The organism is Paractinoplanes rishiriensis, from assembly GCF_016862375.1.
Taxonomy (GTDB): domain Bacteria; phylum Actinomycetota; class Actinomycetes; order Mycobacteriales; family Micromonosporaceae; genus Actinoplanes; species Actinoplanes rishiriensis.
In genome coordinates, this window is record NZ_BOMV01000056.1 from 112,388 (window position 1) to 152,844 (window position 40,457).

At 69.5% G+C, this 40,457-nt stretch carries 36 protein-coding genes and 2 pseudogenes (1 of these 38 cut by a window edge); 17 read left to right on the plus strand and 21 right to left on the minus strand.

What is annotated here, in order from left to right; translation table 11 throughout:
* On the minus strand, nt 1-1,568 hold the 5' portion of the coding sequence (locus tag Ari01nite_RS24305) for a glycoside hydrolase family 48 protein (RefSeq protein WP_438872222.1). It extends 1,360 nt beyond the left edge of the window; only the first 1,568 of its 2,928 coding nucleotides appear in the window; it begins with the start codon at nt 1,566-1,568; its stop codon lies off the left edge, out of view.
* Between the two features lie 59 nt (nt 1,569-1,627).
* A complete protein-coding gene (locus Ari01nite_RS24310) occupies nt 1,628-4,345 on the minus strand; it encodes a cellulose binding domain-containing protein (RefSeq protein ID WP_203784305.1) in 2,718 nt (905 codons plus the stop codon).
* A 162-nt stretch (nt 4,346-4,507) separates the two neighbouring features.
* On the opposite strand from Ari01nite_RS24310, the gene Ari01nite_RS24315 reads away from it, so the two are divergent.
* The 6 genes from Ari01nite_RS24315 to Ari01nite_RS24340 all read left to right on the plus strand — a co-directional run bounded on the left by Ari01nite_RS24315 (nt 4,508) and on the right by Ari01nite_RS24340 (nt 10,751).
* Nucleotides 4,508-4,723, plus strand: coding sequence for a hypothetical protein (locus tag Ari01nite_RS24315; protein ID WP_203784306.1), 216 nt, complete (start codon nt 4,508-4,510; stop codon nt 4,721-4,723).
* Nucleotides 4,724-5,270: 547 nt separating this feature from the next.
* Entirely contained in the window at nt 5,271-6,635 is a 1,365-nt protein-coding gene (locus tag Ari01nite_RS24320; RefSeq protein WP_203784307.1) for a UDP-glucose dehydrogenase family protein, read from the plus strand.
* Nucleotides 6,636-6,928: 293 nt separating this feature from the next.
* On the plus strand, nt 6,929-8,299 hold the full coding sequence (locus Ari01nite_RS24325; RefSeq protein ID WP_203784308.1) for an ABC transporter substrate-binding protein: 1,371 nt from the start codon (nt 6,929-6,931) through the stop codon (nt 8,297-8,299).
* A gap of 141 nt (nt 8,300-8,440) precedes the next feature.
* Nucleotides 8,441-9,382: a carbohydrate ABC transporter permease gene (locus Ari01nite_RS24330; RefSeq protein WP_239162988.1), complete on the plus strand. Its 942-nt coding sequence runs from the start codon at nt 8,441-8,443 to the stop codon at nt 9,380-9,382.
* Entirely contained in the window at nt 9,379-10,293 is a 915-nt protein-coding gene (locus Ari01nite_RS24335) for a carbohydrate ABC transporter permease (protein WP_203784311.1), read from the plus strand. The genes Ari01nite_RS24330 and Ari01nite_RS24335 overlap by 4 nt, the downstream gene beginning before the upstream one ends.
* 290 nt (nt 10,294-10,583) lie before the next feature.
* Nucleotides 10,584-10,751 (plus strand): hypothetical protein, encoded by a 168-nt coding sequence (locus Ari01nite_RS24340; protein WP_203784313.1) that lies wholly within the window; start codon nt 10,584-10,586, stop codon nt 10,749-10,751.
* A gap of 628 nt (nt 10,752-11,379) precedes the next feature.
* Here the strand turns inward: Ari01nite_RS24340 and Ari01nite_RS24345 are convergent.
* Entirely contained in the window at nt 11,380-11,604 is a 225-nt protein-coding gene (locus Ari01nite_RS24345; RefSeq protein ID WP_203784315.1) for a hypothetical protein, read from the minus strand.
* A 167-nt stretch (nt 11,605-11,771) separates the two neighbouring features.
* Between Ari01nite_RS24345 and Ari01nite_RS24350 the strand changes: the two genes are divergently transcribed.
* On the plus strand, nt 11,772-13,409 hold the full coding sequence (locus Ari01nite_RS24350) for a methyl-accepting chemotaxis protein (RefSeq protein ID WP_438872223.1): 1,638 nt from the start codon (nt 11,772-11,774) through the stop codon (nt 13,407-13,409).
* A gap of 558 nt (nt 13,410-13,967) precedes the next feature.
* On the opposite strand, the gene Ari01nite_RS24355 is transcribed toward Ari01nite_RS24350, so the two are convergent.
* Entirely contained in the window at nt 13,968-15,752 is a 1,785-nt protein-coding gene (locus Ari01nite_RS24355; RefSeq protein ID WP_203784319.1) for a zinc metalloprotease, read from the minus strand.
* 76 nt (nt 15,753-15,828) lie between these two features.
* Here Ari01nite_RS24355 and Ari01nite_RS24360 point away from each other — a divergent pair, with 76 nt between their 5' ends.
* Nucleotides 15,829-16,026, plus strand: coding sequence for a hypothetical protein (locus Ari01nite_RS24360; protein WP_203784322.1), 198 nt, complete (start codon nt 15,829-15,831; stop codon nt 16,024-16,026).
* 5 nt (nt 16,027-16,031) lie between these two features.
* Nucleotides 16,032-16,664, plus strand: a complete 633-nt coding sequence (lipB, locus tag Ari01nite_RS24365) for a lipoyl(octanoyl) transferase LipB (RefSeq protein ID WP_239162982.1) — start codon at nt 16,032-16,034, stop codon at nt 16,662-16,664.
* A gap of 35 nt (nt 16,665-16,699) precedes the next feature.
* Here lipB and Ari01nite_RS24370 read toward each other — a convergent pair whose 3' ends face one another.
* The 7 genes from Ari01nite_RS24370 to Ari01nite_RS24400 form a co-directional block, all read right to left on the minus strand.
* A complete protein-coding gene (locus Ari01nite_RS24370; protein ID WP_203784324.1) occupies nt 16,700-16,972 on the minus strand; it encodes an excalibur calcium-binding domain-containing protein in 273 nt (90 codons plus the stop codon).
* 124 nt (nt 16,973-17,096) lie between these two features.
* On the minus strand, nt 17,097-18,284 hold the full coding sequence (locus Ari01nite_RS24375) for a glycosyl hydrolase (protein WP_203784325.1): 1,188 nt from the start codon (nt 18,282-18,284) through the stop codon (nt 17,097-17,099).
* Nucleotides 18,285-18,322: 38 nt separating this feature from the next.
* Complete coding sequence (locus Ari01nite_RS24380) at nt 18,323-19,126, minus strand: carbohydrate ABC transporter permease (protein ID WP_203784326.1); 804 nt, start codon at nt 19,124-19,126, stop codon at nt 18,323-18,325.
* Nucleotides 19,123-20,007, minus strand: a complete 885-nt coding sequence (locus Ari01nite_RS24385; RefSeq protein ID WP_203784327.1) for a carbohydrate ABC transporter permease — start codon at nt 20,005-20,007, stop codon at nt 19,123-19,125. Before Ari01nite_RS24385 ends, Ari01nite_RS24380 begins: the two co-directional genes overlap by 4 nt.
* Entirely contained in the window at nt 20,007-21,419 is a 1,413-nt protein-coding gene (ngcE, locus tag Ari01nite_RS24390) for an N-acetylglucosamine/diacetylchitobiose ABC transporter substrate-binding protein (RefSeq protein ID WP_203784328.1), read from the minus strand. Before ngcE ends, Ari01nite_RS24385 begins: the two co-directional genes overlap by 1 nt.
* A 17-nt stretch (nt 21,420-21,436) precedes the next feature.
* Nucleotides 21,437-22,189, minus strand: coding sequence for a sugar isomerase domain-containing protein (locus Ari01nite_RS24395; protein WP_203784329.1), 753 nt, complete (start codon nt 22,187-22,189; stop codon nt 21,437-21,439).
* On the minus strand, nt 22,186-23,106 hold the full coding sequence (locus tag Ari01nite_RS24400; protein ID WP_239162983.1) for a MurR/RpiR family transcriptional regulator: 921 nt from the start codon (nt 23,104-23,106) through the stop codon (nt 22,186-22,188). Before Ari01nite_RS24400 ends, Ari01nite_RS24395 begins: the two co-directional genes overlap by 4 nt.
* Before the next feature lie 86 nt (nt 23,107-23,192).
* Between Ari01nite_RS24400 and Ari01nite_RS24405 the strand changes: the two genes are divergently transcribed.
* Both Ari01nite_RS24405 and Ari01nite_RS24410 read left to right on the plus strand, forming a co-directional pair.
* On the plus strand, nt 23,193-24,140 hold the full coding sequence (locus tag Ari01nite_RS24405; protein WP_203784331.1) for an N-acetylglucosamine kinase: 948 nt from the start codon (nt 23,193-23,195) through the stop codon (nt 24,138-24,140).
* 159 nt (nt 24,141-24,299) lie between these two features.
* Complete coding sequence (locus Ari01nite_RS24410) at nt 24,300-27,305, plus strand: carbohydrate binding domain-containing protein (RefSeq protein ID WP_203784333.1); 3,006 nt, start codon at nt 24,300-24,302, stop codon at nt 27,303-27,305.
* Here the strand turns inward: Ari01nite_RS24410 and Ari01nite_RS24415 are convergent, their stop codons facing one another.
* Nucleotides 27,306-27,887 carry a TetR/AcrR family transcriptional regulator gene (locus tag Ari01nite_RS24415; RefSeq protein WP_203784335.1) on the minus strand — a complete coding sequence of 194 codons (582 nt, stop codon included), beginning with the start codon at nt 27,885-27,887 and terminating at the stop codon, nt 27,306-27,308.
* Between the two features lie 90 nt (nt 27,888-27,977).
* Here Ari01nite_RS24415 and Ari01nite_RS24420 point away from each other — a divergent pair, with 90 nt between their 5' ends.
* Together Ari01nite_RS24420 and Ari01nite_RS24425 are read left to right on the plus strand one after the other, a co-directional pair.
* Nucleotides 27,978-28,598 carry a hypothetical protein gene (locus Ari01nite_RS24420; RefSeq protein WP_203784337.1) on the plus strand — a complete coding sequence of 207 codons (621 nt, stop codon included), beginning with the start codon at nt 27,978-27,980 and terminating at the stop codon, nt 28,596-28,598.
* An 85-nt stretch (nt 28,599-28,683) separates the two neighbouring features.
* A complete protein-coding gene (locus tag Ari01nite_RS24425) occupies nt 28,684-29,049 on the plus strand; it encodes a hypothetical protein (RefSeq protein WP_203784338.1) in 366 nt (121 codons plus the stop codon).
* Between the two features lie 3 nt (nt 29,050-29,052).
* Here Ari01nite_RS24425 and Ari01nite_RS49980 read toward each other — a convergent pair whose 3' ends face one another.
* The 4 genes and pseudogenes from Ari01nite_RS49980 to Ari01nite_RS24435 all read right to left on the minus strand — a co-directional run bounded on the left by Ari01nite_RS49980 (nt 29,053) and on the right by Ari01nite_RS24435 (nt 31,649).
* Nucleotides 29,053-29,862, minus strand: a complete 810-nt coding sequence (locus tag Ari01nite_RS49980; protein ID WP_239162984.1) for an ABC transporter permease — start codon at nt 29,860-29,862, stop codon at nt 29,053-29,055.
* On the minus strand, nt 29,859-30,401 hold the full coding sequence (locus Ari01nite_RS50955; protein WP_275410869.1) for an ABC transporter substrate-binding protein: 543 nt from the start codon (nt 30,399-30,401) through the stop codon (nt 29,859-29,861). The genes Ari01nite_RS49980 and Ari01nite_RS50955 overlap by 4 nt, the downstream gene beginning before the upstream one ends.
* Before the next feature lie 82 nt (nt 30,402-30,483).
* Nucleotides 30,484-30,861: pseudogene (locus Ari01nite_RS51425) on the minus strand (hypothetical protein); the annotation flags it as partial.
* The gene (locus tag Ari01nite_RS24435; protein ID WP_239162985.1) at nt 30,858-31,649 is read right to left on the minus strand and encodes an ABC transporter ATP-binding protein; all 792 of its coding nucleotides are present in this window, start codon (nt 31,647-31,649) and stop codon (nt 30,858-30,860) included. The pseudogene Ari01nite_RS51425 and the gene Ari01nite_RS24435, both read right to left, overlap by 4 nt.
* A gap of 88 nt (nt 31,650-31,737) precedes the next feature.
* Between Ari01nite_RS24435 and Ari01nite_RS24440 the strand changes: the two genes are divergently transcribed.
* On the plus strand, nt 31,738-32,643 hold the full coding sequence (locus tag Ari01nite_RS24440) for a DUF1295 domain-containing protein (protein WP_203784340.1): 906 nt from the start codon (nt 31,738-31,740) through the stop codon (nt 32,641-32,643).
* Between the two features lie 69 nt (nt 32,644-32,712).
* Here Ari01nite_RS24440 and Ari01nite_RS24445 read toward each other — a convergent pair whose 3' ends face one another.
* Complete coding sequence (locus Ari01nite_RS24445; protein ID WP_203784341.1) at nt 32,713-33,204, minus strand: hypothetical protein; 492 nt, start codon at nt 33,202-33,204, stop codon at nt 32,713-32,715.
* Between the two features lie 232 nt (nt 33,205-33,436).
* Between Ari01nite_RS24445 and Ari01nite_RS24450 the strand changes: the two genes are divergently transcribed.
* Nucleotides 33,437-34,084 (plus strand): class I SAM-dependent methyltransferase, encoded by a 648-nt coding sequence (locus Ari01nite_RS24450; protein ID WP_203784342.1) that lies wholly within the window; start codon nt 33,437-33,439, stop codon nt 34,082-34,084.
* On the opposite strand, the gene Ari01nite_RS24455 is transcribed toward Ari01nite_RS24450, so the two are convergent.
* Both Ari01nite_RS24455 and Ari01nite_RS24460 read right to left on the minus strand, forming a co-directional pair.
* Nucleotides 34,056-35,363: a glycosyltransferase gene (locus Ari01nite_RS24455; RefSeq protein WP_203784343.1), complete on the minus strand. Its 1,308-nt coding sequence runs from the start codon at nt 35,361-35,363 to the stop codon at nt 34,056-34,058. The genes Ari01nite_RS24450 and Ari01nite_RS24455 overlap by 29 nt on opposite strands.
* 2 nt (nt 35,364-35,365) lie before the next feature.
* Entirely contained in the window at nt 35,366-37,621 is a 2,256-nt protein-coding gene (locus tag Ari01nite_RS24460) for a GH92 family glycosyl hydrolase (protein WP_239162986.1), read from the minus strand.
* Nucleotides 37,622-37,699: 78 nt separating this feature from the next.
* On the opposite strand from Ari01nite_RS24460, the gene Ari01nite_RS24465 reads away from it, so the two are divergent.
* Together Ari01nite_RS24465 and Ari01nite_RS49990 are read left to right on the plus strand one after the other, a co-directional pair.
* A complete protein-coding gene (locus Ari01nite_RS24465; protein ID WP_203784344.1) occupies nt 37,700-38,716 on the plus strand; it encodes a cellulose binding domain-containing protein in 1,017 nt (338 codons plus the stop codon).
* Between the two features lie 250 nt (nt 38,717-38,966).
* The gene (locus tag Ari01nite_RS49990; protein ID WP_239162989.1) at nt 38,967-39,194 is read left to right on the plus strand and encodes a hypothetical protein; all 228 of its coding nucleotides are present in this window, start codon (nt 38,967-38,969) and stop codon (nt 39,192-39,194) included.
* A 90-nt stretch (nt 39,195-39,284) separates the two neighbouring features.
* On the opposite strand, the pseudogene Ari01nite_RS51305 reads toward Ari01nite_RS49990, so the two are convergent.
* Together Ari01nite_RS51305 and Ari01nite_RS50000 are read right to left on the minus strand one after the other, a co-directional pair.
* Nucleotides 39,285-39,410 (minus strand): annotated as a pseudogene (locus Ari01nite_RS51305) (recombinase zinc ribbon domain-containing protein); the annotation flags it as partial.
* A gap of 133 nt (nt 39,411-39,543) precedes the next feature.
* On the minus strand, nt 39,544-40,323 hold the full coding sequence (locus Ari01nite_RS50000; protein ID WP_239162987.1) for a recombinase family protein: 780 nt from the start codon (nt 40,321-40,323) through the stop codon (nt 39,544-39,546).
* Nucleotides 40,324-40,457: the final 134 nt, after the last annotated feature.

The following is a 40,457-nucleotide window of genomic DNA, read 5'->3' on the forward strand; positions in this document are numbered from 1 at the left end:
GTGGACTCCTGCGGGCCCCGCTGGAAGGTGTTGATGTACACGTTCTTGCTGGTCTCGTCACCGCAACGGCCGAAGCCGTACACGTTGTCGACGTCCAGCAGCCAGTGCATGCCGTAGATGTTGTCGGTGCCGTAGGCGGCCTTCAGCTCGGCGGCCAGCGGGTCGGTACCGACCGAGACCGAGGGCACCAGCTCCGACGGGTACTGCGACGGCAGCGGGTACTCGGCCGCGTAGGTAGCCGGCTTCTGCGGGTTGTAGAACGAGTTCGTCGGCTGGTCGGCCTGCGACGGGATGATGTACTTCTCCATCGTGGCCCAGGCGGCGTTGAACGGCGCCCACTGGCCGGTCGCGGACCCGTGCTCCGCCTCCAGCCACAGCCAGTAGCTGAACGCCTCGGACGTGGTCTCGTGACCGTGGTCCGGTGCCTCGTCGATCAGCGTCTCGATCGAGTGGTAAGGCACGCCGTCCGGGCTGAAGTAGCCGTTGGCCGGGTTCTTGATGTCGTTGTACAGCTGGGTGAACCGCGCGTCGACGGCACCCGGCGCAACCACGGCAGCGGTCACCGAGGCGGCCGCGTAACCGGTGCTGCTCGCCGTGAAGGTGGCGTTGGTACCCGCCGCAGCCGCGCTGGTGGCAGCCACCGTGACGGTCTGCTGCGTGTTCCAGTTCGACGGCGTGAAGGTCAGCGAGGCCGGCGTCGCCGAGAGCGTGGTGGCCCCGGCGGAGCGGGCGACCGCCACCGTCACGTTCGCGCTCGGCGCCGAGGACAGCGCCAGCTTGAACGAGGAGCTCGCGCCCGGCGCCACGGTCAGCGACGTGGCGGAGGCGACGATCGACGGACCCGTGTTGGCGTCCACGAAGACCGGCACGTCAGCCGTGTTGCTCTTGGCACCGGTGTTGTCGTACGCGATCGCCTGGAGGCGGTACGCCGCGGTCTGCGCCGGCACGCCGGCCCAGGTGTACGCGTACGGTGCCGCCGTGTCCGTGTTGATCAGCAGGCCGTCGTGGTAGAACTCGACCTTGCTGATCGTGTTGCCGGACGCCGCGGTGGCGTTCGCCGTGATCGGAATCGAGGCCGGAGCCGCGAACCGGGTGTTCGCCGCCGGGCTGGAGATGGCAACGGTCGGCGCCGCCGCCGCACCATTACACGGCGTTCCGTTGAGGCTGAACGCCGTCGGCACCGGGTTGGCGGAGCCGAAGGTGCCGTTGAAACCGGTGCTGACCTTGCCGCCGGTGGCGATGCTGCCGTTCCAGCTGGCGTTGGTCACCGTGACGCGCTGCCCGCTCTGGGCGTAGGTGCCGTTCCATCCCTGCGCGACCCGCTGCGAGGCGTCCGGGAAGTCGTAGGTGAGAGACCAGTTCGACACCGGGTCACCGGAGTTGGTGATCTGGATGTCGCCGGTGAAGCCACCGGTCCACTGGCTTTGGACTTTGTAGACGACGTTGCAGCCGGCTGCCGCACTTGCGGCATTCGCGGCGGCGATCGCCACGCCGGCACCGAGGACTACGGTGCCGGCGACGGCCAGCCCGCGGCGTAGCCGCCGCGAGCGTATGACACTGGGTCGCACAGATGTTCCTTTCCGTGGGGGTTGGGGAGCGGTAAGTCAGTGCTGTCTAGGGGGTCGGTCTACGAGACGGAACAGCTGACCGGGGAGGGCACCGGGTTGGTGGTGCCGGTCGAGTTGCCCAGGAAGCCGAACGTGGTGCTGGCTCCCGCGGCGAGGCTGCCGTTCCAGGCGGCGTTGGTGACGCGTACGGCCGAGCCGGTCTGCGTGACGGTGCCGCCCCACAGCTGGGTCACGGTTTGGCCGTTGGTGAAGTCCCAGTTGATGATCCAGGCCCGGACCGCGGCGCTGCCGCCGTTGGTCACCGTCACCTCGCCCTGGAAGCCGCCGGACCACTGGCCGGTGACCTTGTAGGAGGCGGTGCAGGCCCCGGGGGACGACGTCGGCGTCGTCGTCGGCGGCGTTGTCGGCGTCGTCGTCGGCGGCGTTGTCGGCGTGGTCGTGGGCGGCGTGGTGGGTGTCGTCGTCGGCGGCGTTGTCGGCGTCGTCGTCGGCGTCGTGGTGGGTGCCGTGGTGGTCGGCGTCGGGCTGGACGGGCCGCCCTGGCGGTCCGCGTAGAGGATGCCGCGGCCGTTGGTGCCCAGGTAGACGCGGCCGTAGATGCGCGGGTCACCGGCCAGCGCGTCGCCCATGTTGCCGTACTGGTGGGCGTCGTCGTTGATCCGGACCCAGGCGGTGCCGGTGTTGTCCGAGCGGAACACGCCGGCCACCCCGTCGACCGTGCCGACCAGGAACACCGCCGGGTGGGTGGCGCCCGTCGCGGCCTTGCCGAACGCGACGTTGATGCCCGAGGTCACCGTGGAGACCGTGGTGAACGTGGCACCGGAGTCGGTCGACCGGAGCAGGCCGGAGGAACCGGCGACCCAGACGTTGCCCTCCAGACCGGGAACGGCCTTGAAGTTCAGCCGGCCCTCGGTGGGCAGCGCCACCGACGACGCGGTGAACGTCGCGCCGCCGTCCTTGCTGACGTAGAACTTGCCCGCCGCGGTCGCGTAGAACGTCTTCGGGTTGACCCGGTCCGACTCCACCTTCGCGCCGGCCGGCACCCCGGTGGACTGGCTCCAGGAGCTGCCCCGGGTGGTCGAGTAGTGCACGCCGGCACCGACCGGCGACCAGACCATGGAGCCGGCGTCCGCGCCCACGGCGATGGTGCCGCCGCCGGTCACGCCGCCCGGTTCCTGACCCTGGTACCAGTTGCGGCCGCCGTCCGAGGAGATGCCGATGTGCGGCGCCGCCTCGGCGTTGCCGACCCGGGCCCACACGAGCGGGTTGAGCTCGGCGAAGTCCAGGCTGGTGTTGCTGCCCAGGGCCGGCGAGTCGTGGAAGCTCGGCTGTACCGCGTCCAGCGAGGTGTGGTAGAAGCCGCCGACGTCCAGCATCGCGCTGACCAGCGAGGCGCCGGACGGCGGGCTGGCCAGGTCGAGGACCGCGGTCTCCTCGATGCCCTTGGCGAACGGCTTGATGGTGAACGTGGTGTTCGAGTCCCAGTTCGTCAGCTGGGTGGTGCCGTAGATGGTCGCGCCGGTGCCGTACAGCATCCGGTTCGAGTTGAACGGGTCGATCGCGAGCGACTCGTTCATCCAGCCGAGCTTCGGGGTCGACTCCGGCGGCTGCGGGTTGGTGTTGAAGTCGAGCCACGGGTTGGCCGAGATGTCCATGGTGTAGCGCTTGGTCATGTTCGGGTAGCTCGACCAGTCCCAGATCCGGGTCCAGGTCGCGCCGTAGTCCGTGCTCCGGAAGAAGATCGCGTCCGGCCACCAGGAGATCTGGGTGGCGACCATCAGCGTGCCCGGCTTCTGCGCGTCGACGGTGAGGCCGGAGTAGCCGTAGTAGCGGTCCGCCTCCGGGGTCGGCGAGATGTTGGTCCAGGTGCCGGTGCTCATGTCCAGCCGCCAGACCTCGCCCGCGGCGCCGTCGTACGGGCCGCCGGTGTCGCTGGTCGCCAGGAAGAAGTTGGTGCCCTGGATGACACCCTTCTTGGGCAGGTAACCGGTGGGCTGACCGGCCACGCGCTGCCAGGTGGCCCCGCCGTCGGTGGAACGGTAGAGCGGGTTCTCCTTGTCCATCACGCCGACGTAGACGGCGGTGGAGTTCGGGTCGAACGTGACGAAGCTGAGGCCCTGGTTCTGGTTCAGGTAGCCGTTCGTGTCGTTCGGGTCCTGCACGTAGTTGCCCGCGTTCGGGAACGAGGACACCTTGGCCCAGGTCGCGCCGTAGTCGGTGCTGCGCCACAGGCCGTTGCCGCCCTCGGCGGCGAAGTACACGTTGCGGTTGTTGCGCGGGTCTACCGCGAGGCGCTCGCCGACGCCGCGGCCCGGCATGTTGCCGCCGTTCTTGAAGGGCAGCTGGGTGACCTGCCAGGTGTTGCCCTTGTTGGTGGAGCGCAGGATCGCGCCGTTGTTCGGGTCCCACGAGTTCGTGTACATGCCGACAGCGGCGTAGACCCGGTTGGTGTCGACCGGGTCGGGAGCTATGGAGAGGACACCGTTGTAACCCCAGTTGTCCTGGCCCACCCAGTCCAGCAGCGGGGTCCAGCCCTGGTCGGCCTCGTTCCAGCGGTAGGCGCCGCCGATGTCCGTGCGGGAGTAGATCAGGTTTCGCTCGCCCGGGTTGAAGACGATGCCGGGCACGAACCCGCCGCCGTCGATCCGGACGTTTTTCCAGGTGTACGGCTCTGCGGCTGCCGCCGATGCCGTTTGGGACCCTACGACCGCGACGGCGACCGTGCCCAGCGCGAGCGCGGCTACCGTTGCGACGAGGGCGACCCGTCTCCGTCTCATCCGACACCTTTCATTGACATGCGTGCACATGGGAGCGCTCCCAAAAGCGTCGGCCCCCGACATATCTCTGTCAAGTCCCGGAAACCACTAGTTGACAATCCTGGATATAGAACCAAGGGTGGGAGCGCTCCCAGCCTGCTTTTTCGCCGGAGGACCCCTCAGATGTGGAAGCGAGTGGCACCCGGCGCGGTCCCGGCCGGCCTCACCTTCGGGGCATCACGGCGGGAAAATGCGGGCGCCGCGACCACCCAGAGTCAGCTGGCCGACGCTCAGGGTCGCGACTTCGGATTCGCGCTCACCTCGAGCTACCTGAACGAGGCGCAGTATAAGTCGATCACCGTCGATAAATTCAAGCGCTTCGCGACAAGAACGCCATGAAGCCGGCCGAGCCGGCCCGGGCCCGCCCGCCGATCCGGCGCCGCCGCCCAGGCTCAACCACGACCTGCGACACCGCAGAGGAATAAGATTCGCATAACGCCCATTCCACCCGCCGAGCAGCAGATCTTGTTGAATCGCTGTTCACTGGAACACGAACACCCGTTGCCGCTCCGACGCCGCCTCGCCGCAATCCTGCGGCGCGACCGCGCGGACGCCACTCGGCGATTCATCACAAACGGCCAGTCACGCGCAACCCGGCCACATCGCAATCTGATTAATCCGGCAGTTTATCGGCCCTCGGACACGGGCACTCGCGTGCTTATGGGTGCAGGATTTCCCGATAAACGCGGTTCAATTGACACAACTCAATCGCTTAAAACGTTCAGCAACCGCTTGGAATTGACTGAACACCTACCGTCAACCGGGTGGTCGTTTTCGACCACCCGTGCCGTTTTCCGCCCTGTGTATCATCTGGCGGTGATTGCGTGAGCGTCGCCGAGTGCCTATGGTCCCCCGGGCGGCACGGCCGGCGGTTGAGGAGCGGTTCATGAGGGTTTGCGTTGTCGGCACGGGCTATGTCGGGCTCACCACCGGGGTCAGCCTCGCCTTCCTCGGACACCAGGTGACCTGCGTCGACTGGGATCAGAACAAGGTGGACATGCTGGCCGGCGGGCACTGCCCCATCTACGAGCCCGGCATGGACGAGTTGCTCGCCGAGGCCGCCGGAAACCTGACCTTCACCACCAGCTACGCCGAGGCCGTACCCGGCGCCGACGTGGTCTTCGTCGCCGTGCAGACCCCGTCCGCCGCCGACGGCAGCCCCGACCTGCGCTATCTGCGCGCCGCCGCGGAGAGCGTGGCGCAGAGTCTCGACCACACCTTCACCGTGGTGGTCAACAAGTCCACCGTGCCGATCGGCAGCGGGAACTGGGTCGACGCGATTCTGCGGGACTCCTTCGCGCAGCGCACCGACCGGCCGGCCGGCTGCGAATTCGCGGTCGCGTCCAATCCCGAGTTCCTGCGCGAGGGCAACGCGATCCACGACACCCTGTTCCCGGACCGGATCGTGATCGGCTCGGACAACCCGCGCAGCCTCGAGGTGCTCAACCAGCTGTACCGGCCGATCATCAACCAGACGTTCACGGCGCCCAGCTTCTCGCCCCGCCCGGACGACATCGCCGCGGTCCCGCTGGTCTCCACCGATCTCGCCTCGGCCGAGCTGATCAAGTATGCGGCCAACGCGTTCCTGGCCCTGAAGATCAGCTACGTGAACGAGATCGGCCAGCTGGCGTCCAAGGTCGGCGCCGACATCACCGAGGTGGCCCGCGGCATCGGCCTCGACCAGCGGATCGGCTCCCGGTTCCTGCAGCCCGGCGTGGGCTGGGGCGGGTCCTGCTTCGGCAAGGACACCGCGGCGCTGATCGCGACCGCCGGCGAATACAACTACGACATGCCGATCGTGCAGGCCGCGCGGGACGTCAACCAGCGGCAGCGGGCCATCGCGGTCGAGCGTCTCCAGGACGAGCTGCGCATCCTCAAGGGCCGCAAGATCGGCCTGCTCGGCATCGCGTTCAAGCCCAACACCGACGACCTGCGCGACTCCCCCGCGCTCGACATCGCCCAGCTGCTGCTGGCCCGCGGTGCGCGGGTCAAGCTGCACGACCCGGTGGCCGCCGACCGGTTCCAGCGCGAGCACCCCGACCTGGCCCCGTGCCTGAGCGAGACGCTCGACGGCCTGTTCGACGACTGCGACGCGGTGGTGCTCGTCACCGAGTGGGCGCAGTACCTCGAGCTGGACTGGAGCAAGTTCGTCGGCCTGATGCGTACGCCGATCCTGCTGGACGGCCGGCACGTGCTGGACGCCGACCGGATGGCACGTCTCGGTTACAAATATCTCGCCATCGCGGGGTAGTCCAGATCGCCCTGGTTTACCCCGACACACCGGCCGCCCCCCGGATTTCCGAGATTTCCGGACGGGCGGCCGCTTTGCGTCTAGGGTCGATCGAGGGGGCGTGTTCGGTGCCTGACCAGCGGTTCTCCCTTAACCGGTTAAGGTCTCGCTGGCGTCGCAGCCGTATCGTTACCGAGTCGATCGAGCGGAAATCATTGCGCAACGTCCCGGTTACCTCTTGACTGTGAGCCAAGTAGCGCTTCGGACGGCGACGTCCTCGGACGTCGGAGGCGCGATTTGACATAGGGAGCGGTATGTTCGGTCAACCTAAGAGCCCGCGTTTCCGGGCCGCACTCGCCGGCACCATGAGTGCCGGGCTCGTGCTCGGCCTCGCGGCGTGCGGCGACAGTGACTCCGACAGCGGCACGTCCGGCAGCAACGCCTCGGCGGCAGCCATCGACTGTGCGCCATACACGAAGTTCGGGGACATCAAGGGCAAGACGGTCTCGATCTACACGAGCATCGTGACCCCGGAGGACACTCCGCACATCGATTCCTACAAGCCCTTCGAGCAGTGCACCGGCGCCACCATCAAGTACGAGGGCGACAAGGCGTTCGAGACCCAGGTGCTGGTCCGCGCCAAGGCCGGCAACCCGCCGGACATCGCCTACGTGCCGCAGCCCGGCCTGGTGAAGCAGCTGGTGGCCACCGGCAAGGCGGTTCCGGCCCCCGAGGAGGTGTCGGCCAACACCGACAAGTTCTTCGGCGCCGACTGGAAGGCCTACGCCACGGTCGACGGCAAGTTCTACGGCGCGCCGCTCGGTGCGAACGTGAAGTCGCTGGTCTGGTATTCGCCGAAGTCGTTCAAGGACGCCGGATACGCGGTGCCCACCACGCTCGACGAGCTCAAGGCCCTGTCCGACAAGATGGTGGCGGACAAGAAGAAGCCGTGGTGCGCCGGCATCAGCAGCGGTGACGCGACCGGCTGGCCGCTCACCGACTGGATGGAGGACTTCATGCTCCGGCTCTCCGGGCCGGAGACGTACGACAAGTGGGTCAGCCACGAGATCCCGTTCAACGGCCCCGAGTCCACGGCGGCGCTGGACGCGGTCGGCGCCTACCTGAAGAACGACCAGTACGTCAACGGCGGCCTCGGCGACGTCAAGAGCATCGCGAGCACCACGTTCCAGGACGGCGGCCTGCCGATCCTCGAGGGCACCTGCGAGATGCACCGCCAGGCCAGCTTCTACGCGGCGAACTTCCCCAAGGAGACGAACATCGCCGAGGACGGCGACATCTTCGCGTTCTACCTGCCGGGTAAGGACGCCGCCAGCAAGCCGGTCCTCGGCGCCGGTGAGTTCGTGATCGCGTTCGCGGACCGCCCGGAGGTCAAGGCGTTCCAGACCTACCTGTCCTCGGACACCTGGGCCAACGAGAAGGCCAAGATCTCCTCGGGCTGGGTCAGCGCCAACAAGGGCCTGAACCAGGCCAACCTGAAGAACCCGATCGACGCGCTCGCCGGCAAGATCCTGCTCGACCCCAACGCCACGTTCCGCTTCGACGGCTCGGACCAGATGCCGGCGGCGGTGGGCGCGAACGCGTTCTGGAAGCAGGCGACGTCCTGGATCACCGGGCAGGACACCAAGACGACGGTGGACAACATCGAGAAGGCCTGGCCGAAGTAATCTGATTCAGCCTCTTTCGAGGCCGGCCGGGGGATGCATCTTGCCCCGGCCGGCCTTAGTCTCTCTCCCTCACCGAAGCGCGAAGGAGGTCCGGGTCGCGTGTTTTCAACCGCCTCCACCACCCCCGAGAAAATCGTCCAGATGCTTTTGGCGCTGCTGCTCTTCGCAGCCGTGATGGGCGTCATCCTCTTCATAGCAGGCCGTTTCGGCGGCAGACGCGGCGACAAGTACGTCGCCTACCTCTATCTGCTGCCCGTACTCCTGGTGCTCGCGGTCGGCCTGGTCTATCCCGGCCTCCGCACGATCTACTTCTCGTTCTTCGACGCGGCCGGCAAGGCGTTCATCGGATTCGACAACTACCAGACGATCTTCACGGACGACGGCCAGCTCACCGTTCTGCGGAACACGGTGCTCTGGGTGGTCATCACGCCGTTCCTGGCCACCGCGATCGGCCTCGTCTACGCGATCCTGGTGGACAAGTCACGGTTCGAGTCGTTCGCCAAGGCTCTGATCTTCCTGCCCATGGCGATCTCCATGGTGGCGGCGTCGGTCATCTGGAAGTTCGTGTACGAGTACCGCCCCGACCAGGCCAACGTGAAGCAGATCGGCCTGATCAACCAGATCATCGTGTGGCTCGGCGGTAAGCCGATCCAACTGCTCATCGAGAGCCCGCTGAACACGTTCCTGCTGATCGCCGTCATGATCTGGATCCAGTGCGGCTTCGCCATGACCGTGCTCTCCGCGGCGATCAAGGCGATCCCGGACGACATCATCGAGGCGGCCCGCCTCGACGGCGTGAACGCGTGGAGCATGTTCCGCAAGATCACGCTGCCGAGCGTGCGGCCCACGGTCGTGGTGGTGCTGACCACCATCGGCATCGGCACGCTGAAGGTCTTCGACATCGTGCGCACGATGACCGGCGGCAACTTCAACAGCAGCGTCATCGCGAACGAGTTCTACCTCCAGACGTTCAACGCCGACAATCAGGGTCTCGGTGCCGCGCTGGCGGTGCTGCTGTTCATCCTGGTCATCCCGATCGTCGTCTACAACATCCGCCAGGTCCGGCAATCGGAGGCACGATGACTACCGCAGCCCCGCCGGCGACCGCGACGGATCCGGCCGCCGGCAAGCCCTCCGCCGCTGAGGTGGCCAAGAAACGGCTCAGTTCACCCTGGGCCTCGGTGGCTGTGATCATCATCGCGGTGCTCTGGACCCTGCCGACCTTCGGCCTGCTGGTGTCGTCGTTCCGCCCGGAGATGGCGATCAAGCGGACCGGCTGGTGGACGTTCTTCACCGACCCGGTCGTCACCATGGAGAACTACAAGTCCGTCTTCGGCGAGTCGGCGTCGGTCAACCTGGCTGAGTACTTCGTCAACTCGCTGGTCATCTGCATCCCCTCGGTGCTCATCCCGATGGCACTGGCGGCCCTGGCCGCGTACGCCTTCGCCTGGATCGACTTCCGCGGCAAGAACATGCTGTTCCTGGCGATCTTCGCCTTGCAGATCGTGCCGCTGCAGGTCACCCTGCTCCCGCTGCTCAAGCTCTTCGTGCAGTGGGACCTGTCCGGCACGTTCTGGACGCTCTGGCTGGCGCACTCGACGTTCGCGCTGCCGCTGGCGATCTACCTGCTGCACAACTTCATGCGGGAGGTGCCGGCCGGCCTCATCGAGGCCGCCCGGGTCGACGGCGCCGGCCACGTGGCGATCTTCTTCCGTGTGATGTTGCCGCTGCTTACGCCGGCGCTGGCGGCGTTCGGCATCTTCCAGTTCCTGTGGGTGTGGAACGACCTGCTCGTCGCCCTGGTCTTCGCGGGCGGCGGCAACGAGGTCGCCCCGATCACCCTCGCGCTGGCCAACCTGAGCGGCACGCGGGGCACCGCCTGGCAGCTGCTCTCGGCCGGCGCGTTCGTCTCCATCGTCGTCCCGGTCACGGTGTTCCTGCTGCTGCAGCGCTACTTCGTCCGGGGCCTGATGGCCGGCAGCGTCAAGGGCTGAACCCCTCCACCACACCGCGAGGGCCGCACCCGATGGGGTGCGGCCCTCGCGTTACGCCCGGCCCTGCGCGGGCCTGCGCCTCTCATCAAGTCACCGCGTTGCTCACGCGTAGTGACCGGCGCCGGATGCCGGATGTCTGCGGCATGTGCGCCCACCGGACCCATTGCGCAGCCCAGCGAGCGGCTCCTCCGTTCGGACGGGCGGTTGGCTGGCGCGGGGGTCGCCAGGGGATTCGATCAAGGTCTAGCGTCTGACCGGTGCTCGGACTTCGGAGATGGCGGGGGGCGATCGTGCCTGGTGATTACGGCCCGGAACTGGTCGACGACGTGTGCACCGTGGCCGGCGAGCCCTGGGCGGCGACTCAAGAACCGTCACTCGACTCGGGCGTGAGCTGGTCGGTGACCTGGAAGCGGCGGGACGGGCTGGTGCCGGTCGGTGCCGCGGCGGCCACCATTTAGCCGTGGGAGTGCTTGGGGTTCTCCAGACACCATCCGAGCCGGGGACCGGTGCGGGGGATCGTTCCAGCCGGGCCGAGGATCGTTCTGGCGGGGCCGGTCGGGGCTGATTGTCCGGGACGGCGATCGCGTCGAGGCGAGCGGTCCGGTCGAGGATGCGGAGCTTTGCGCGCCGGCCGTCGGAGATGTCGCTGGGGTAGGCGCGGCGAGCAGTCACCACGAAGATCTACTCTGGACAGAGCCGAGCGGCCCGCAGCAGGCCCTAACGGCGATTCCAGGGTATCTCTACCTCAGACGGAATTCGGGGCGTATCTATATACGAAACGGACGACAGCTTATTGTCCTACCCGTGCGCGCATCCGCCCCAAAGGAACGAAACGGTCGAATCGTACGCCCGACAAATCGGAAGTAACCGGATAGAATCATTGAACGCCCACTCAGGGGCAGGGTGATCTCCGCAAAACCTCGTGTCGCCCTTGGCTGCCCGCACCCCCGTCATCGGCGGACACCGAGTGTCGGGGGTGTGAGCGGGCGGGCCGAGGATCGAAAACCTGGCAAACGCCTGCCGGCGGGGCGGCGTGACCCCACCTAACGGGTCAACGCCTGCTGGCACGTGAGGTCTGGATGCGAGTCAGCCGGGGGTTGTCGCGCCTGGACGTAAGGTCCGCCAGGCTTCGCGTGCCGATGCCTCAAGTTGGTCGGCTGCAGCTTCCAGGCCCAGGGTGTGCTCGGCGGGCGTTCCGCATGTTCTCAGCCGGCCGGCGAGGTCACGCATGAGGATCACCTGCAGGTCGGCGAATGCGGCTGCTGCTCTGGCCCGCAGGAACGTTGTGGTCTGCTGCTGGGTGACCGCCACACCTCACGGTAGGCCGCGTCCGGTTCACGGCATGGGCGTTCGGCCGACAGTCCCGGGAATCCACCAAAACGTGAACATCGCGCACTTGACGCTCGCATAGTGAAGGACGGTAAGCAGACGCCCGCGGGGGCAGAAACTCTGACTTTTCTTCCGAAAGAGGGAATGTTATGGCTGCGATGACCATCTCCGCAGGGACAGCAACTGGCGCTGGGACCCGGCGGTCGTCGTTCGCTGATCTGAGCGTCAACGTGAAAATCCTCGCTGCGGTCGCGACCGCAGCGCTGGTCGCGTTTCTCGTCGGGATCCTCGGCCTGACGTCATTGAGCGGCGCCAGCAACTCGGCCCAGCTGATCTACAGCAGCAACGTCGCGAGCATCAAGGCGGTCGGGCAGTTGAACGCCGTCGTGTTGAAGGCCCGGGTGGACACTGCGAACCAGGCGCTGTCGGTGGATCCAGCCAAGACCAAGAAGTTCGCTGACGCGTTCACCGCCGACCTGGAGTCGTTCACCACCGCGATCGCCGCCTACCGGGCCAGCAACCCGGCGTCGGACGCCGCCCTGATTGATCAGTTGCAAACCGACTGGGATGCCTACGCCGACGTCGCGACCAACAAGCTGATCCCGGCCGGGCATCGCAAGGAACTGGGAGAATGGGCGGCGATCCGCGACCGCGAGGCGCTGCCGCTCCTGACGAGAATCCTCGACCAACTCGTCACCATGGACGGCCTGGAAACCGCTGACGCGGCGAAGAACGCCGCCGCGGCGAAATCCGGGTATGAGTCCAGCCGGACCACTTCGATCATCACCCTGACCGTCGGTCTGGTCCTCGCCCTGGCGATCGGTGTCATCGTCGCTCGGAAGATCGTGCAGTCGCTGACGAAGGTCACCTACGTGTGTGACGGCCTCGCCGACGGTGATCTGACCCGTAGCACCGGCCTGGACACCCGCGACGAGCCCGGCCGGATGGCCCGCGCCCTGGACACCGCCCTGACACGGTTGCGGCAGACCATCGCCACGATCGAGGGGTCCGCGACCTCGCTGGCCGGCGCGTCGGAGCAGATGACCAGTACCGCCGCCACCATCGCCGCGTCCGCAGAGCAGACATCGACGCAGGCGTTGGCGGCGTCCGCCGCCGCCGAAGAGGTCTCCCGCAGCGTCGAAACGGTCTCCTCGGGCAGCGAACAGATGGGTGCCTCGATCCGGGAGATCTCCCAGAACGCCGCGGAGGCCGCCCGGGTCGCCTCCGAAGCGGTCACCATCACCGCCACCACCTCGGCCACGATGAACAAACTCGGCGAGTCCTCAGCCGAGATCGGCAACGTCATCAAAGTGATCACCGCGATCGCCGAGCAGACCAACCTGCTGGCGTTGAACGCCACCATCGAGGCCGCTCGCGCCGGTGAGATGGGCAAAGGCTTCGCCGTTGTCGCTTCCGAGGTCAAAGACCTCGCCCAGGAGACCGCCCGGGCCACCGAGGACATCTCGCGGCGGGTCGAGGCGATCCAGGCCGACACCCACGGCGCGGTCGCCGCGATCGACGAAATTTCCATCGTGATCCAACGGATCAGCGAGTTCCAGACCACCATCGCCTCCGCCGTGGAGGAACAGACCGCCACCACCGCGGAAATGAACCGCAGCGTCAGCGAAGCAGCCGGCGGTACCGGCGCGATCGCCCAAAACATCACCGGCGTCGCCGACGCCGCCCGGATGACCAGCCAAGGCGTCACCGAAACCCAGCAAGCCACCACCGAACTCGCCCGCATGTCCACCGAGCTCAGCGGCCTGGTCGCCACCTTCCGCATCTGACCACCACCACGACAGCACCGGCCGACCCGAGTACTCGCGCGGCGTGTTGTTCAGGGGCAGATCCGAGAATTCCCTACCTGCGTCATAGGTGGGCCGGCCCTCCGCCGCGTCTAGGACAAGGCGTGCTTGATCGGCGGTTGCTGCTAGAAAGCGCGCCGGTCCAAGCTCGGCGTGCCATTCATCAGTCACACGCAGTACTTCCATGCGAGGCAGTGCGACGACGCAGAACTGTTTCTCTCAACCAAGGGCCCCGACTGGCCTTGCCGACGAGCGACCGCCGGGACTGACGGACGGGCAAGCCCTCGCCGTCTTTCTCGAAATACCAGAGCGTGGTCCCGGTCGCATACGCCTCGTTCCGCCTACGGCGATAGATGGACGACGCATGGCGGCAGCTCGACGTCGCGCCGCCTCCTGATCGAGGCGAGGCGAGGGCGAGGCCAGGCGGGGGGCGGTTCGAGAGCTGCGGGTTGCGCGGTCGCCACGCGTCGGAGCGGGCGGACGGGCGGAAGCGGGCCGGGCCGCCGCGCGCTGCGGCGGCCCGGCCCGGACCGGTGGTGGTTACGGCTGGCTTCGCGGGCTTTCCGGGGCCAGCGTGTCGACGAACTCGTGCGGGTCGTGGATCTCGGTGTTCTGGCGGGCTGCGTCGGTTTCGGCGGCCATCGCTCGGGCGACGCTGGACGGGTCGGCGCCGGACTTCTTGGCGGCCTTCGCCGCCTTGGCGTAGCCGGCCTCGGCCAGGGCGTAGGCGTTCCGGTAATCGTGCTTGGCGAAGGCGCGCGCGGCCAGGCCCAGGAACGTGTCGGCGGCGCGCAGTTCGGGCTTGGCCCTGTTCGGGGAGGCCAGTGCGGCCAGGCGGTTGGCGGCCTCCCAGTAGGCCGCGGTCAGGAAGCGGTCGCTGTTGTCCCGGTCGAACTGGCTGAAGTCCCAGTTCAGGTCGATGTAGCTCATGATCGAGTTGCTCTCGTCGCCGATCCAGGCAAAGAACGTGTCGCCCTCGGGGCCGTAGTCGACGCCGGTCTCGCTGTCGTAGCCGTCGTGCGGGTGGGACATGCCCAGGTGGTGGCCGGCCTCGTGGATCTGGGTGGAGGTCAGGCCGTAGCCGCTCTCCACGATCTCCGGCGAGATGAAGGAGAAGACGTACGACTGGGTGCCGGTCACGTAGTCGTCGTCGGCGAAGCCCAGCGCGGGGGTGTCGACGCCCTCGCCGACCGCGTAGTTGAACAGCGGCATCTCGTAGTCGACCCGGCCGGCGTCGTCCTGGGTGCGGGCCAGGTTGTCCCGGTTGTAGAGGTACAGGTTGGCGAACGCCGGGTAGCCCGAGCCGGGGTAGCAGCTCTCGTCGGCGAGCAGGCCGAGGTAGCACTCCTCGGCTCTGGCGTCGTACGGGAGATCCTGGTCGTCGTAGCTGAGCTTGTTGCGCCAGCGCAGTTCGGACAGCTCACGGACCAGGAGGCGGGGGGTCTGATACTCCGCCGACGCGTCGACGCCGGGCCAGCCCTCGTACGTGTTGCTGTCGATGTTGATGGATTTCGGCGGGTTCGGGGCGGGCAGCTCGACCGGGTACAGCGGTGAGGTCGTCATCAGCAGGTTCAGCGCCGCGTATCGGGTGATCTTGCCGAGGTCGCCGGCCAGTTCACCGGGAGCGCGGTAGCCGCCGGCGGTGTACTCCCAGGTCGGCGGCATCCGGTAGTCGGGCACGTCGTCGCCGTCCACGTCCGGGTTGGTGACGTCGAAGTTGCTGGTCCAGGACTCCGGACCGGCGGACAGGTCGTGGAACCAGACCCGGCGCGTGCGGCCCAGCCCGGTCTCCTCGTCGTCGGCGGTGGTGCCGCCCCACGCGATCAGCTTGCGGCTCTCCCGCTCCACGCCGAAGTCGTAGCCGGTGTCCGGGTCGGGCTCGCCGGTCTTGGTGTAGACGTGGAACTTGAAGTCGGACCGCCCGAACCAGTTGATGAAGAAGATCGTGTTGCGCCGGGTGTCCACGCCCGCGGGCGGGTTGAACGCCAGCCACTTCTCCACGCTCGGCGCGTCGATGGTGTGGTTGTCCGTGATGTCCCGGACGTTGGTGGCCTGGTCGTTGTACTCCTGCTGGAACTCGGTCAGCGGCGCCGGCTTCGCCAGCTTGCCCAACTGCTTGAAGAACCGGTTCTCGTACGCGCTGTCGGCGTACTTGAGGCGGTAGTCGTACGTGTACGTGATGCCGAGCTTTTCGGTGACCCCGTAGAGCAGCCGGCTGCGTACCACCGGCTCATATTTGCGGGCCAGTTCGGCGCTGAACGCCGTACGGCCGACCTGGTTTTGCTCATATCCCACGAACACCACGTTGACCGGTACTTTTTCCACCAGCCGCGGCTGACCACCGGGCTGAAGGTGCTGGTATCTGGCCGGTGCCGCCCCCGCAGGCGTGGCGGACGCCCCCGTGAGCACGGCGACCATCAATACGACGAGCGCGCTTCTCCGTCTCATGCCGACACATTGCCATCAGTGCCCGCCGATGGAAATCCCGTGCGCGATGGTGATCGCGATGGATATCGAATTCGGCCCGGTTCCGGTGCGCCACGAGACCCGCCGCGGCGAGCCGGTGATCGACCAGATCCTCGCCGGCCCGGACAATTGACCCCCGTGGACCGGATAGACCTGGGCGAGGTGCCCTACGAGCAGGCCCTGCAGGACATGGCAGCCTGGGTGGCCGAACGCCAGGCCGGCACCGCCCCCGACCGCCTGTTCCTGCTGACCCACCCACCCGTGATCACCTACGGCAGGACCACCGCACGCTCCGAACTGCCCGCCGACGCGAACTGGCTCCCCCAGGTGCAGGTGGACCGCGGCGGCCACGCCACCTACCACGGCCCCGGCCAGCTGGTCGGCTACCTGGTCATGGCCCTGACCCGCCGCCCGGATGTCGTTCGCTGGCTGGAGCTTGCGCTGATCGGCGCGCTCGCCGACCTCGGCTTTGCGGCGGTGCGGCGGGACACCCCCAAGGGCTCCCCCAGCCTGGTCGGTGTATGGACGCCCGGCCACGAGAAGCTGGTGTCGATCGGCATGCGCATCCGGGGCGGCGTGACGAGCCATGGGTTCGCCCTCAACGTCGATCCGGACCTCGGCGTGTTCGACCGGTTCACGGCCTGCCGGCTGGAAGGGGTGACCATGACGTCGCTGCACCGGATCGCGGCGACGGAGGGCCGGCCCACCCCGAGCGATTCCGAGGTCCGCGACGCCGTGGCCCGCCGTCTCGGTGCGGCCGTCCGCATTTGAGCCGCCCCGGGCACCGAAGCGGTGCGGTTCCGGGATCAGCGCTTTTCGCAGGCCACCCCGTCGCGGTCCCGGTCCAGGTGGCGGTTGGCCAGGTAGAGCACCGGGTGAACCGTGAACTTCGTGGCCGGCTTCGCGACGCCGCGGACCACGTCGACCGCCTCCGGACGGGCCACCCCGTGCGGGAACTTGGCCTGCAGGTCGGCGCACTTCGCGAAGCGGGGCGGGGGTGGCGGCGGGGCGGCCTGGGCGGCGGCGGGAGCGAACGGCAGGGTCAGGGCGGCCGCAAGCAGCCATCGTTGGTTGCGCATGCCAGGACGGTGTCACGGGGCCCGGCCCGACCAGGGAGAAATCGGAAGAAACTGGCCTAACGGACAGTCCTGGCTGGACGAACCGCCAAGGCCGGCGGCCGCGAACGACCGCCGGCCAAGCGGATCAGCAGCGGCCGCGGTCCTCCCACTGCTGGGTCCAGCCGGGCTCGGAGCCCTGCGTCCAGTACCGGGCCCGCCACAGGTGCACCCCGTCACCCGAGCGCGGCCCGTTCGGGTCGCCGAACTTGCTCCGCTCGTGCTTCACCAGGTTGCCGCCGGTGTAGACGGCGCCGATGTTCCAGGCCGGCGCGTTGGCACAATCGGTGGCCGGAGGTGCCGTCGTAGGAGCGGTCGTAGGAGCGGTCGTGGGACTGGTCGTAGGCGGCGTGGTCGGGGTCGAGCAACCGCCGGTGGCGTCGACCGTGTCCGCGTACGTGCTCCCGGCCGTGCGATAGGCCGCCACCTTCGCGCTCGCCTGGCCCGGCGGCAGCACCTGGTTCTTCGCGAACAACACCCAGTCAACCTGTTCGATGTACGTGGACAGGCCGCCCGAGTGCGCGGCGGTGTCGATGAACCACAGGTTCCAGTTGATCGTCATGGTCTGCCGCGGGTAGTACTTGCCGGAGTGGTCGCCGACCTGCACACCGTCGATGTAGTAGACGATGTGCCCGTTCGCGACCTGCGCCACCAGGTCGTGCCACCCGTCCAGGCTGCTGCGCTGCGACGAGTGCACGTTGTCGGCGAACCACGGCTCGTTGCGGTAGGTGTACCAGCTGGTCTGGTAGTTGATCGGGCCGGTCTCGCCCCAGCCGCCGTTCGGCAGGTACTCGGAGATGTCGAGTTCGCTGTACGTCGGGTCGAGGTCGCCGTTGAGCGGGCTGATCGTGAAGAACGTCTGGTTGATGTGGTCGCCGTCGGCGCCGCTGACCGGTGTGTCGGTGAACCGGACCCGGCTGGCGTAGGTGCCCTCCAGGTAGCGCTTCTGGGTGGAGTACAGCTCGGCGTGGTTGGTGCCGGCCCCGGTGCCGTCGGTCGAGGCGGTCAGTTGCATGACCTTCTGCCCGCCCGAGGTGGGGAAGGTGATGCTGCCGGCCGACCAGGTCGCGCCGGCCACGCCGGGACCGCCGGAATAGGTGCGCGGCGTCCACCCGTGCGCGGTCAGACCGGGGTCGGCGGACGACGTGTAATGGAAGTCGTCGAACAGGAAACCGCAGTCGGCCGCTTCCGCGGTTCCGGAACTCAGCACGACGGCCGCGGTCGCGGTAAGGGCGGCCGCAGACAGCGCAGCCAGTCGACGTTTGTCAATGAACATGACCGGACTCCTCGGGGAGAAGAAGGGGAATGGGGGATTTACTTGACCGCGCCGGCGGTCATTCCGGCGCGGAGGTGGCGCTGAAAGGCGACGTAGGCGGCGAGCACCGGCAGCATGGCAATCGTCAAGCCGGCGAACAGGCCGCCCCAGTCGCTGCGGTAGCCCTGGCTGACCGACAGGGCGGCCAGACCCTGCGCCAGGACGTACCGGTCCGGGTCGGGGTTGAGGACCAGCGGCAGCAGATACTGGTTCCAGAGCCCGAGAAAATTGAAGATGCCGACCGCGACCAGGCCCGGGCGGGCCAGCGGCAGCATCACCCGCCAGAACACACCGGCGTGCGAGCACCCGTCGAGAAAGGCGGCTTCGGCGATCTCGGTGGGCAGGGTGCGAAAAAAGGCATGGAGAAAGAAAATCGTGAAGGGTACGGCGTACGCGGCGTAGACGAGCATCAGGCCGGGATAGGTGCCGAGCAGGCCGAGTTGCTGCACCACGAAGAACAGCGGCACCAGGGCCAGAAAAACCGGGAAGAACATCGAGGCCACGAACGTGTAATAGAGCGCCCGGTTGCCGCGGAAGTCATACCGGGCGAGGGCGTACGCGACCAGGCTGCCGAGCAGCATGGTGAGCGTCAGCGCCCCGCCCACCACGACGAGGCTGTTGAGGAAGTAGCGCCCGATGTTCGCGGACGTCCAGGCCCGGGCCCAGTTGCCGAAGCGCGGGGTGTCCGGCAGCGACCAGGGCGCGTTGAGGATCTCGTCGTCGGTCTTGATGGAACTGACCACCGCCCACAGCAGCGGCAGCGAGGTCACCAGAGCCCAGCCGAGCAGCACGAGCCGTCTCATGCCAGCTCCAACCTCTCCCGGCGGCCCGCGCGCAACGCGAGAACGGCCAGGGTGAGCGTGGCGAAGAACAGGGCCACGCCCATGGCCGACGCGTAGCCGAACTTGCCGTAGGTGAAGGCGGTCCGGTACAGCGACAACCCGATCACCTCGGTGGCGCCGTCCGGCCCGCCGGGGCCGACCGTCATGACCTGCACGACCGCAAAGCCGTCCAGCGCCGCGATGCCCAGGTAGACGAACGCGACCTGCACCGTCTCGCGGACCAGCGGCAGGGTGACCCGCCAGAAGGTGGTCCACGCGCCGGCGCCGTCGAGCTTCGCCGCCTCGTACAGCTCTCCCGGAATGGCATCTATCGCGGCCAGGAACAGGACCACGTAGAAACCCACCGACGACCAGACCAGGACGGCCATCACCGCGGGCAGCGCGAACACCGGGTCGGCCAGCCAGCTGCGGGCCAGGCCGCCGAGTCCGACCGCGCGCAGGCCGGAGTTGAGCAGGCCGGTGTTCGGGTTGTAGACGAAGCCCCACAGCACCGCGATGACGACCAGCGACAGCAACTGCGGGAAGAAGTAGACGATCTGGTAGCCACCCGCGCCGCGGCGCGAGCGCAGCAGGCCGGCCAGGACCAGGCCGAGCGCGATGGTGACGAGCGGGACCACGGCCAGCAGCAGCGCGTTGTTGCGGACCGCGTCGAGGAACAGGCCGTCGCCGGCGAGCCGGGCGTAGTTGCCCGCGCCGACCAGCCGCGCCTCGCCGGCCACGCCGGTCCAGTCGGTGAGCGAGAGGTAGAACGCCTGCGCGTACGGCGACAGCACGAAGACGACGTGCAGCACCAGCGCCGGCACCAGCGCACCGGCCAGGAACCGCCACCGGCCGTGCCGCATCAGCGGGTGTACTTCGTGACGGCGGTGTCCCGGGCCACGGCGTCGGCGGCCTTCTGGATCCGGGTGGACCAGTCGGCCGGTGAGATGCGGCGGTTCGCGAGTTCCCCGGTGGCGTCGTCGACCGCCTTGGCGAGCGGCGCGTACCACGTACGGAATCGATAGCTGAACGTGCCGGCGCCGGCCGCAGCGACCGCATCCCGCACCGAGCCGAGCCCGCTGGAGAGCTCGAGGCCGTCGGTCGCGCCGGCGACGGCCGGCAGCGTGCTGTTGGCCTTGGCGAACGCGGTGGCCGACGCCTTCGAGAAGAGGATCCGCAGGTACTCCTGGCCGCCGGCCGGGTTCTTGGCCTTGGCCGGCACCACGAACGACTCGCTGCTGGCCGCCTGCAACGCGAGCTTGTCGTCTCCGGTCAGCGACGGCACCGCGCCCATCACCATGTCGAACCCGGCCGGCGTCACGCCCTTCTGCTCGCTCTCCAGCCACGACCCGCACGGGATGAGGGCCGCCTTGCGCCGGCACCACGCCGCCTGCGCCTCGGTGTGTGAGAGCGCCTCCGAGCCGGCCATCAGGTAACCCCGGCCGGCCAGTTCGGCGATCGCGCCGGCCGCCTGCACGAGCGGTTCCTGCCGCCACGCGTTCGGCTGCAGGTTGTCCACCGCCTTGATCAGCTCGAGGCCGCCGGCCTTGGCCGCCAGGCTGAGCAGCGGATCATTCAGGTATTCGGGATATTTGCCCTGGTAGGTCCAGGGTGCCAGGCCGGCCTTCTTGATCTCCGCGCAGAGCGTGAGCATCTCCGCCCACGTCTTCGGGAAGGTCCAGCCGCGTCCGGCGAAGAAGGACCGGGAAAACCAGAGACCCCAGGCCGTGTACGTGAAATTGAGCGCGACGGTCGTGCCGCCGAACGTGCCGTCGTCCACCACACCGGGCAGCAGCGTGTCGCGGACCTTCACCCCGGGCTGGTCGAGCGCGGGGGCGTCGAGCAGGCCGGCGAGGTCGGTGAGCTGACCGGCGCCGACCAGGGTGGCGATGTCGAGCCGCCCCGCGCCGGTGTTGTCGACGACGTCCGGCGGGTTGCCGGCCACGAAGCGGGGTTGCATCGCCTCGCCGACCTTCTGCAGGCCCTTGTGGTCGACCTTGGCCTGCGGGTACCGCCGGGTGTACTCCCGCTCGGCCGCGATCGCGTAGTCGTCGCCGTACCCCCCTTTGAAGACGACCACCTCGAGCGGTGCGCCGGCCCTGACCCCCATCGGGTTTCCGGCGGTCTTCTCGCCGCCGGCGGCGGCCTCGCCCTCGTCCTTCGCCCCGGCGGTGACGCACGCGGTGAGCAGGGGCGCGCTGAGTGCGGCGGTCGCGGCCGTCCAGAGCAGGCTTCTTCGGGTGGGGTACGGTCGGAGCTGGGTTGACGGGTTCATCTGCTGGGCCTTCTTCCCTATGCGGTGCGCCGGATGCGCCCGGCGTACCGCGCCTCGATCTGTGCGTTGTGTTCCTTGCCGCCGGGCACGTTGTCCGACAGGTAGACCGGCGGGTCGACGCCCGCCGCCAGCAGGTTGGCGACCACCTCGGTGACGACCTGCTGAGCCAGCAGCGCCGCGGTGATCGACGAGACGGCGCCGACCGCTCCCCCGCCCGGCAGCGGCAGTGCCGCGTCGCCGTACGGTGCGCCGTTGTCGAGCACCACGTCGGCCAGGTCGGCGAGCTTGCGGCCGCTCGGGTGCCGCGAGCCCACCCCGGCCGAGTGCGCCGCCGAGGTGATCGCGACCAGGGCATGCCCGCGCTCCTTGACCAGCAGCGCCATCTCGACGACCGCGCCGTTGATGCCGGAGTTCGAGGCGATCACGAACGCGTCGTCCGGCTTGACCGGGGCCAGTTCGTAGAGCCGGTGGGCGATGTCGGTGCGGCGCTCGACGGCCGGGTCGGCGAGGGCGTCGAGCGGGTCGCCGCCGTACAGGACGATGTCGCGCAGGGCGATCCGGTTGGTCGGCACCAGGCCGCCGGCCCGCCCGGCGATCTCCATGGCCAGCGCCTCGGAGTGCCCGCAGCCGAACGCCTGGATCACGCCCCCGTTGCGGACGGCCGCGGTCAGCAGGCCGGCGGCCCGGCTCTTCTCGGCCCGCTGGCCGGCGCCGACCCGGCCCACCACGGTCTGGATCGTGCGCAGATAGTCATCACTGGTGACACTCAAGGGCGTCCTCTCGTTCGTTTCCGGGACGGGATCTTCTCGGGCAGCCGGTGCGCGTCGACGGCGCGCACGGTGAGTTCCAGCGCCTCGGCGGTCCGCTCGTAGGTGCGCTGCGCGACCGCCACGTAGATCAGGTCGAGCACCAGCAACTGCGAGTGCAGGGCGGACAGGGCGGCCAGCCGGAACGTCGTCTCCTGCACGCTGGTGGTGAAGACCAGGTCGGCCACCTCGGCGAGCGGCGACCGGGCGAAACTGGTCACCGCGACGGTGAGCGCGCCGTGGTCGGCGGCCTCGGCCAGGGTTTCGATGACCTCGCGGGTGCGGCCCGAGTGCGACAGCCCGATCGCGACGTCGCCGGGCAGCAGCAGCGCGGCGTTGGTGAGCGCGGTGTGCGTGTCGGTGCGGTGCCAGACCGGCACCCGGATGCGCTCCAGCCGGAACGCCATCTCCCGCGCCGCGGTCCCGCTCGACCCCAGCCCGAAGATCTCCACCCGCTTCGCCTCGGCGATCGCCGCCGCGACCCGCTCCACGGCACCCACGTCGAGCCCCGCCGCGGTGCCCTGGATGGCCCGGGTGTCGGCCGCGGTGACCACGTCGAGCACGTCGGTGAGCGGGTCGTCCGGCGCGATGTCGCCGCTGATGTCGGTCTCCCAGCGGGCCTGCTCGGCCCGCCCGGTCTCGGTGGCGATGGCGACCCGCAGGTTGGCGTACCCCCGGAAGCCGAGCGTCCGGCTGAACCGGGTGACGGTCGCGGTCGACGTCCCCGACCGCTCGGCCAGATCCACGATGCTGGCGTGCGCCGCCGTCTCGGGGTCCGCCAGTATCGTCTCCGCGATCCGCGCCAGCGCCTCCGGCATCTGCGCCCCTTCGATGCGCAGCCGCCCCAGCAACCCACCACTAGCACCCGTCACGTCGGTCATCCTTTTCATCAATCACCGTTGCCGATGAAAATTACGACTGTAAAGCTTCCTAGTCAATAAGAACTTTCTATGCTTCGATCTTCGGCATGGACCTGGTGGTGGGGCTGGACGCGGGCGGCACCGCCTCCCGCGCCGTCGTGGCCAACCTGACCGGCGAGATCCTCGGCCGCGGGGTTGCGGGTCCGGGAAACCCGCTGTCGGCGGCTCCTCCCGGGGCAGCCGTCGGCGAGATCGCGGCGGCACTGCGCGGGGCACTCCGCGGGATCGATCCGACGGCGGTCGTGGACGGGGTGCTCGGGATCGCCGGCACCAGCGTTCTGGTCGATCCGGTGGTGCGGGCGGCGTTCGCGGACATGTGGCGTGGGCTTGGGCTGCAGTGCCCGGTCCGGGTGGTCGGGGATCTGGTCACGGCGTTTGCCGGCGGCACCGCGGAACCCTCGGGCTTCGTGCTGATCGCCGGGACCGGGGCGGTCGCCGCGCGGATCGAGGAGCACGAGATAGTGCGGAGCGCGGACGGGCTCGGGTGGCTGCTGGGCGACGAGGGGTCCGGGCGCTGGATGGGTTTGCAAGCCTTGCGAACCGCCGTCCGCACCTGGGACTCGCCGCTGGCGTCCGAAGTGGCCGCGCACACCGGGGCCGCCACCGCCGACGCGCTGGTGCGGTGGGCGCAGGCGCTGCCGATGGCCGGCATCGGTGCGCTCGCCCCGGTGGTCTGCGCCGCCGCCCGCGACGGCGATGCCCAGGCCGCCGCGATCGTCGCCTCGGCCGCCGGACATCTGCTGGCCACCTTGGACGAGGTCCGGCCCGCGGCCGTGCACGCACCGATCCCGGCGCCCGTCGTGCTCGGGGGCGGCCTGCTTGTCGGCGGCTCACCCGTACAGGACAAGGTTTTGGCAGCCTTGCAAGCGCGTGACGTGACCGCGCACCTCAGCCACGACCCCGCCGCCGCGGCGGCCTGGCTGGCCGCCCGGCCGCACAGCCCACTCAGCGCCGCTGACCTGCACGCACGTCTGGTTCACCGGCCGCACGCATAGACGCAGGCGCTTGCAACATCGTGGAAAAGTCTTCCAATTGATGCAAGTCGTTGCTACGGTCCCTTCCAATATGAACGCGGGATTACGCCCGTGCTACCGCCTTCGTTTCCGCGCCACCCTTGATCCAGACGTCCCCGCGAGGTCGTTGGAGGAATCCCCGTGCCCAAAAAACGCCGCCGGCGGCTCACCGCCGTCTTCGCCGCATTCGCCGCCGTTCCCCTGCTGGCCACGCTGCTGATCAGCCCGGCGGTGGCGGAGGAGGCCAACTCCGTCACCGTGTATTACCAGCCGCCCACCGCGTGGAGCGCGGTCAACATCCACTACGCGCCGACCGGCGGCACCTGGACCGCCGTGCCGGGCGTCGCGATGAGCGCCGCCTCGTGTGCCGGCTGGTACACCCGGGTGATCGACCTGGGCACCGCGACCGGGATGCAGGCCACCTTCACCAACGGCTCCGGCACCTGGGACAACAACTCCGGCCGCAACTACACCGTCGGCACCGGCACGGCCACCGTCACCGGCGGGCTGGTCACCACGGCCAACCCGTGCACCGTGACCAGCCCGCCGCCCGGTGAGAACACCGCGACCGTGTTCTACGCCAAGGGCACGCGCACCTGGACCACGGTCTACCTGCACTACGCGCCCACCGGCGAGGCCTGGACCGCGGTGCCGGGCGTGGCGATGAACGAGACCGCCTGCGACGGCTGGGTCAAGAAGACCGTCGACCTGGGTGCGGCCACCTCGCTGGCGGCCACCTTCAACAACGGCTCGGGCAGCTGGGACAACAACAACGGCAACAACTACCGGCTGACCGCGGGCACCTCGCGGGTCAGCAACGGCGTGGTGACCGCCGACGCCACCGACCCGTGCACCGCGGTGCCGGCCGACACCACCGCGCCGAGCACCCCGGGGACGATCACCGCGACCGTCGACCGGGTGACCGTCACGCTGGGCTGGGCCGCGTCCACCGACGACCGGGGCGTCACCGGATACCAGCTCACCCGGACCGGCGGCTCGGCCGGAACCGTGGTGCTGACCAGCGCGTACGCCGGCTACATCGACGGCAGCCTGGCGCCGCGCACCACGTACACCTACACCGTGCGAGCGGTCGACGCCGCCGGCAACCTCTCGGCACCCACCGCAACCAAGTCGGCGACCACCGGTGACTCGCCGCCGGTCGCGGCCGGCGGCCAGATGCTCGGCGGCGACCCGCGCAAGGAGAGCATCTACTTCGTGCTCACCGCGCGGTTCTACGACGGCGACACCTCCAACAACCGGGGCGGCAGCCAGCACGCCAAGTCCGGGAACGCGGCGAACAACGACCCGATGTTCCGGGGCGACTTCAAGGGCCTGATCGACAAGCTGGACTACATCAAGGGGCTCGGCTTCTCGGCCCTGTGGATCACGCCGGTGGTGCTGAACCGGTCCGACTACGACTACCACGGCTACCACGGCTGGGACTTCTACCGGGTGGACACCCGGCTCGAGTCGCCCGGCTCCACGTACCAGGATCTGATCGACAAGGCGCACGCCAAGGGTCTCAAGATCTTCCAGGACGTGGTTTACAACCACAGTTCCCGGTGGGGCGCGAAGGGGCTGTTCGTGCCGCCGGTGTGGGGCGCGAAGGACGGGCAGTGGGACGGGCTGTACAGCACCAAGGTCGCCGGTAAGCAGTACGACCCGATGGTCGAGTTCAGCGGCACCGACCCGGCCATGACGCCGCAGCAGAACGCGGTGGCGCAGGGCCGGCCGTACAACGGCGACCTGTGGCACAGCACCGCGCCGGCCGGCAACACGTGCCGCAACTTCGGCACGGTCACCGGCCAGAAGAGCGCCGAGGGCTGGGACATCCACAACTGCCAGTGGCCGGCGCCCACCTCGGGCATGTTCCCGGCGACCCTGTTCCATCAGTGCTGGATCGGCAACTGGGAGGGCGAGGACGCGCGCTCCTGCTGGCTGCACGAGGACCTGGCCGACTTCAACACCGAGAACCCGGTCGTGCAGAAATACCTGATCGACGCGTACAACAAGTACATCGACATGGGCGTCGACGGTTTCCGGATCGACACCGCGGTGCACATCCCGCGGGTCACCTGGAACCGGCGCTTCCTCCCGGCGCTGCAGCAGAAGCTCATTTCCAAGTACGGGGCGACGAAGGCCAAGGACTTCTACGTCTTCGGCGAGGTGGCCGCGTTCGTGAACGACAAGTGGAACCGGGGCTCGGTCAACCACTCGGCCCAGTTCTTCACCTGGAAAGAGCGGCGCAGCTATGCCGAGGACGACGTGGTGGCCGCCCTCGAACAGTTCGACTACGAGAACAACCAGGGCACCGGCAACCAGCCGACCAGCACCAACGCGTTGCTCAACGGCAACGCCTACCACGCGCCCGACCACAGCCAGTTCTCCGGCATGAACATCATCGACATGCGCATGCACATGAACTTCAGCGACGCCGGCAACGCGTTCTGGAACGGCAAGGACACCGACGACTCGACAAATGACGCCACGTACAACGTCGTCTATGTCGACTCGCACGACTACGGGCCGAACAAGTCGCAGTTCCGCTACACCGGCGGCACCGACGCGTGGGCCGAGAACATGTCGCTGATGTGGTCGTTCCGCGGCATCCCGACGCTCTACTACGGCTCGGAGATCGAGTTCCAGGCCGGCAAGCAGATCGACTGCGGCCCGTCCTGCGCGATCGCCACCACCGGTCGCGCCTACTTCGGCGACCACGTGGCGGGCAGCGTGACCGCATCCGACTACGGCGTGGTGAGCAGCGCGAGCGGCGCGGTGGCCACCACCCTGGCCAAGCCGCTGGCGAAGCACCTGCAGCGGCTCAACCAGATCCGGCGCGCGGTGCCGGCCCTGCAGATGGGCCAGTACTCGACCGAGGGCGTCAGCGGCGGCCTGGCCTTCAAGCGCCGGTACACGGCCGGCTCGGTGGACAGCTTCGCCCTGGTGACGATCTCGGGCAGCGCCACGTTCAGCGGCATCCCGAACGGCACCTACACCGACGCCGTCACCGGTGACGTCAGGTCGGTCACCAACGGCTCGCTGACCGCCGCCGCCGGCGGCAAGGGCAACATGCGGGTGTACGTGCTGAGCACGGCGGCCACTCCGGCACCCGGAAAGGTCGGTGCCGACGGCCCGTATTTGAAGTAGTCAGCCCGGGAACACGAGGTCCAGGTGTGCGTCCAGGGCGCGTACCGCCTCCTCGGCCCGGAAATGACCGCCCAGCAGGTAGATGCCGAGGCCCTCCATCGTCGCGAGCAGCGCGACGGCGGTGGCCTCGGCATCGGCGTCCGGGCGGGCCAGGCGGATCTGCTCCGCCAGGTGTTGGGCCATCTGCCGGGTGCCCGCGCTCAGCAGCCGCGCCGCGGCCGGCTCGACCGCCGAGTAGGCCAGGAACGCGAGCGCCACCCGCCCGTCCGCCCGGCGCGGCTCGTCCAGCGGCAGCAGCGCATGCAGCAGCGTGCGGACCATCGCTGTGGGCGCCACCGGCTGCGGCAGCGCGGCCATCGCCGCCTCGATCCGGGCCGTGGTGCGCTCCATGACGACGCCGAGCGCGAAGCGCATCATCTCGTCCTTGGTGGCGAAGTAGTGCTGCACCATGCCGGCCGTCACGCCCGCCTCGGCGGCCACGTGGCGCAGGCTGACCGCCTCGATCCCGCCACTCGCCGCGACCCGCATGAGCGCGTCCGCGATGAGCGTCCGGCGCTCCTGATGATCCACCTTCCTGGGCATGCCCCTCATGCTTTCACATTGCAGTCGTATTGACTTAACCGGTCACCCAAGGTTACATTACAACTGCAACGTAAACCCTCGGAGGCGATGATGCGGCTGATCAAGAAGGTGGTCCGGTACGAGCTGATCATGTGGGGCAGCCTGCTCCGGGTGCTGCTACGGCTGCCCGAGAGGCTCGAACCGGGCGCCCGCACGTTCGGCTACGCCCGCGCCGTCGCCCCCATCCTGATCGCGCTCACCGTGGTCTCCGCGATCGAGGTGGCCGTCGTCGACGTGGTGCTGCAGCACGTGCTGCCCTGGCCCACGGTCCGCTACGCCGCGCTCGGCCTCGGCGTCTGGGGCGTGGTCTGGATGCTCGGCATCGGCGCCATCCTGCGCACCCACCGGCACGTGGTCGGCCCTGCTGGCCTGCGCATCCGCAACAGCACCAGCGTCGACCTCACCTTGCCCTGGTCCGAGATCGAGCTGGTACGCGCGGTCAGCCGTTATCCCGACGGCAGCGGCACGGTCCAGCACGCCGGCGACCGCGTCTCGATCGCCGTCGGCAGCCAGACCGCGGTCGACGTGGTCCTCCGCGAGCCCCGCACGCTCGATCTCCCCGAGGGCCCGGCCACCGGCGTCCGCGAGGTCCGCTTCCAGGCCGACGCCCCGGATGAGCTGGTCACCCTCGCCCACACCTATCTCGAGGCCTGCCAGCCAACCGGCTCGTGATCGCATAGGCGTTCGGCCGCTGACCGTTGTAGCGTCAATGACGTAGGTTTGCGAGAGTCGCCAGCGACCCGGCCGGAGGTGCGAAATGGGGGTCGGTTCCGCCCACCGCCGCCGCGAGTTGCGACCCCGGTTGGCCGGCCTGTTCCCGCCCGAGCACGTCGACGCCGCCCTCGATCTGCTGCTGCTCGCCGACATGGCCTGGCACGACTGCTACGGCCCGCGCGACCTGGAAATTCCGGCCCCGGTCCTGGACGACGTCCTGCTGCTGGCCAAGGGCGACCTGACCGCCCTGATCCGCCTGTCCCTGCAGGCCGTCCAGGATTTCCGCGACGTCCGCGTGGCCGCGAACGCCCACCGCGCCGAGGCCGGCCCCGCCGAGCCGGAGGAGGTGCCGGGCGGCGCCCGCATCCTGCACCTGCCCAAGAAGGCCCCGGACGGCGGCGTCGCCTGACCCTCAGCGAGGGGTCAGGACGTGGCGTTCGGCCAGGCCGAGCAGGGTGTCGCTCAGTTTGCCCAGGGCCGCCAGCAGGATGATGGCCAGCAGCATCACGTCGGTGCGGCCGGTGTTCTGGCTGTCGATCAGCAGGAAGCCCAGGCCCATCGAGGACGCGATCAGTTCGGCCGCCACCAGGAACAGCCAGCCCTGCGCCAGGCCCAGCCGCAGGCCGGACAGGACCGCGGGGGTGGCCGCCGGGAAAAGCACAGTGCCTAAAAGACCCAGACCACTGCGGCCGTACGCGCGGCCGACCTCGACCAGGTGCGGGTCGACGTGCGAGAGCGCCGCGGACACCGTGGTGTAGACGGGGAAGAACGCGCCGATTGCCACCAGCACGATCTTCGGGGTCTCACCGATGCCCAGCCAGAGCAGCAGCAGCGGCACCCAGGCCAGCGACGGCACCGCGCGGATCGCCTGGACCGTGGGCGACAGCGCGGCGCGGGCCGGACCGGACAGTCCGACCAGGCCGCCCAGGGCCAGGCCCAGCGCTGAGCCGGCCGCGAAGCCGATCAGCACCCGTTGCGTGCTGATCGCCAGGTGGTGCCAGAGTTCGCCGCGCGCCAGCAGTTCACCCAACGCCGACACCACCTCGGCCGGCGGCGGCAACTGTGCCCGCGAATAGATCCCGGCCGCGGCCGCCCACTGCCAGACGGCCAGGAGCAGCAGCGGCAGCACCGCGCCCGCGGCCCAGGTCCACGCCGGGCGGGCGCGGCGGCTCCAGACCGGCGGCGTGGTCTCGGCACGCCGCCGGGGCGGGGCGAGCGTCACGTGGCGCTCCGCGCGGTCGCGTACCGGGGCTCGAAGAGCGAGTCGACCGCGGTGCGTGCGTCCTGCTCGGTCTTGACGTTGGCGTCGGCCACCAGCACCGGCAGGATCTTCTCGAAGACGACGCGCTGGGCGGGGCCGGGCACCGGGTCGATGTCGAGGCGGGTGCGCTCGGTCAGCACCAGCTCGGCCACCCGCGGCGAGATCTTGGCCTCCCGCGCGTACAGGGCCACCGCCTCCGCGGGGTTGTCCTTGATCCATTGACGGGCGCGCTCGTACGCGTTGACCACCGCCTGGGCGAGGTCGGGGTGGGCGCTCAGGAACTCCTCGCGCGCATTCAGGACGCCGTACGAGTTGAACGCGACGTTGCGGAAGATGAGCTTGGACCCGGACTCCAATTCGGACTGCGCCATCAGCGGGTCGAGGCCGGCCCAGGCGTCGACGTCGCCGCGCTCGAGCGCGGTGCGGCCGTCGGCGTGCTGCAGGTTGACCACGGTCACGTCGGACGGCTTGAGCCCGGCGCCGTCCAGGGCCTGGAGCAGGAAGAAGTACGGGTCGGTGCCCTTTGGTGGCGGCGATCCGCCGGCCGCGCAGCCCGGCCACGGACCTGACGGCCGAACCCTTGGGCACCACGACGGCGGCCCACTCCGGCTGGCTGAACACGCCGATCGTCTTGATCGGCGAACCGTTGGCCCGGGCCACCAGCGCGGCCGCCCCGGCCGTCGAGCCCACGTCGATGGCGTCGCCGCGCAGCGCCTCGTTGGCCTTGTTGCTGCCCGCCGAGAGCTGCCAGGTCACCGTGACGCCCTTGGCCGCCAGGTCGGTCTCCAGCCACTTCTGCTCGTGCAGCACCAGGCTGGCCGGGTTGTAGTAGGCGTAGTCGAGGCGCAGCGTGACGGCCTCGGCCGCCTTCGGCGCGTCCTCGCCCTGGACGCACCCGCCCAGCAGGAGAGTGGCCGCAACAAGAACACGGGTGATCCGCATATCGGTGGTTCCTTTCATGGGTTTCCGACGCCCAGTTCGGTCAGCAGGGCGGCCCGCAGCGCCGCCAGTTCCGCGTCGCCGCGATCCCGCGGGCGCCGGCCGGGCACGTCACGGATCAGCCGTACGCCCGACGCTTTGTCCGGGGTTGACTCTCCCGGCCCCAGCAGGACCACCCGGTCGGCCAGGTGCAGTGCCTCGTCCACGTCGTGGGTGACCAGCAGGACGGTGGTGCCGGCCGTGCGTTGCACGTCGGCCAGCAGGTCCTGCATGCGAAGGCGGGTGAGCGCGTCCAGCGCCGCGAAGGGTTCATCGAGCAGCAGTACGCCGGGACGCCGCGCGAGGGCCCGGGCCAGGGCGGCCCGCTGCGCCATGCCGCCGGAGACCTGCCGCGGCCGGTGCCGGGCGAACGCCGTCAGCCCCACCACGTCGAGCAGGTGCGCCACCTCCGCGCGAGCCCGGCTGCCGGTCACGTCGTGGGGCAGCCCGTACGCCACGTTGCGCTCGACGGTCCGCCAGGGCAGCAGGCGCGGCTCCTGGAACACCACCGCACAGCGCGACTCGATGCCGCGCACCGCCCGGCCGCCGACCAGCACCTCCCCCGCGCTGGGCACGTCGAGGCCGCCGGCCAGCCGCAGCAGCGTGGACTTGCCACAACCGGACGTCCCGAGCAGCGCCACTATCTCGCCGGCCGCAACCGTGAGGTCCACCTCCGCGAGCACGTGGTGCCGCCGGCCGTTGGCGGCGAAAGCCTTGCCCACGGCCGAGAACACCAGCGGCACGGCGGTCCGCACATCGACATCGGTCACCCGCGCAGCGTACCTACTAATCCCATAAGTTAGATAGGCTTGCCGGGTGATCATGGCCACCGCACCGAAAGGCACCTACGCTGTGCGCATGTCGGTGCGCCTGGCCGGGACCGACCGGCCCACGGGTTTCGCGGTGGTGACCGCGGTCTATCTGGTGGCGGCCGTGGCCGCCGCGGCGGTGGTGGGCGCGCTGCCCGGGTCTGCGCTGCCCGGGTCGGGACCGCTCGCCGTCACGTTCTGGGCCGACCTCGTCGCCACCGTGGTGGTGTTCGGCGGGTCCATGTTGTTCGGCAACTCCAGCATCTATGACCCGTACTGGAGCGTGGCGCCCGCGGTGATCGCGGTGGCCTGGGTGGGGTGGCGCGGTGACGCCGTCGCGGCCCGGCAGTCGCTGGTGGTCGGCCTGCTGCTGATCTGGGCGGTGCGCCTGACCGCGAACTGGGCGGCCTCCTGGCGCGGCCTCGGCCACGAGGATTGGCGGTACGTGCAGATCCGCGAGCAGACGGCCGGCCGGTTGCCGTGGTGGCTGGTCACGTTCACCGGGATCCACCTGATGCCGACCCTGGTGGTCTTCGCCGGCCTGCTCGCCGTGTGGCCGGCGATCACCGTGGACGGCCGGTCGTTCGGACCGCTGGACGTGTTCGCCGCGCTGGTCACCGCGACCGCCATCGGCGTGGAGGCGGTGGCCGACTGGCAGCTGCGGCGGTTCACCCGCGAGCCGGGCAACCGGGGCCGGATCGTCGACATCGGACTGTGGCGCTTCTCCCGGCACCCCAACTACCTGGGCGAGATCGGCTTCTGGTGGGGCATGTGGCTGTTCGCCCTGGCCGCCGCGCCGTCCTGGTGGTGGACCGTGGTGGGGCCGGTCGCCATGGTGCTGCTGTTCACGTTCGTCAGCGTGCCCCTGATGGACCGCCGCTCACTGGCGCGCCGCCCCGCGTACGCCGAACACATGCAGCGCATCCCGGCGCTGCTGCCCACCCGCTGGAAATAGACCGCGGGCCCGCGGCGCGTGGTGGCGCGCTGCGGGCCCGCTGGACACTGCTCCGAGCGAAGGCCAAGCTCAGGAGCAGTGGGTCTGTACCGGGGAAAGCCATTCCTTGAGGGTGGGGCCGAGGACCTTGTTGACGTCCTCGTTGGTCTTGATGGTCTTGAAGAAGGCGGCGTCGGCCGACTTCGCCTGAAGCTGTCCGGCCGCCTTCTGGCCGTCGGCCTTCAGCTGCGCGTCGGCGCTCTTCTCGGTGGCCTGGAGCACCGCGGTCGAGAAGGTCTTGAGCGCGACCTGGGCCTCCTGCACGTCGGCCTTCGCGCCCTTCGAGCCGACCATCTTGGTCAGTGACTCTGCGAACAGGCCCATGTTCTTGTTGTAGACCTGACCGAGGCCTTCACACAGCGCCTTCGTCTCGGCGAGAGCGGCTGGTTGCGCTGCCGCACCCGCGCTCGCCCCGACCGCGGGTGTGTCCGCGTCCGCGGGAGCGGGGCTTTTCGAGGTGCCGCAGGCGGCCGCAAACAGCAGCGCTCCGCCGACGACAAGAGTCTGAACGGCGCGACGCATGCCGGTCCTCCTGTTGCCTGAGCTGGGGATTCGGGGAGTACGATACGTCCGCCCGCAGGCGGCGTCCATAGATGTTAACAAGTTTTGGGAGCGCTCCCAGCGAACTGCCAGGGACCCGCGGCGGACATTGTGGCACTGACCTGCGCGGGAGGGCTCCGGGAAAAATTTGCCGCCATCTCCTGGTGACCGAGAGTGACGGCTCGGGGTGGCGGCTCCCCCATATCGTGGAGTCATGGCCGTTTCGAGGGTGTCCCACCCGGTGTTCGCCCGGGTCTACCAGCGGCTGAGCGCCGCGATGGACCGGGCCGGCGCCGCCGAGCACCGCGCCGCCCTGGCCGCCGGCCTGACCGGCCGGGTCATCGAGGTAGGCGCCGGCAACGGCCGGATGTTCACCCACTACCCGCCGACGGTCACCGAGGTGGTCGCCGTCGAGCCCGAACCCCGCCTGCGCGCCGCCGCACTAGAGGCGGCCCGCACCGCGCCCGTGCCGATCACCGTGGTCGACGGCCTGGCCGGCGCGCTGCCCGGCAAGGACGGCGAGTTCGACGCCGCGGTCACCGCGCTGGTCCTGTGCACCGTTCCGGACCAGGCCGCCGCGCTCGCCGAGGTAAGACGAGTGCTGCGCCCCGGCGGCGAGTTACGCTTCCTCGAACACGTGGCAGCCGACCAGCCCGGCGCCATGCGGCGCGCCCAGCGCTTCGCCGACGCGACCTTGTGGCCGCTGCTGGCGGGCGGCTGCCACACCGGCCGCGACACCGCGGCCGCGATCACCGCGGCCGGCTTCACCATCACCGGCGTGCATCGCTTCCGCTTCCCACCCGGCGGGCCACACGGCCCGGCCGCCCCACACATCAGAGGCGCCGCGACCAGCCCGCGGTGACCTCGGCGCCGGCTCCGGACCGGGCCGGGACCGGGGGGATCAGCTGGTCGAAGACGGCCGCGCGGTCGAAGGTCAGCGCCTTCGCCCGGGCCCGCCGCTCCAGGTCCCGGCGCTCGGCCGGCGACATCTCCAGCACCACCCGGTCCAGGGCGTCGGCCAGGCCGTTGATGTCGCCCGGCTCGACGATCACGGCGGCGTCACCGACCGCCTCGCCGGTGCCCCCGGTCAGCGTTGTCACCACCGGTCCGCCGCCGGTCAGCATCTTTTCCGCCAGGGCTATGCCGAACGTCTCGACGAAGTCCGGTTCCGGCTTCGTGGGCAGCGCGTAGGCCGCACACCCGTTCATCAGCAGTGATTTTTCCTCGTCATCCACATCGGTCAGGAAGATGATCCGGTCGTCCTCCTTGGCCATCGCCCGGACGTGTTCGAGCGCCGGACCGGTGCCCGCCACCACCAGCTTGACCTTCTCCCGGCAACGCATCTGCCCGTACGCGATCACCAGGTCGTAGATGCCCTTGGCCCGCGCCACCCGGGACAGGAACAGGATGTAGCCGTCGCGTTCCAGGCCCCGCCGGGCCAGCGCCGCCGCCACCGCCGCCGGTTGCGGGTCGAGGAAGGCCGCCGCGTGGATCGGCGGGTAGCTCACCGTGACCCGGCGGCGGCACTGCTCGGCGAAGCTGGTGCCGCAGTGCACATCCACCTCGGCGGCCGACGCGATGATCTCGTCGCGGGTGTAGTCGGAGACCGCCACCAGTTCGTCGTTCGCCAGGAACGTGGTGAACAGGACCGTGGCGGCGCCGAACCGGCCCTCGCGCAGGCAGGATTTGATCACGTTGGTGACGTCCGAGCCGACCGCCTTGGCGACCGTGTGCACCTGCGGGGCGAAACCGGCCGCCCGGGCCGCCGCGACCGCGTCGACCACCACGTTCGTGTGCGGCACCAGATACATCGACAGGCAGATGGTCGGCACCGGCTCGGCGAGCAGTTCGACCAGCCGGCCGGTGAGCCCGGCCAGGTGCCGGCCGTCCGGCACCCGGTAGTCGCCGACCGGCTCCGGCCGTTCCACGGTGATCCCGGGGCTGTACGGGAGCAGCCGGTCCAGCGGCTTGAGCGGCAGCCCGGCCGCCTCCAGCGCCGGTATCGGCCAGGTCAGCAGCCGGACGTCGTCGAAGCCTCGGGTGAGGGCGATCTCGGCGAGGTTGCGGGCCTCGCCGGAGTGCCCGCAGATCACCGGGTCGGCGCGGACCACGATGACCAGGCGGCGCTGGGGATACGTCATTGTCATCCCTTCGGGGCGGGGTGCGACGGGGGACGCCGGCGGCTCCCCCAGTCCGACGGCTCGGGGCCGAGCACCAGGTGCAACCGGCCGCCGCGATGCACGTCCGCGGCGCTCAGGTGGCTGCCGTGCAGCGGCTTGCCGTTGAGCGTGGCGGACTGGACGTACTGGGCCGGCGGGCTCTGGTCGAGGCCGTCGACGCCGATCGGGGTCTGCCGGTGCCCGCTGGTCTCGATGACGAACTCACCGTCGCCGGCCTGCAGCACCGCGCGCTCGAAGGCCGGCGCGTTGACCAGGAACAGGTGCTGCCCGGCCACCGGGAACAGGCCCAGCGACGCCCACACGTACCAGGAACTGAGGCCGCCCGAGTCGTCGTTGCCCGGCAGCCCGCCGGGACCGGTGCCGAACTGCCAGGTCAGCGCGGAGTGCACCACCTCGGCGGTGCGGTCCGGCCGGCCGGCGTAGTGGTACGCCCAGGGTGCCTCCATGTCCGGCTCGTTGTTGAGGCCCTCGAAGCGGTTCAGCGCGTAGCCGGCCGCCATCTCCACCGAATCGGGGCAGCGGCCGGGCTGCTTCACCGGCTCGGCGCCGTACCCGAAGAATTCGTCCAGCATGGCCACGAAACCCGCGTCGCCGCCGGCCAGGCCGATCCGGGCGGCCATGTCGTGGATCAGCCGAAACGAGTAGTTCCACTTGCCGCCCTCGTAGAACTCCGAGTCGCGCAGCAGCCCGGTGGCCGGGTCGAAGGCGTTGATCCAGCCGCGGCCACGGCGTTCCGAGTCGTCGGCGAGCCGGCGGTCGTTGACCGCGCGGGCCACCTGGGCGGTGCAGAAATGCCCGTACGCGAGGTCGAGGGTGTGCGTGATCGGGTGCACCACGCCGTGCTCGTAGAAGTCCTCGCCGTACATCCGGCGCAGGTCGTCGGACATGTGCACGAGCGCCCAACTCCAGTCGATCCCGCTCAGGCGCAGCGCGTACGCGTCCGCCAAAGCGGTGTGCGCGAGCGCGCTCGCCTGCCGGAAGAACCGGTCGGCGCCGCGGGCCATCCGGTAGCCGATCGGGAAGTTGCCCTCCTCCTCACAGACCCGGATGAGCGACTCCAGCAGGTCGGCGAACCGGTCCGGCGCGATCGCGGCGAGCAGCGGCAACTGGGTCTTGTAGATGTCCCACATGGTGCAGACGTCGAACGCGAACGGGCCGGCGGTGGGCCAGAACGGGCTCTCGTCGTCGGCGATGGCCGGCTTGATCAGCGAGTGGTAGAGCCCGGTCGCGAAGACCCGGCGGCGGGCCCGGGTGCCGCCCTCGACCTGCACCCGGCTGACGTACTCGCGCCAGCGGGCCCGGGTGCGGGAGCGGACCACGTTGAAGGCCGGCGCGTCCGGGCCGCACTCGCGTTCCAGGTTGCGCCGGGCCTGGTCGCATCCGCGCAGCGAGAACCCCATCCGCAGCTCGACGGTCTGCCCCGGACGGGTCGACCCCATAAAGAGCATCCCGAACGGGCGGAGCGTCGTGTGCCGGATGCTGTCGAAATCCAGGCGGGTGCCGCCGTCGATCAGGCGCCGGTCGTACCAGAGCATTTGTCGCCAGCCGGGGGTGTCCGTCTCGAGATAGACCGACAGCGGCACACCCTCCATCACCACGGTGCCCTGCGCCCGCCCGTGGCCGATGCTCTCCACCTGGGCCCGCAGCGGCACGGTCCGGCCCAGGTCGATGGCCAGCCCTCCGAGCGACAGGTCGACCACCACCCGCGCGGAGTGGTGCTCGGGGAACGTGTAGCGGTGCACGGCGACCTTGGCGCCCACGGTGATCTCGCAACGCACCCCGGTGTCCAGGGTCGCGGCGTAGTAGCCGGCCTCGGCCACCTCGTCGCGCAGCCCCCAGGACTCGCCCAGTTCGTCGAGCGGCTGCACCATCGGCGTCACCCGCACGTAGTTGTAGTACTTGCGGATGGCGCCGGTGCCGGACTGCTGGAAGTGGGTGAAGCCGGACGCCTGGAGCCGGCCGAACATCTCCTCCGGCACGCCCTCGGTGTTCTTGGCGTACCGGCCGTAGCCGGTCGGGTAGGCGCCCGAGTAGGCGCAGGCGGACACCATGCCGAGCGGCGAGGTGGCGCCCGGGTGGGTGTTGCCGACCTGAGGCTTCGGCCACCACCAGGTGGCGGCGAGACCGTGCGGGCTCGGCAGGTCGGTGGCGGCGGTCCCGATGAACGGGTCGATGTCGTCGAGGATGGCGGAACGATATCGGCCTGCGATTTCGTACACGTGAACTTTCCACCGGGTCACCCGCACGCATCGATGCTGGTCATTGACGTCCACTTCGGCCGGACCTATGTTTCGCGCATGAAAACAATCCGGCTCGCTACCGCCATGGTGTCCGGTATCGCCGCCGCCGCCGCGTTGATCGTCTCGTTCGCCGCCACGCCGACGCTGGCCGGCACTCCCGGCGGCGGGTGCAGCGCCACCGTCCGGATCGACTCCGAGTGGGGCTCCGGCCCGCGCGGCGGCCAGATCGTCTCCGTCACCGTCACCAACACGTCCGCCGCGACCGCCGCCAAGTGGGCCGTGTCCTGGCCCCTGGTCACCGGCCAGCGGGTCCGCACCGCCTGGAACGCCACGGTCAGCACCACCGGCAGCACCGCCACCGCGGTCAACACCCGCTGGAACGGCACCCTGGCGGCCGGCGCCGCCACCACGTTCGGCATGCAGCTCGACGGCGTCTTCCCACCGCCCGCGCTGACCTGCGACAACGGCACCACTCCCCCGCCGCCGGCCGCTGACTTCACGGTCACCGAGCTCGACAACACCCGCACCGTGACCCTGCGCGTGGGCCAGACGCTGGCGGTCAACCTGTCCGGCGGTTACCGCAAGCCGGATCTCACCGGCACCGCGCTCACCGAACTGTCGAGCAGCGGCGGCGGCACCACCGGTCAGCCGCTGACTGTGCTCTACCGGGCGGCCGCCGACGGCTCGGAGACGCTGCACAGCGACACCGAGGCCGGGGCGCTGTGGCGGGTGGCGGTCAACGTAGTCGGCGTGCCGCCGTCCGGCGGGGGCCAGACGGTCGTGGTCACCGCCACCAATAACCAGGGCTCGACCAGCCTGGCCGTCGGGGACACCCTGGTGGTCAGCCTGCCCGGTAACTATGTGCCGCCGGCGCTGTCTGCCGAGGGGGTGCTGTCCCTGGCCGCGGTCTCGGGCGGCTATCCGACGGCCGACCCGCTGCTGGCCCGGTATGTGGCGAACGCCCCCGGCCAGGTCGACCTGTCGAGCATCACCGACGCAGCGTGCCGCCACCAGCCGACCCCGTGCCCGTCACCGCAGGTGCGCTGGCTCCTGCACGCCACGGTCACCGGCTGAGACTCCACCAGCCGGAGCACCCTGCGCCGCGAATCTTGGCGTGGTCGCCATTCCCCAAGCAGTGGTGACCACGCCGAGGGCCGAGATATGCGAACTGGCGCCCTCAGAGCGCGTGGGGGTTCAAGTCCCCCTCCGGACACGTTAAACCCCATGTTGATCACTCACGTTTCCGGTGGGATCGCGTGGGGTTTCTTGCTGCTGCCCGGCTCCGCCGAGATTTCCTTGTCCTCCGAGCCGAGGATCGGCGGGCGTGTCGGTCGCGCTCGCCTTGTGTCCGTTGCTCGGGACAAATGGTCGATGGCGGTTCGGCCATGAGCTCATCGGGCTCAAGGGCGTCGGCGTTGTTCGCTACCGGCGGGCTGCCGTGCTGTTCGTTGATGTCGGTGATCGTGGCGGTGCCCCGAGCACCGACTATGACCAAGTCGCGGCTGCGCAGATGTGCGGCGAGGCGGTCGACGCTGCCGGTGTCGGCGATTGAGCTGTTCGCGGCGGCTAGGTGCTCGACGAGGCGGGTCTCGGCCCAGTAGAGCCAGCGTGGCGCTTCGCCGGTGGCGGGTTGGCCGCTGGTGTGGCCGTGGCGGCAGCGGTAGCCGGGCCGCTGGTTGACCCAGTGCCCGGCCATGCGTCGTCCGCAGATGCCGCAGATCACCAGACCGGTCAGCGCATACCGGCGCTGCTGCCCGTCCTGCGGCATCGCCTGAGCGGTGATTTGCTGGGCTGTGGTGAAGTCGTCATCGCTGACCAGCGGCGGGTGGGCACGGTTGGCGGAGACGACCCACTCGGAGCGTGGGTTCCAGATCCGGACCGGGCCGAGGCTGCTGCGCCGGTCACCGGGGACGGCTTCGCGGTGGTCGGTGAACTGCCGGTTCCACACCTGCCGGCCGGTGTAGCGGGGGGTTGGCCAGGATCGCCGCGACCGTCCGCACCGTCCACACCGCCTGCGTCCGGTGGGGGTTGCGGACCCGGTCGTAGACGCCGGGTGACGGGATCCGTCGTTCGTTGAGTTCCCGGGCGATCCCGGCCGTGCTCGTGCCGGCCAGGCGGCGGGCGAAGATCCACCGGACGTGCGAGGCTGTCACCGGATCGATGTCCAGGCGGTGCTGGCGGCGGCCCCAGCTGGCCTGGATCTGGTTCGGGTGCGGGCCGGCGTCGACCAGCTGGTAGCCGTACGGTGGGCGACCGCCCTGATGGCGGCCTTGCTCGCGGACCTGGGCCGCCATCGCCGTGCGGACCCGGAACCGGGTACGCATCACCTCACGCTGCGATTGATGACCCAGCATCATCAACAACGCCCGATGATCCGGTTCGTCGAGATCGACCGGGCCCTGCGCTTCAGGCAGCCACAATCGGATGCCGAGGCCCTGCAGCGTCTCGATCACCCGCCGGGCTTCGCCACCGCCAGCGAACGCCCGCTCAAACTCGCCCACCACGACCGCATCGAACGCCCGGTCCGGATCCGCCGCCGCGGCAAGCAATGCCGCCGCCTGCGGCCGTTTGGACCAGGGCAGGCTCCGTGACGCCCCCGAGTCGAAGAACTCCACCACTATCCGGCCCCAGCCGGCGACCAGCCGCTGCGCCGTCTCCAACTGCCAGGCCCGCGACGACACCGGATCCTGATACTCACTCGTCGAGAGCCGCCCATAGAAAGCGAACCGCAGTCTCCCGGCACCAGGCCGAGCCGACCGGCCGCGAACCCGCGGCAGAGAAGGCACAGTGGCAACCCACGCTTCGAACGACATTG

What these genes read in the sequence shown, in the direction of transcription:
- ngcE (WP_203784328.1), bottom strand. Translation starts at nt 21,419, where the DNA reads ATGAACCCGTCAACCCAGCTCCGACCGTACCCCACCCGAAGAAGCCTG.
- Ari01nite_RS24310 (WP_203784305.1), bottom strand. Translation starts at nt 4,345, where the DNA reads ATGAGACGGAGACGGGTCGCCCTCGTCGCAACGGTAGCCGCGCTCGCG.
- Ari01nite_RS24380 (WP_203784326.1), bottom strand. Translation starts at nt 19,126, where the DNA reads ATGAGACGGCTCGTGCTGCTCGGCTGGGCTCTGGTGACCTCGCTGCCG.
- Ari01nite_RS24350 (WP_438872223.1), top strand. Translation starts at nt 11,772, where the DNA reads ATGGCTGCGATGACCATCTCCGCAGGGACAGCAACTGGCGCTGGGACC.
- Ari01nite_RS24405 (WP_203784331.1), top strand. Translation starts at nt 23,193, where the DNA reads ATGGACCTGGTGGTGGGGCTGGACGCGGGCGGCACCGCCTCCCGCGCC.
- Ari01nite_RS24385 (WP_203784327.1), bottom strand. Translation starts at nt 20,007, where the DNA reads ATGCGGCACGGCCGGTGGCGGTTCCTGGCCGGTGCGCTGGTGCCGGCG.
- Ari01nite_RS24465 (WP_203784344.1), top strand. Translation starts at nt 37,700, where the DNA reads ATGAAAACAATCCGGCTCGCTACCGCCATGGTGTCCGGTATCGCCGCC.
- Ari01nite_RS24455 (WP_203784343.1), bottom strand. Translation starts at nt 35,363, where the DNA reads ATGACGTATCCCCAGCGCCGCCTGGTCATCGTGGTCCGCGCCGACCCG.
- Ari01nite_RS24445 (WP_203784341.1), bottom strand. Translation starts at nt 33,204, where the DNA reads ATGCGTCGCGCCGTTCAGACTCTTGTCGTCGGCGGAGCGCTGCTGTTT.
- Ari01nite_RS24320 (WP_203784307.1), top strand. Translation starts at nt 5,271, where the DNA reads ATGAGGGTTTGCGTTGTCGGCACGGGCTATGTCGGGCTCACCACCGGG.
- Ari01nite_RS24330 (WP_239162988.1), top strand. Translation starts at nt 8,441, where the DNA reads ATGCTTTTGGCGCTGCTGCTCTTCGCAGCCGTGATGGGCGTCATCCTC.
- Ari01nite_RS24335 (WP_203784311.1), top strand. Translation starts at nt 9,379, where the DNA reads ATGACTACCGCAGCCCCGCCGGCGACCGCGACGGATCCGGCCGCCGGC.
- Ari01nite_RS24450 (WP_203784342.1), top strand. Translation starts at nt 33,437, where the DNA reads ATGGCCGTTTCGAGGGTGTCCCACCCGGTGTTCGCCCGGGTCTACCAG.
- Ari01nite_RS24440 (WP_203784340.1), top strand. Translation starts at nt 31,738, where the DNA reads ATGTCGGTGCGCCTGGCCGGGACCGACCGGCCCACGGGTTTCGCGGTG.
- Ari01nite_RS24375 (WP_203784325.1), bottom strand. Translation starts at nt 18,284, where the DNA reads ATGTTCATTGACAAACGTCGACTGGCTGCGCTGTCTGCGGCCGCCCTT.
- Ari01nite_RS24325 (WP_203784308.1), top strand. Translation starts at nt 6,929, where the DNA reads ATGTTCGGTCAACCTAAGAGCCCGCGTTTCCGGGCCGCACTCGCCGGC.
- Ari01nite_RS24370 (WP_203784324.1), bottom strand. Translation starts at nt 16,972, where the DNA reads ATGCGCAACCAACGATGGCTGCTTGCGGCCGCCCTGACCCTGCCGTTC.
- Ari01nite_RS24420 (WP_203784337.1), top strand. Translation starts at nt 27,978, where the DNA reads ATGCGGCTGATCAAGAAGGTGGTCCGGTACGAGCTGATCATGTGGGGC.
- Ari01nite_RS24425 (WP_203784338.1), top strand. Translation starts at nt 28,684, where the DNA reads ATGGGGGTCGGTTCCGCCCACCGCCGCCGCGAGTTGCGACCCCGGTTG.
- Ari01nite_RS24315 (WP_203784306.1), top strand. Translation starts at nt 4,508, where the DNA reads ATGTGGAAGCGAGTGGCACCCGGCGCGGTCCCGGCCGGCCTCACCTTC.
- Ari01nite_RS24400 (WP_239162983.1), bottom strand. Translation starts at nt 23,106, where the DNA reads ATGACCGACGTGACGGGTGCTAGTGGTGGGTTGCTGGGGCGGCTGCGC.
- Ari01nite_RS24415 (WP_203784335.1), bottom strand. Translation starts at nt 27,887, where the DNA reads ATGCCCAGGAAGGTGGATCATCAGGAGCGCCGGACGCTCATCGCGGAC.